The following is a 55,560-nucleotide window of genomic DNA, read 5'->3' as shown; positions in this document are numbered from 1 at the left end:
ATTGCCGAAATCTCATCATACAGCGCCTGCCAGTTGCCCAACAAGGCGTGTTCTCGCGTGATCACGATGTCGATCTCTGCCGCGCCTTGCGCCACCGCCCATTCGACCTCGCGCAGGCGCAGATCCAGCGGCATCAGCCCCGCGGGAAAGCCCGTCGCGACCGAGGCGACGGGAATGTTCGATCCTTGCAACGCCTCGACCGCATGCGGCACCATCGTGGGATAGACGCAGACCGCCCCGACGGTCAGTCCCATGTCGGCGATGCCCAGCACATCCGCGATGCGGGGTGCCACGGGCGCGCGGGCCTTGGCGCACAGCCGCCTGACCTTGCCGGGCGTGTCGTCGCCGGACAAAGTCGTTAGGTCGATCAACCGGATCGCATTGACCAGCCACGCCGCCTGGTGGGTCTTCTTGACCGAACGGCGGGCGCCGAAACCAGCCGCGCGGCGTTCGGACGCCTGCTTGTTGACCCGGACGCGGTCGAACATCGCGGGGTCAAGTGGCATCCCGGGATTGCGCGTGTGATGCGGGTCGGCGTGTGACATGACCACGGCGGCGGGCTCCTTCTTCGTTCGCCCGCAAGCTGCGTCATTCGACGCCCGGTGTCCACGCCTTCAGGTCAGCGACGCCGCGACAAACGCTTGTTGTTCGAACTGGTGTGCTGTGCGATCGGACGCAACCATGCCTCGGCGACCCGGTCGGGCGACTTGCCGGCAATGGTCGCCATCCATGCCTCTTGCGAGGCGGCAGCAAAGGCAGGCCCCTTTTCCAGCGCCATGCGCCACATTTCCGTGCGCGCAACGGGCCAAAGTCCTGCAGCCCCCATCATCCTGTAGCTGATGACCGCCTGCGCTTCGGTCAGCATCCGCATCGTCTGTAGATAGTTTGAATAATACCCTTGGCCGGACATCAAAGAACTCCTTTTCGCTGATGCAGTATCTAATGCTGCACCTGCACAATGGAAGGGAGCGTGATCGACCACGGTCTGTCAAGTCGCAGACCCCTGCGCTAGGACTCGGCGGACAAAGACCCGAGGCATAGATGACCAACCCACTTTTCGACGCCCTGATCGCCCCGCATCGCAATCGCTCTGCGCGGTTCGCCCAGCGGCCCCGTCATGAGACAGTGACGTATGACGCCTATCTCAATATGGCCGGGCGTGCGGCACATGCGTTGGACGCGGCGGGACTGACGCCGGGGGACAGGCTGGTCGTGCAGGTCGCGAAATCGGTCGAGGCGCTGGCGATCTATGCCGCCTGCATCGCGCGCGGCATCGTGTTCGTCCCGCTCAACACGGCCTACACAACCCCTGAGGTTGCCTATTTCGTTGGCGATGCCACGCCGTCGCTGATCCTGTGCGATCCCGCTTCGGCGGCCGAGGTCGAGGCCTTGGGACCGCCCGTCCTGACACTCGCCGAAAGTGGCACTGGCAGTTTTGCCGACGCGATGCAGGGCAAGCCCACGCAGCTTGATCCGGTGGATCGGGCGCCGGACGATCTGGCGGCCTTCCTGTACACCAGCGGTACGACTGGACGCTCCAAGGGGGCGATGCTGACGCAGCAGAACCTGTTGTCCAATGCACAGGCCCTTGTCCAGGCGTGGCGCATCACGGCCGATGACACGCTGATCCACGCCCTGCCGATCTTTCACGCCCACGGCCTGTTCGTCGCGATCAACACCACGCTTCTGTCGGGCGCCGGGATGATCTTTCTGTCGAAATTCGATGTCGACGCGGTGCTGGACGCCCTGCCCCGGTCCACCACGATGATGGGCGTGCCGACCTTCTATACCCGCCTTCTGGCCGACGACCGGTTCACCACGGACGCCACCCGGGACATGAGGCTGTTCGTCTCGGGCTCGGCCCCGCTTCTGGCCGAGACACATCGCGCGTTCGAAGCCCGGACAGGCCACCGGATCCTCGAACGCTATGGTATGACCGAAACGGGCATGAACGCGTCGAACCCCTATGACGGCGAACGGCGCGCCGGGACCGTGGGCCACCCCCTGCCGGGGGTCGAGATTCGGGTGACCGAAAACGGCGCGGAAGTTGCGGAAGGCAAGATCGGCATGGTCGAGGTGCGCGGGCCGAATGTCTTCAAGGGCTACTGGCAGATGCCCGACAAGACCGCCGAGGAACTGGCGGGCGACGGCTGGTTCACCACCGGCGATCTGGGCCAGTTGGACGCGGACGGTTATCTGACCATCGTCGGACGGCAGAAGGATCTGGTGATCTCGGGCGGGTTCAACGTCTATCCCAAGGAGGTCGAGGACGTGCTGGATGCCGTGCCGGGCGTGGGCGAAAGCGCCGTGATCGGCGTGCCCCATCCCGATTTCGGCGAGGGGGTCGTCGCCATCCTGACCGGCACCCCGGACATGGATGTCGTGAAGGCCGCGGTGTCCCAGCAACTGGCCGATTACAAGCGGCCCAAGCGCTTCGTCACGGTGGACGCCCTGCCGCGCAACACGATGGGAAAGGTCCAGAAGGCCGACCTGCGCGACCGCTACAAGGACAGTTTTGCATGACCTACGACGACACGAACGAAGCCCGGCAGGCCCTGATCGACGCCTGCCGTGCGATGGAGGCAAAGGGCCTGAACCAGGGGACGTCCGGCAATGCCTCGTTCCGGGCGGGCAGTACCATGGTGATTACGCCATCGGGGACGCCCTATGACATCATGACGCCAAACATGCTGGTGGCGATCCCGCTGGACGGCAGCCCCGATCCAAGCGGGCGCAAACCCTCGACCGAGTGGCATTTCCACCAGGCCCTGTTCAACGCCAAGCCCGGCATCCAGTCCGTCTTCCACGCGCATCCCGCCCATGCCACCGCGCAAGCCATGACCCGCGCGCCGATCCCCGCGTGTCACTACATGATCGCCGCGTTCGGGGGCCCGGACGTCCGTGTCGCCGATTATGCCCGGTTCGGGACGCAGGCGCTGTCCGACGCCGTCGTCGCCGCGATGGAAGGGCGGCAGGGCTGCCTGATGGCCAATCACGGCGCGACCACCACCGGAGAAACCATCGAACGGGCGCTCTGGCGGATGGAAGAGCTGGAGCACTTGGCCCGCACCTATATCCTGTCGCGGATGGCAGGCGCGCCCCATATTCTGTCAGATGCCGAGATCGAGGAAACGCTGGCCGCGTTCGAGGATTACGGCCTCAGGCGTCTGCCGTGATCCGCGCGCTTGCCATCCTGCTGGCCTTCCAGCTTGGGGGCGAAACGCTGGCCCGGGGGCTGGGCCTGCCGGTTCCGGGCCCCGTGATCGGTCTGGCCGCGCTGTTCCTGACGCTGACCCTGCGACCCCGCCTGCGCGAGACTATGCAGGCGACGACCGACACGATCCTGGGAAACCTGTCCTTGCTGTTCGTGCCCGCAGGTGTCGGCGTGATCGCGCATCTCGATACGTTCGGGCGGAACGGCCCGGCGCTGATCGCCGCGCTGACCGTCAGCACGGGGGCCGCGATCCTGGCCGGGGTCATCGCGTTCCGCGCCGTGGCCCGCCTAACCGGGGCCGATGCGGATGAATAACGCCGCCGCCCTCTGGTCCTACCTCGCGCAGGAGCCGCTATTGTGGCTAACCCTGACGCTGGTGGCATATCTGGCTGCGGATGCCATTTCGGGCCGGTCGCGGCATCCCTTGGCCAACCCGGTCCTGATCTCGGTCATCCTGATCGGGGCCGTCCTGCTGGTCACCGGCATCCCATACGCCCGCTATTTCGAAGGCGCGCAGTTCGTCCATTTCATGCTGGGGCCGGCGACCGTCTCGCTGGCCATGCCGCTGCACGCCAATCTCGGGCGGTTGAGGCGGACGTTCCTGCCGATGCTGGCCGCGCTGTTTGCCGGCAGCCTGACGGCCATCGGCGCCGCGGTGGGCGTCGCTTGGGCCCTGGGCGTTCGCGGGGAGACGCTGTTATCCATCGCCCCGAAATCCGCCACCGCGCCCGTCGCCATCGGCGTGGCCGAGCAGATCGGCGGCCTGCCCTCGCTTACCGCCGTTCTGGTCATCCTGACGGGCGTGATCGGCGCGGTGATCGCGACGCCGCTGCTGAACGCCTGCGGGTTCACCGACTGGCGCGCGCGGGGCTTCGCCGTGGGGATCGCGGCGCACGGGATCGGGACCGCCCATGCGTTCCGCGTCAACTCTACCGCCGGGGCCTTTGCCGGAATCGGGATGGGGCTGAACGCGATGCTGACCGCGGTTCTGGCCCCCCTCCTCTTCTCGCTGTTCTGACCTATTCCGCCGCCACGGCCCCCGCGGCCGAGACCCGCGCCGCGCAGAACTTGAACTCGGGGATCTTGCCGTAGGGGTCCAGCTGCGGGTTCGTCAGGATGTTCGCCGCCGCCTCGCGATAGCAGAACGGGACGAACACCATGTCGTCGGCCACCTCCCGGTCCGCGCGCAGCGTCGCGGTTATCTTGCCGCGCCGCGTCTCGATCGCGATGGTCTGGCCCGGGGTCAGGCCCATACGCTCAATCTGGCGCAGGTTCATCGCGGCGATGGCCTCGGGCTCCAGCCGATCCAGCACGCTGGACGTCCGGGTCATGGCGCCCGTATGCCAATGCTCCAGCAGGCGGCCGGTGGTCAGGACCATCGGAAAATCGGTATCGGGCACTTCGTCCGGGGGTAGCAGATCGACGGGGACCAACTTGCCGCGTCCGTCCGGCGTCGGGAAGCCGCCCTTGAAGATCACCCATTCCTGGCTGTCGCCCTTCAGCGGATAGGTCACGCTGCCCTCCCGCTCGACCATGTGCCAGGTGATCCCGTCCAGCGACGGCATCAGCGACGCCATTTCGGCGAAGACCTCGGCCGGGCCGTCATAGGACCAGTCGATCCCGCAGCGCCGCCCGAGGTCGATGATGATCTTCAGATCCTGCCGCGCATCGCCCGGCAGAGCCATCGCGGGACGACCCATCTGGACCTGGCGGTTGGTGTTGGTGAAGGTCCCCTGCTTCTCGGCATGGGCCGAGGCGGGCAGGATCACGTCGGCATACCACGCGGTTTCGGTCAGGAAGATGTCCTGCACCACAAGGTGGTCGAGCTTGGCGAAGGCCGCGCGGGCGTGGGTCTGGTCGGGATCGGACATGGCCGGGTTCTCGCCCATGACATACATGCCCCGGATGCCGCCCTCGTGGATCGCGTCGACGACCTCGACCACGGTCAGCCCCTTCTCGGGGTCCAGAGGGCGGCCCCACGCATCCTCGAAGGTTTCGCGGGCGTCGCCGGTCACCGGCGCATAGTCGGGATAGCTCATGGGGATCAGCCCCGCGTCGCTGGCACCCTGGACGTTGTTCTGTCCGCGTAGGGGGTGCAGGCCCGTGCCCTCGCGCCCGATATGCCCGGTGATGAGGGCCAAGGCGATCAGGCAGCGCGAGTTGTCGGTGCCGTGGACATGCTGGCTGATCCCCATGCCCCAGAAGATCATCGAGCGTTCGGACGTCGCATAAAGTCGGGCAACTTCGCGGATCGTGTCCGCGTCGATGCCGCAGACATCCGCCATCGCTTCGGGGCTGAAATCGGCGACCTTGGCCTTCAGTGCCTCGAACTCGCCGACATGGGCCTGAATGTATTGCTGATCATACAACTTCTCGGCCACGATCACGTGCAGCATCGCGTTCAGAAGCGCGACGTCGGTGCCGGGCATGAAGCGCAGGGAATGTTCCGCGTGGGTCATCATGTCCTGCCCGCGCGGATCGCAGATGACGAACTTGGTGCCGCGCTTGGCGGCTCGCTTGAAGTAGGTCGCCGCCACGGGATGGTTCACCGTGGGGCGCGCGCCGATGACGATCACGCAATCGGCCTTGTGCGCATCCATGAACGGCGCGCTGACCGCGCCCGAGCCCACGCCTTCCAGCAACGCCGAGACCGAGGACGCGTGGCACAGCCGCGTGCAGTGGTCGACATTGTTCGTTCCGAAGCCCGCGCGGATCAGCTTCTGGAACAGGTAGGCCTCCTCATTGGACCCCTTGGCAGAGCCGAAGCCGGCGATGGCCCCGCCGCCGTTCGTATCCCGCACGGTGGTCAGGCCATGGGCGGCACGCTCCATCGCCTCGTCCCACGTGGCCTCGCGGAATACCTCCATCGGGTTGCCGTCGAAATCGACCTGCGCCGACTTCGGGGCGTCGTCGCGACGGATCAGCGGCTTGGTCAGACGCCGGGGCGACATCGCGTAATCATAGCCGAAGCGCCCCTTCACACACAGTCGGTTCTCGTTCGCGGGGCCGTTCGCGCCGTCCACCCGGACGATCCTGCCATCGGCGACCGACACCTCGGTCTGGCACCCGACACCGCAGAAGGGACAGACGCTTTTCACCGTTTCCAGCGCCTGTTCCGGCACGGCGCGGGTGCGGTTGGCGTCGTCCAGCAGCGTCTTTTCCATCAGCGCGCCGGTAGGACAGGCCTGGACGCATTCGCCGCAGGTCACGCAGGTCGAATGACCCATCGGATCGTGCAGGTCGAAGACCGGGATGGTGTGGTGCCCCCGGTCGGCCATACCCATCACGTCGTTCACCTGTACTTCGCGGCAGGCGCGGACGCATAGGTTGCAGGCGATGCAGGTGTCGAGATTCACCGCGATGGCCGGGTTCGTCGCGTCGTGCTCGGGCATCTCGCCTGCGAATTTCGAGGGCAGGCGGTCGCCCGTGACGCGATCCGCGATCCCCATGTCCCGCGCCCAGGTCCAGAACGGCGCGTCGCCGTCCGCGCTGGCCGAGGGGTCGGGCATGTCGGCGCCCAGCATCTCGAACACCATCTCGCGCGACTTGCGGGCGCGGTCGGTTGCGGTGTGGACAACCATGCCGTCCTGCACGTCCCGCGCGCAGGAGGCGGCCAGCACACGCTCCCCCTCGACCTCGACCATGCAGGCCCGGCAATTGCCGTCAGCGCGGTAGCCTGGTTCGTTGCGCCAGCACAGATGCGGGATCGTCGTGCCGGACCGGTGGGCGACCTGCCAGATCGTGTCGCCCGGCTGTGCTTCTACCTCGACCCCGTCGAGCGTGATCCTGATCGGGCCCGACATCACAGATCCCCCCGGAAATAGGTCAGAAGATGGTTCACCGGATTGGGCGCGGCCTGCCCCAGCCCGCAGATCGACGCGTCTCGCATCACCTGTTCCAGGTCACGGATCGCATCCTCGTCCAAATGATCACGCCGCAGAAGCTGCGCCATTTTCTGCGTTCCGCCCCGGCAGGGGGTGCATTGACCGCAGGATTCGTGGGTGAAGAAGTCGATCAGGTTCAGCACCACGTCCTTCATGTTGTCCACGTCGCTGAAGATGACGACGGCGTGCGATCCGACGAAAGCGTCAAGCTTGGCCAGCGCACCACCGAAGTCCAGCGGGACGTCGCCTCTGTCCGCCGGTAGCAGCCCCCCCGATGCTCCCCCCGGCAGAAAGGCCTTGAAGCTGCGCCCGTCGGCCATCCCGCCGCAGGCTTCGATCAGCTCGTTTGCGGTCGAGCCTGCGGGCGCCTGCACGACCCCCGGATTGCGCACCCGCCCCGAGACGGACCAGGACCGCAGCCCTGGGTAATCCGGCTTACCCAGATCGCGGAACCAGTCGATCCCTTTTTCCAGGATCTTGGGCACCCAATACAGCGTCTCGACATTGTTGTTCAGCGTCGGCCGCCCGAACAGGCCCACCTGACCGATGAACGGGGGGCGCAGGCGCGGCAAGCCCCGGTTGCCTTCGATGGATTCCACCATCGCGGATTCCTCGCCGCAGATATACGCGCCTGCCCCGCGCCGAAGCTCGATATACCCGGGGTCGATCAGGCGCGCTTCCTCCAGCGCGCGGATCTCCCGACGCACGATCTCGGTCGCGGCGGGGTATTCGGCGCGCATATAGATATAGATGCGCTCGGCCTCGACGCAGTGGGCGCCGATCAGGGCGCCTTCCAGCATGGCGTGCGGGTTCCGCTCCATATGGTAGCGGTCCTTGAAAGTCCCCGGCTCTCCCTCGTCGGCGTTGACGGTCATCAGCCTGGGCCCCGGGTTCTGGCGTACCAGTTCCCACTTCTTGCCTGTCACGAACCCGGCGCCACCAAGGCCGCGCAAACAGGAATCCTTCAGCTCTGCGATCACGCCTTCGACGGTCAGCGTCCCGTTTCGAATCCGGTCCAGTTGAACGTACCCACCTTCAGCGCGGTAGGCCGCGAGGTCGCGATAGTCGGGACGTGCGGGGCCGGTGTCTTCGGCGGTGACCAATGCCATCAGCCGGTCGCGGTCGGCGTGACCGACTTCGCGGTCGCCGACGCGGGCGGCGGGGGCCACGTCGCAGCCGCCCATGCAAGGTGCGCGCTGGATGCGAATGGCTGAGGGGTCCACTCCAGCCTCCATCTCGGCGACCAACCGTTCGGCCCCGGCCAGCATGCATGCAATGCCGTCGCAGATGCGGATCGTCAGCGCTGGGGGTGGCACCTCCCCCTCCTTCACCACGTCGAAATGGTCGTAGAAGGTCGCGACCTCGTAGACTTCCGCCTGCCCGATCCGCAGAAGATGTGCCAACGCTCGCAGATGGGGCGCCGACAGATGCCGGTGCGTATCCTGGATCGCGTGGAGATACTCAATCAGGCGATCCCGTCGCGGCACTTCGGCGATCAAAGCGCGGACTTCGGCAAGGGCCGCGTCGTCCAGCATCCGCCCCTTGGTCCGGGCCGGAGAGCGTCCGGGGCGGGACAGGTTCGGGGGCAGTTCGTTCATCGCGCAGACTCCCTCAGGCCGTCAGATCCTCGGGCGGGTCGATCCCGTTCATCTTGCAGCAGGCCGTGACCGTGTTCGCAAGCAGACAGGCAATGGTCATGGGCCCGACACCGCCGGGCACCGGGGTAATCGCGCCCGCGACCTGAACCGCCGCGTCGAAATCGACATCGCCCACAAGACGCGTCTTCTCGCCATTCGGCACCCGGTTGATGCCCACGTCGATGACCGTGGCGCCGGGCTTGATCCAGTCGCCCTGCACCATCTTTGGCTGCCCCACGGCCGCCACCACGATATCGGCCTGGCGTACCACGGCGGGCAAATCCCTGGTCCGGGAATGCGCGATCGTCACGGTGCAGCTTTCGCCCAGAAGAAGCTGCGCCATCGGCTTGCCCACGATGTTCGAGCGTCCGACGACCACCGCATTCATCCCGCTGAGCGATCCGTGATGAGCGCGCAGCATCATCAGGCAACCCAGCGGCGTGCAGGGGACCATCGCGCTCTGCCCCGTGCCCAGAAGGCCCACATTCGAGATATGGAAGCCGTCCACGTCCTTCTCTGGCGCGATGGCGTTGATGACGGCCTCGGAATCCATGTAAGCGGGCAGAGGAAGCTGAACGAGGATCCCGTGGACCTGGGGATCGCGGTTCAACCGGTCGACCAGGTCCACCAGGTCGGCTTGTGGCGTGTCGGCGGGCAAGCTGTGCTGGAAAGACTTCATCCCCGCCTCGCCTGTCAGCCGCCCTTTCGAACGGACGTAGACCTGGCTGGCGGGGTCTTCTCCGACCAGGACGACGGCCAGACCGGGGGTCAGGTCCGCCTCGGACTTCAAGCGGGCGACGTGTCCCGCGACCTTTTCCCGGATAGTCGCGGCGAAAGCCTTGCCGTCGATGATGGTCGCCGTCATGCGCCCCCCTTTATCCCGTCGGGGGCCCGGACCTGTCCGGGTCATCCCGCTGCTTTCAAGTCCATATCCCGTCGCGCCGACAACGACCAGAGTGCCGCGCCGGCCTTCGCGCGACTGATCGCATGGGCTATGCAAACCATGCGGACTGTTTGCGACGGTCGGCACCTCTTGTGCGGCGCGGGGGCCGGAACGATGGACGATCTAAGGGATACGGCACGACGGGCCTTCTGGGCCGCAGTGACGCGCGCGGACCCCGAGGCGGCGGTCCGGCGTGGTATGGACGACGTGGCGGACCTGTTGGATGCGCCTGGCGTGACGGTCCTGGCCTTGGGCAAGTCCGCCCTTCCGATGGCCCGCACGGCCGTCGATCTGCTGGGCGCCAAGATCGCAGGCGGCGTCGCGGTCGCACCCTCGGTCGGTGCGATCCCGGGGATCGAGGTGATTGTGGGCGGGCATCCCGTTCCAGACGCTGGATCGATTGCCGGGGGCACGGCGCTGTTGCGCAGCGCGACGCGGGCGACCGGCCCGATCCTGTGCCTGGTGTCGGGCGGGGGATCGGCCTTGGCAGAAGCGCCAATCGAGGGGATCGACCTGGCCGAGCTTCGGCAGGTGAACGAGCTTCTGCTGAAGGCCGGTGCGGATATTCATCGCATGAACGTGGTTCGCGGCGCGATCTCTCGCCTGAAAGCGGGCGGCTTGGCGCGGGCGGCAAATGGCAGGCTCGTGGCATTGATCCTGTCGGACGTTCCGGGCGATGCCCCGCGTATCGTGGCATCCGGACCCACGGCCAAGATTGCGCCCGACCCTTTGGAAGCACGCCGGATTCTCGAAGATCTGGCGCTTTGGCAATCGGCTCCCCCGTCGGTGCGCCACGCCATCGAACAGGCTCGGCCCGTGGCTCCGGGAGTCGCGCGAAACGTGATCGTCGGGGGCAACGAGGCGTCGATCCTCGCGGCCGAGGACGCGTTGACCGGTTGGCCCGTCCGGCGCTGGTCTGGTTGGACGGATGGCGATGTCGCGGACGTTGCCGACCGTATCGTGGAGGTGATGGCCGGGGTGAGGGGGCCGTTCGCCCTTGTCGCCGGGGGTGAGCCAACGGTGCGTGTCACGGGGAACGGGTCAGGCGGGCGCAATCAGGAACTGGCCTTGCGGGTTGCGGTGGGACTGGCGCGCCTTGATCGCGACTGGGTCTTCCTCAGCGGGGGAACGGACGGTCGCGACGGCCCGACGGATGCGGCCGGCGCCGTGGTCGACCGGGGTAGCCTGGACCGCATGGCTGCCGCCGGGATCAATGCCGCGAATTCGCTTGCCCGGAACGATTCCTACCCGGCCCTGAAGGCGTCAAGCGACCTGCTGATGACGGGGCCTACGGGAACGAATGTCGCCGATATCATGGTCGGGCTGATCCGGTAACCCTTGAAGTACCGCCTGCAAGGCGCGCCGGATCGAACGCCCGGCCGCCTTGCCTTAAAGGCGCACGCCTGTCCGCCCGGCCAGATCGGTGAAGAACTGCCAGGCGACGCGACCGGAACGTCCGCCGCGGGTCGCCTGCCATTCGATGGCTTCGGCCCGCAGCGTCGCGTCGTCCACCGCGACGCCATACGCATCGCAATAGCCGCGGATCATCGCCAGATACTCGTCCTGATCGCAGGGATGAAACCCCAACCACAGGCCAAACCGGTCCGAAAGCGATACTTTCTCCTCAGTAGCTTCCGACTTGTGGATCGCCTGGCTACGCTCGTTCTCGATCATGTCGCGGGGCATCAGGTGCCGCCGGTTGGAGGTCGCATAGAACAGCACGTTGTCTGGCCGACCGGCGATACCGCCATCCAGAACGGCCTTCAGCGACTTGTAATGCTGGTCGTCATGGCTGAACGACAGGTCGTCGCAGAACAGCAGGAACCGCAGGTCGGGGGCGGCGCGAAGGTGGTCCAGCAACCGCGCGACCGAGGGCAGGTCCTCGCGCTGAAGCTCGACGATCTTCAGGGGGTGGGTCTTCGCCACCTCGGCGTGGATCGCCTTGACCAGCGATGACTTTCCCATCCCGCGTGCGCCCCACAGAAGGGCATTGTTCGCCGGTAGACCGGCCGCGAACTGACGGGTGTTCTGCAACAGTGTCTCGCGCGCCCGGTCGATGCCCACCAGAAGGCCGACATCCACGCGATTGACCTGCGCCACGGGTTGCAGGCGATCCGGCCGGGTGTGCCACAGGAACGCTTCGGCCGCGGAAAAGTCGGGCGTTTCCAACGGCGGCGGCGACATTCGCTCCAGCGCCGCCGCGATACGGGTCAGATCATCGCTCATGGGCGCTTGGTATCGTCCTCGGGCTCTTCGTCGCCGAGATCGTCATCCTCGTCGAAGCTGTAGAGATCCTCGTCTTCGCCCAGCACACCTTCGGCACGCAGTTGCTCGACCCGCTTCCGCTCGACCCGGCCGACCAGGAAGATCGACACCTCGTAGAGGCCGTAGACCACGACGAACAGGATCACCTGCGTGATGACGTCGGGCGGGGTCACCAGCGCGGCCAGGACCAGGATACCCACAACCGCATATTTGCGAACGTCCTTAAGCCCCCGCGCGGACACCAAGCCCGCCTTTCCAAGAAGGGTCAGAAGAACCGGAAGTTGGAAGCACAGGCCGAACGAGACGATGAACTTGATCGTCAGGTTCAGGTACTCTTGCGCCGAACCCTGGAACACCACCGACAGCGGCGCGCCGATTTCGGGGGTGACCGCCTCGCCCTCTGCGCCGAACTGCTGGAAGCCCAGGAAGAAGTCGTAGGCCAGCGGGGTGACGACGTAAAACGCGAACGCGGCCCCGGCGACGAACATGAAGGGAGAAGCGACCAGGAAAGGCAGCATCGCCCCTTTCTCGGTCCGGTAGAGGCCGGGTGCGACGAACCGCCAGAGCTGGTAGGCGATCATTGGGAAGGACAAGAACAACCCGCCCAGAAGCGAGACCTTGATCGCGACGAAGAAGCCTTCCTGCGGCGAGATGAAGATCAGGTCGCAGTCCTGACCCCGTTGCGCCAACACCTGGCACAGAGGTTCGGTCAGGAAGTTGAAGATCGGCGTGGCCACGGTGAAACAGATCACCATGCCGATGATGAAGGCGATCACGGATCGGATCAGGCGGGTGCGCAACTCGGCCAGATGCTCGATCAGCGGGGCAGAACTGTCCTCGATCTCGTCGTCGGTCGCGCTCATTCCTTCGGCTCCTCGGCCGGGGCGGCGGGATCCGGCTGGGCTACGGGGCCAGTATCGGCCGAGGTCGTCTCAGCCTCCCGGTCCAGGCGGGATTGGGCGCGGTCCGCCGCGGCCTTTTTGAACCGCTCGGATTTCTCGCGGCGTTCTTCGGACAGCGCTTGCGTCGCCGGACCCTTCTTCGAGTCGGTCTTGCGGGGCTCCTTCATTGGATCCCACTTTTCGAAGCTGCTCGCAGCCTCGTTCAACTTGTCGAGGCCGTATTTCTTCGGGTTCGAGTAACCCTTGAGGTCTCGCCCGATATCCTTGACCCCGGCATCGTCGGCCGCGTCCTCCATGGCGCGCTGAAACTCGCGCGCCATTCCCCGCATCTTGCCGGTGAAGCGGCCCAGCGTGCGAAACATGCCCGGCAGGTCTTTCGGCCCGACCACGATCAACGCGACGATGCCGATGACCAGAAGCTCGGTCATCCCGATATCGAACATGGGGGCGCGCCTTCCCTAACGGAGTGGATCAGCCCTTGCGGACCGGCTCGGCGTCGGCTTTCTCGGAATGGACGGCGGGCGTGCCCACCTCCTCCTGCTGCTCGATGCGCTTGGCTTCGGCGTCGTCTTCCTTGGACCCCTCGCCCACGCCCTTCTTGAACGCGGTGATGCCTTTGCCGACCTCGCCCATCAGCGACGAGATCTTTCCGCGGCCGAACAGGACCAGCACGACGACGGCGATGAGCAGAAGGCCAGGCAGGCCTATGTTGTTGAGCATGGGTCTTTCCCTTCCCCGGCTTTGACGCCCCCTACTTAGGGGATGCGCCACCTAAGTTGAAGAACAAAGCGATCACGTTGCGGACATGGGCACGGCGACGCCGTCGGCAGCGGATTGCTGGGCCGCGAGCCCCATCCGGACCGCGCGCATCCCGTCCTCCAGCGTGACCTCGACTTCGGCGCGGCCCAGGACGACCTCGCGGAAGCGCTGATGCTGATAGAACGTTGCGCCGTTGTGATCGCCGGCGGCCAGAAGGGCGGGATCGACGGGAATCACCATCTCCCTCGGTCTTTTGGGGCTGCGCGGGCTGGTCACGATCCGCGCTGTGGGTGGCGGGCCCAGGTCGTCGGGCCAGAACCGGGTGGGACCGGGAACGTGCACCTCGATCTTGCCGCGGGGACCGACCACGGACAATTCCTCCTGGTAGGTCGAGCCTTCAGCAAACATGCTCAGCTCCAGCATGGCCCGGGATCCATTGTCGAAATCGCAGATGACATAGCCATGGTCGAGGATGTCCGGCGCCCGCCCCTCGTAGTTCTCGTCCAGGTGGTTCACCGCTTGCGCGGCGCTGGCCATGATGCGGGTGGGTTCGGCGTTCAGGATCAGGCGCATCAGATCGAAGAAATGGCAGCATTTTTCGACGAAGGTTCCGCCCGAAAAAGCGTTGAACCGATTCCAGTTGCCGACTTTGTGCAAGAATGGGAAACGATGCTCCCTTATCGTCAGCATTGACGCCGTACCGGCGACATCCTGGACCTTGCCGATGAAGCTCGCGATGGGCGGCATGTAGCGATATTCCATCGCCACCCAGATCGGCGCGGGATAGCCCAGCGAGGTCAGCACGTCGGCTTGGTCTGGCGAGGTGTAGACGGGCTTTTCCACCATCAACGGCAGAGGACGCCGCTCGGCGATCTCCATGATCTCGGGCACATGCAGATAGTTCGGCGACGCGATCACCAGAGCGTCGAGGGGGGCATGGTTCAGGAGTTCGGCGATCGATCCGTACCGGGTCGCGTCGGGGATCAGTGCAGCGGTCGCGGCTGCCATGCCGGGGTCGGGTTCGAGGAATGCAACGACTTCGGCACCCTCCAGAAGGGCAATATTGCGGATGTGCTCCTGCCCCATCATGCCGCTGCCGATGATTCCGTAATTGACCTTTTCCGACATTTCTGACCTCGAATCCCGCCGCTTCGCGTGGCGACTTCACATATTCGCGCATCCTGCCCGATCCTGTCTGCAAGGCATGCGGGACAGGGACCGCGACCCGAGATTGATGCACCCGCGCGGCGCTGCTACGCAAGGCGCAAAGGAGAGCACGCTATGACCGTTGTCCCCATCACCTCCCCCGATCTCGACGCTGCCGAGGTGTCGTGGTTCTCGGCGCTCTGCTCGGACGACTACCGCCAGCTGGGCGTGCCGGACGCGGATCTGCGGTCCAGTTTCGCCCATTGCCGCGACATCGCGCTGACAGCGGAACAGCAGGGTTTTCGCAATATCCTTTGCCCGTCCTCGTATCAGGTCGGGCAGGATACGCTCAGCTTCGTCGCCGGCATGGCGCCCCTGACCGACCGGATGAATTTCCTGGCCGCGATCCGCTGCGGAGAGATGCAGCCGATCATGCTGGCCCGCACCGTCGCGACGCTGGACCACATGCTGGAAGGGCGGTTGACCCTGAACGTGATCTCCTCCGACTTTCCCGGCGAGAAAGCCGACAGCGCCTATCGCTATCAGCGCTCGCGCGAGGTGGTCGAGATCCTCAAGCAGGCCTGGACCCGCGACCGGATCGACTATGACGGCGAAATCTACAAGTTCGAGAATGTCTGGACCGACCCCGCCGTGCCCTATCAGACCGGCGGCCCCTTGTTGTATTTCGGCGGCTACTCGCCCCCCGCGCTGGAGCTGTGCGGCCAGCATTGCGACGTCTACCTGATGTGGCCCGAACCGAAGGATCAGCTGGCCGAGCGGATGCAGGCGGTGAACGCCGTCGCCGAACGCTACGGGCGCACGCTGGATTACGGGCTGCGCGTCCACATGATCGTGCGCGACACCGAGGCCGAGGCCAAGGAATACGCCGAGCATCTGACCGCCAGACTCGACGACGAATACGGCCGCCTGATCCGCGAACGGGCCCACGATTCCGGCAGCCTTGGAGTGTCGCATCAGGCCAGGGCGCGCGAGCTTGCCGATCAGTTCGGCTATATCGAGCCGCATCTTTGGACCGGGATCGGACGGGCGCGGTCAGGCTGCGGGGCCGCCATCGTGGGATCGACCGATCAGGTGCTGTCCGAGATCGAGGCTTACAAGAAGATGGGCATTCGGGCGTTCATCTTCTCGGGCTATCCGCATATCGACGAGGCCCGGCATTTCGGCTCTCGCGTCATGCCCGAGTTGAAAACCTGTTCACTGCCCCATGTGTATGGCCGCGTGCCGGACGGCACGCCAGACACGCCCTTGGGAACCGGAGATCGCCGCTAATGGACCGCGTCCGCCTTTCGCCCGATCTGGACCTCAGCCGCATCGTCTATGGCATGTGGCGCCTGGCCGAGGCCGACGACACCTCTGCTGCGCATGTCCAGGCGAAGATCGAAGCCTGCCTGGAGCAGGGCATAACGACCATGGATCAGGCTGACATCTATGGCGGCTACATGGCCGAGGAGGTGCTGGGCGCCGCGCTGACACCCGAATTGCGCGACCGGATCGAGATCGTCACCAAATGCGATATCGTCGCGCCCGCGGGCCGTCATTCGGCCGCGCGGGTGAAGCACTACGACACAAGTCGCGCCCATATCGAGGCCTCCGTCGACGCGTCGCTTCGGCTGATGGGGACCCAGCGGATCGACCTGCTGCTCATCCACCGCCCCGATCCGCTGATGGACCACAACGAGACCGGGCAGACGCTGGATGGCCTTGTGGCCTCCGGAAAGGTGCGCGCGGTCGGGGTGTCGAACTTCAAGCTGCATGACTGGACCCTTCTGCAATCGGCGATGAAGACGCCCCTCGTCACCAACCAGATCGAGATCAGCCTGGCCCAGGTCGCCCCGTTCACGAACGGAGACCTTGCCTTCCTGCAGGAACGCGGCATCCCGCCGATGGCCTGGTCCCCGCTTGGGGGCGGCGCGCTGATGACCGGCACGGGGCCATTGGCGCAAGCCCTGGATACAGTGGCAGATCGCTTCGGGACCGACCGCGCCGCGGTGGCGATAGCCTGGCTTCTGGCGCATCCCAGCGGCATTCTGCCGGTTGTCGGCACCAACAACCTAGCCCGCATCCGAAGTGCCTCTGACGCGCTGAAGGTCGAGATGGACCGTCAGACCTGGTTCGAGCTTTACACCCATGCCCTGGGCCACGAGGTGCCATGAGCCGCCTGACCCCCTTTACCCAGCGTGAGCTGCGCGACGCCTTTTCGCGGTTCGCCACCGGCGTGACCGTGGTGACCACACGAACGGAAACCGGGCCGGTCGGGATCACTGCGAACTCGTTCTCATCGGTGTCGCTGGACCCGCCGCTGGTTCTGTGGATGCCCGCCAAGTCGTCAAGCCGCTTCGCCCCCTTCACAGAATGCGACCGTTTCGCGATCCACGTCATGGGATCGGGTCAATCCGCGATCAGCAACGGTTTCGTGAAGGAAGCCGACATGTTCGATAGCGTCCAGACGACATTCGCCGCGGACGGCACGCCTCTGATCGAGGATTGCCTGGCCCGGTTCCACTGCGCGACGCATGCCGTCCACGACGCCGGCGATCACGCCATCGTGGTGGGCAAGGTCCTCGATGCCCAGCACCGCGAGGGGGATCCGCTGATCTTCGCGCATGGCCGATACGGCGGCTTCGCCCAAGCTTAGGGCAAAAGCGATGGGGACGAAGCGCCCGGGCCTCAAGCCGCGCTTGCATGAACATATGCGCAAAAAAGTGCCCCGCGGTGTGCGCGGTTGCGTGAAACTTCGGGATGGCTCCGTACGTATCTTCTGCCACAAGGCGGGTCCGACCGCCGACAGCACGCAAGGATACGTATCATGATGAAGCAAAGCAGAACCTACATCGTCGCCGCCTGTGTGGCCGCCTCGACGCTGGCCGGGGGCGCCGCGATATCGCAGGTTGCCCACGAGAAGGCGTTCCCGACGGAGAACACGCACGCGACCCCGCAGATGCAGGCCGAATTCCCCGACCTTTTCTGAAACCTACACCCAGACGCGCGCGCGGGCAGCCAATGTGGCGAGCCCGCTTCGCACGTCATCATGCACCGCGCCGGTCCGCGGCCGGTCTGCCAGGGTCGTGAACAGGTCCTCGGGGACGGACCGGCCCAGCCTCGGGTGATCGAAGGACAGGCCCCTCAGGACATTCTGGGCATTCAGGGGAAGTCGGTCCGGGATATCCTGGCCCGAAAGCGTCCCCCAGATGCCGGTCCATAGCCGACCGACCGACCAGGGGTTATAGCCCCCTCCCCCCAGAACCAGCATCCGGTCGCAGAGCGGCATCAGACCGCGAAGCACCCGCCAGTGAGCGTTGTTCGACATCTGAAGCCGCGACAGCGGGTCCTCGGTGACGGCATCGGCCCCGCATTGCAGGACGATGGCATCGGGGCGAAACGCCGCGACACGCGGCAGGATCAGCCCGTCGCAGACGGCGGCCATGTCGTCGTCATGCGCGCCCCGCGGCAAAGGCATGTTCCAGGCGTTGCCGACACCCCGCTCTTCCAGCGGGCCGGTAAACGGCCATCGCCTTGCCTCATGGCTCGAGATCATCAGGACATCCGGGTCGCCTTCGAAGGCGGCTGCGACACCGTCGCAATGGTGGGCGTCGATATCGACATAGGCGATCCGCGACAGGCCGTTATGGCGCAAGCTCAAGATCCCAAGGACAGGATCGTTCAGGTAGCAAAAGCCATTCGCCCGGTCGGGCAGACCGTGATGCGTCCCCCCGCCGGGGTTGTAGAGCCGCCCCGGGGCACGCAGCATGCTCCCCGCCATGATGGACCCGCCCGCCGCGGTTGCCGGGCGCCGGAACACTTCGGGATAGACGGGGTTCGATGCTGTCCCGAGGGCATGGCGCGCCCGAACGTCATCGCTGACGGACCCGGTAAGCTCGGCCGCTTGAAGGGCGGCGATGTAGTCCGGTGTATGCCACGCGGTCAGAGCGGCCGGCTTCGCGCGGGGTGAGGTCAGGTAACTCGTCCCCGGCAACCACCCCAAGGCGCACGACAGGTCCATGACGGTCGATACCCGAGGAATGCGCAACGGGTGTGCCCCGCCATAGCTGGATCCGCGATAAATTTCCGATCCGATGAAACGCGAGATCACCAGGCCCGGGCCCCGATGGCCGGAGAGGTCGCTTCGACGCCGTCAGACCATGCCAGGGGCCCGAAAGATGCCCCAAAGCCCTGATTTCCGAGTTTTACCGTTCTAAAATACATCAATTAGTACATTTTTCACGTATGATGGGCTACAACACGAATGGTGGGGTCAACCTCTACTTGAATGACGGTGATCCCGGCGTAAACTTAAGGGATAGCAGAAGAATAGCCCGAACGGGCCGGTGAGCAGAGCGTAGTACGATGGGAACCATGAAGGAGATACGGCACCCGATCCGCATGTCGAGTTTCGGCAAGCGTGACATGCGCGCGCAGTTCGCCGCCCTTCCCTGGCGCAGGCGCAACGGGAAGATCGAGGTTCTTCTGGTGACCACGCGCGACACCGGACGCTGGGTCATCCCCAAAGGATGGCCGATGAACGGCAAGACCCCGGCCGAGGTCGCCGCTACGGAAGCTTTCGAGGAAGCCGGTGTGATCGGTGTCCCGGCGGATCAGTGCCTTGGCATCTTCACCTATACCAAGATCCTCGAAGATGGGGAGCTGCCGGTCGTCGCGGTCGTCTATCCGGTCGAGGTAACCCGGCTTCTGTCCGACTGGGACGAAAAGCCCTGCCGGAAGCGCAAGTGGGTTGCATTGAAGAAGGCCGCAAAGACGGTATCGGACATCGAGCTTGCAGAGCTTCTGTCCGACCCGGCATTGCAGAAGCGCCTGATCTGATTGCACGAAACGCGGACCGTCCTTATGTACCGATGGCCGCCCTGGGAATGATCGTGCCATGATCCGCTATTCTCTCAAATGCCGTCGGGACCATAGTTTCGAAAGCTGGTTCAAATCCGCCGACGCCTTCGACACCCTGCTCGCCGAAGGTCGGGTTGAGTGCCCCGATTGCGGCTCAACCCGCGTGGAGAAGGCCCCGATGGCCCCGCGTGTATCGGCAAAGGCCCCGGAGGAGCATCCGCTGGCGCGCCTACGTCGCAAGGTCGAGGCAGAGTCGGACTATGTCGGAACCTCCTTCGCGTCGGAAGCCCGCGCCATGCACACAGGCGACAGTCCCAAACGTTCGATCTGGGGCGAGGCCAAGCCCGAGGACGCGAAGGCGCTGGTGGAGGATGGCGTTCCGATCGCCCCCCTGCCGTTCATTCCGAAACGTAAGGCGAATTAAGGTCGTCCGAGTTCAGACACACGTTCGATCAAGCGCAACGATCTCCGGATAAAGCGGTCCATTGTGCTCTCTACCGTGCCCCTAGTGGCTTCGATGGGCCAACTTGACGGCATCATTCCCAATCCTGTCGCACCTGCCCTCCGGAACGCTTCGCCAATTCCTCGTGCGCACCCGGTCGCACCCCCCTGTGCGCCCTCCGGTGGGCGGCTAGGTCGCATTCCATGGCAAACGGTACTCTTCTCCGCGTCGATGCGGTCGAAAAAACCTTTCATGGCGCGGATGGCCCGGTGCCAGTTCTGCGCGGTGTGTCCTTCACGCTGGATGCCGGGCGGACACTGGCACTGACAGGCGAAAGCGGGTCCGGGAAATCCACGCTTCTGCATGTGATCGGCGGGCTCGATACGGTCGACGGGGGCCACATCCGATTGGGAGAGACCGACGTGACCGCACTGAATGACCGCGGGCGGGCCAAACTGCGAAGGTCGCGCGTCTCGGTGATCTTTCAACAATTCAACCTGATCCCGTCGCTCAACGTTGCGTCGAACATCGCCTTCCAGGCGCGCTTGGCCGGGCGGTACGATCCCGACTGGACCGCAGACCTGGCCGCGCGGCTGGGATTGACCGACCACCTGAGGAAATGCCCCGAACAGCTGTCCGGCGGCCAACAACAAAGGGTCGCCATTGGCCGAACACTGGCCCTGCGCCCGGAGCTGGTTCTGGCGGATGAGCCCACGGGAAACCTGGACGAAGAAACGGGCGAAGCGGTGCTGCGGCTGATGCTCGACCTCGTCGCCGAAACAGGGGCCGCGCTTCTTTGCGTCACGCATTCCCATTCCCTGGCCGACGGGATGGAGCGCAAGCTGGTCCTGCGGCGGGGACAGATCGCATGATCCGGGTCGCGCTTCTGGCCCTTCTATCGCATTGGCGGCGGCATCCGGTTCAGCTTCTGACGCTGGTGATCGGACTTGCCACGGCGACCGCGCTCTGGTCCGGGGTCCAGGCGATCAACGCCGAGGCCCGCGCAAGCTACGACCGCGCGGCGGGAACGATGGCCGCCGGCTCCCGTGCCCGGCTGACCGCGGACGGCCCGATCCCGCAGGAGACTTACGTTGCGCTGCGCCGCGCCGGCTGGCCGGTCAGTCCGATCGTCACGGGCAATGCGGGCGGTCTGCGGATCGTCGGCATCGATCCGTTCACCCTTCCGCCAGAGGATCAGCCTACCGGGCTGGGGGCCCGGCAGATTGACACGGGCTTTATCACCCCCCCGGGGCAGCTTCTTGTCGCCCCCGGCACACAGCTTGCAGCAGGCCTGCCCCCGGCGATAGAGGCCGAGGGCATCCCCCAGGGCACCGCCTATGCGGATATCGGCATCGCGCAAACGGTTTTGGGGATGGAGGGGCAGATCTCGCGGTTGATCCTGACCGCTGAACCTTCCTTCAATGCGCCGCCGCTGGACGAAATCGCGCCGCAGTTGCAGCGGTCCGAGGGGGCAGGCGCGGACGTGGCCCGCCTGACCGACAGCTTTCACCTCAACCTGACGGCCTTCGGTTTCCTGTCCTTTGCCGTGGGCCTGTTCATCGTGCGCGGTGCGATCGGACTGGCATTCGAGCAACGGCGCAGCGTCTTTCGAACCCTGCGCGCGCTTGGATTGCCACGCCTTACGCTTCTGGGCCTTTTGTCGCTCGAACTCCTGATCCTCGCCCTGGTCGCGGGCGCGGTCGGGGTGGCTTTGGGATACGTCATCGCGTCGGTCCTGATCCCAGACGTTGCGGCAACTTTACGCGGCCTCTACGGCGCGTCGGTCGAAGGAACCCTCTCCTTGCGCCCGATCTGGTGGCTGTCGGGGCTGGCCATCGCCGTCTTGGGCACGGCCGTTGCCGCCGCAGGATCCCTGTGGCAGACGGCGCGCCTGCCCTTGCTGGCCCCGGCCAATCCGCGGGTATGGCGTCGGGGGTCGACCCTGACCCGACAACTTCAGGGAGGTGCGGCGATTCTGTGTCTCGGGGTGGCCTGTGCGGCGTGGATCGGATTCGACGGCCTCATTCCGGGCTTCGTGCTTCTGGGCGGCCTGCTGATGGGTGCGGCGCTGTTGTTGCCCGTGGTTCTGCACATGGTGCTGTCGTCGCTGTCCCGGACCGCCCGCGGCCCGCGGTCCGAATGGTTCTGGGCCGATGCGGAACACCAGCTTCCGGGGTTGGGGCTGGCCCTGATGGCACTGCTTCTGGCCCTGTCCGCGAATATCGGCGTCGGCACGATGGTCAATTCGTTCCGGCTGACCTTCACCGGATGGCTGGATCAACGCCTTGCCGCCGAGCTTTACGTCAGCGCCGAAGATGACGCGCAAGCGCGCGAGATGCGCGAGTTCCTGGGCCCCCGCGTAGAGGCCATCCTGCCGATCCGCGCGGCCGAGGCCGACCTGTCCGGCGCCCCCGGACAGGTGTTCGGTGTGGCGGCGGACCACACGACCTACACCGATCTGTGGCCGGTGATAGATGCCGGGCCCGACGTCTGGTCGCGCGTCGCGGCGGGCGATGCCGCGCTGGTCAATGAACAGCTCGCCCGGCGCGAGGATCTCTGGACTGGGGATACCATCGAGATCGGGGATTGGCGCGCGCCCATCGCAGGCGTCTACAGCGACTACGGCAATCCGCAGGGACAGGCGATGGTGGGGCTGGACCGATTCGACCGGTTGTTTCCCGACGCGCCCAAACACGATTTCGGCCTGCGCCTTCCGCTGGAGGATGTGCCGCGGGTCGAGGCGGCATTGCGGGAACGCTTCGACCTTGGCCCCGATCAGGTGACGGATCAGGAAGCGATCAAGCGCATCTCCCTCGACGTATTCGAACGCACGTTTACCGTGACCGCCGCGTTGAACGTACTGACGTTGGGCGTCGCCGGGCTTGCGATCCTGACATCGCTTCTGACCATCGCAACCATGCGTCTACCTCAACTGGCCCCCGTTTGGGCGCTTGGAGTCACGCGCCGCAGGTTGGCCGCGCTGGACCTTGGCCGCGCCGTGTTGCTGGCGGCGCTGACCTTCGGGGCCTCGCTTCCGGTGGGCATCGCGCTTGCCTGGGTTCTGCTGTCGGTCATCAATGTCGAGGCGTTCGGCTGGAAGCTGCCCCTGCGCCTGTTCCCTCTGGACTGGCTGCGCCTGTTCGCCATGTCGCTGGTCGCGGCTGCCTTCGCGGCCTTGTTGCCGGCGATCAGGCTGGCGCGCACGCCGCCGTCGGCCCTTCTGAAAGTGTTTGCCCATGAACGCTAGGATCACCCGCCGCGCCCTTCTGATGTCCACGTTGCCCGCGATGGCGCAGGCGCAGGGGTTTGCCGGTCTGGGCGCCGGGTCGGCCGGTTTCGCCGAACCGCAGCCCGAACCGTCCTTCACCTTCCCGGCCGATCACGGTCCCCACCCCGATTTCCGGATCGAGTGGTGGTACGTGACCGCGAACCTCGAAGGTCCCGATGGAACGCCCTACGGCATCCAGTGGACCCTGTTCCGGTCGGCCCTGTCGACCGAAGGCGGGTCCGGCTGGGCCACCCCGCAGGCGTGGCTGGGCCATGCTGCGCTGACCACGCCGGATCTGCATGTCGCGACAGAACGTCTGGCCCGCGGGGGCATCGGACAGGCGGGCGTCGACGTGGATCCGTTCGACGCCTGGATCGACGAATGGCGGATGTCCGGCCCCACCCTGTCTGAGGTTCGATTGACCGCGTCAGGGCGTGATTTCGCCTATGACCTGGCCCTGTCCGCGGACAGACCGTTCGTGCCACAAGGGGCGGGCGGGTATTCGGTCAAGTCGGCCGAGGGACAAGCGAGTTACTACTACTCGCAGCCGTTCTATACAGTTGGCGGACAACTGACCCTGCCTTCGGGCAATGTGGCCGTCACCGGGCGCGCATGGCTCGACCGGGAATGGTCGTCCTCGCCCCTGGCCGAGACGCAGACGGGCTGGGACTGGTTCTCGCTTCATTTCGCGGGGGGTGAGAAGCTGATGGGGTTCCGCCTGCGGGAAACGTCTGGCGCTTCGTTCACCTCTGCCACGTGGATCGAAGCGGACGGCACCCCGACCCCGTTCGAGGACGGCGCGTTCAGTGCCGAACCGCTGGATGAGACAACCGTTGCCGGCCGCGCGGTCCCGACCCGATGGCGCGTGCGCCTGCCCGCCAGGGGGTTGAACGCAGAGGTCGGGGCGATCAACTCGATGGCTTGGAACGACCTGCTTTATTCCTACTGGGAAGGTCCGGTACGCGTTTCGGGATCGCATGAGGGGACAGGATACCTGGAGATGACGGGATATGAGTGAGTGGTTCGAAACGCTGGAAGGCATCCGCGAGAAGGCGTGGCACTTGCTTGGGCAGGGTGCGGAGGACTCGCGCAGCGCGATGCACCTGGCGGCCTTGGCAACCGTTGGCTTGGGTGGCGGGGGCGAAGCGCGGATGGTCGTTCTGCGTGGGGCATCCGCTGCGGACGGCACGCTGGAGGTGCAAACCGATCGGGCCTCCCGCAAGGTGGACGAGCTTCAGGGCACTCCGCTGGCGACACTGTTGTTCTGGGATCAAGAGACATCAGTGCAGATCCGGGCCCGCGTCCGGATCGATGTCCTGACCGGCGACGCGGTCGAGGATCGCTGGCAAAAGCTTCCCGACGCGGCGCGCGTCAACTACGGCGGACAGCCCGCACCGTCGACCCCGCTGGACGACCCGGCCCGCTATCGCGAGACGGCCGAGCGGGATCGCTTTGCGGTGCTTTTAGGCGAAGTCAGTTCGCTCGACATCGTTCATCTGGGCGATGTCCATCGCCGCGCGCTGTTCGAACGGAAGGACGGATTTGCGGGCATGTGGCTGGCCCCCTGATCCGACCGGCGCTAGAGCACCCCGTATGAGACAGAGCTTTCCCGCGACCCGCGACATCGTCCTGATCGGAGGCGGCCACACCCACGCGCTGTTCCTGCGGCGTTGGGGGATGGACCCGCTGGCCGGTGCGCGCCTGACCCTGATCAATCCCGGGCCTACGGCGCCTTACACAGGAATGCTGCCGGGCTTCGTGGCAGGGCATTACGACCGGGTGACTTTGGATATCGACCTTGTCCGGCTGGCCCGCTTTGCCGGCGCACGCCTGATTCTGGGCCGGGCGACCGGCATCGACCGGGACGCGCAGGAAGTCCTTGTCGACGACAGCATCCTGGGGGACCGCAGGATCGGCTACGACGCGGCCTCGCTGGACATCGGGATCCACTCGGAGATGCCAGCGATCCCCGGGTTTTCCAATCATGCGGTCGCCGCCAAACCGCTGGAACGCTTCGCCGAAGCGTGGAGCTGCTTTCGCCGGTCTGGCGACCCCGAGGCCGGGATGGCGGTGATCGGGGGCGGCGTCGGGGGCTGCGAACTGGCGATGGCGATGAGCCACGGGATGGGCGGTGCCCCGGTGACACTGATCGAGGCCGGGCAGGTCCTGTCAGGCCTGGGCCGCCGGGCCCGGGACCGCCTTCGCGACGAGCTTCGCCGCAACCGTGTCGAGCTGATCGAGGGGGCTGAAGTCGCAGAGATCCGGGACGGCGCGGTCCACCTGCGGAATGGACGGACGATCCGCGCGGGCTTCGTCACGGGTGCAGCCGGGGCGCGGCCGCATGATTGGCTGGGCGGGACGGGTCTGGATCTGGTGGAGGGGTTCGTGGCGGTTGGCCCGACCCTGCAAAGCTCGGACCCGGCGATCTTCGCCGCGGGCGATTGTGCCCATCTGCGCCACGCGCCCCGCCCGAAGGCAGGCGTCTTCGCGGTGCGGCAAGCACCAGTCCTGCATCACAATTTGCGCGCTTGGGCTTCTGGCGGCACCATGAAGTCCTACCGCCCTCAGCGCGACTATCTCAAACTGATCTCCACGGGGCGAAAGTCCGCCGTGGCGGACAAGTTCGGCCTGGCCTTGCGCGGCAGGACCTTGTGGCGGTTGAAGGATCGGATCGACCGAAAATTCATGGCAAAGCTGGACGATTTGCCCCGCATGCCCCAACCCGCCCTACCCCGCCAGCATGCCACGGGTCTGGACCGGCAAACCCGTCAGGTCCCCTGCGGGGGATGCGGCGCGAAGGTCGGCCGCGCGACGCTGGGGTCCGCCCTGGCCGGGCTTCTGACGTCGCATCGCGATGATGTCGAAACAGGGCACGGCGACGATGCGGCGATCCTGAAGATCGGCACGGCCAGACTGGTCGTGACCGTCGACCACCTGCGGGCCTTTACCGAGGATCCGGCGGTGATGGCCCGGATCGCCGCGCTGCACGCTCTTGGGGACTGCCTGGCGATGGGGGCGGTGCCGCAGGCCTTTCTTCCCGCCCTGACCCTGCCGCGCCTGTCCCCGGAGTTGGAGGCGCGAACGCTGTCCGAGATCATGTCGGCCCTGGCCGCGGTCGCCGAAGACGTAGGGGCCGAGATCGTGGGCGGACACACATCGACTGGCCCGGAACTTCAGATCGGCCTGACAGTGACCGGCCTGCTGGAACGCGCCCCAAAACTGCTGAGCGGGGCGCAGCCCGGCGACAGGATCGTCGTGACAAAGCCCTTGGGAACCGGCGTGGTTCTGGCCGGGGAAATGGCGCTTGATGCACGGGGCCCCGAGGTCGCGGGCGCCTTGCGGCACATGTCTGTTCGAAACGCGATCGACCTCGAAGGCGCCCATGCGGCGACAGACGTGACGGGCTTCGGGCTGGCGGGGCACCTGATGGGCATCTGCGAGGCATCGCATCTGTCAGCCGAGCTACAGCTTGGCGCGATTCCCCTGCTTCCGGGGGCCGCGCGCCTGTTGGCCATGGGAACGCGATCCACCCTGCACGAGGCGAACCGTGTGGTGGCCGATCGAATGGACCTGCCTGACACGGACTTGATCGACATCCTGTTCGACCCGCAGACAGCAGGCGGGTATCTTCTGGCCGTGCCGGAACACATGCCTCTGCCCGAAGGTGCGACCGAGGTCGGGCGCTTCGGGACGGGCGATCCGTTCATACGGGTCCGGTAACGCGCCCCATCGCGGCGATCACCTGCGACGCAAGCCGCCGGATGCTCTCGTCGTCCAGTGTGTCGGCGTGCAGGGTCTCAACCGGTTGACTGGCGGCGCGCGTCGACTGGCGCGCATAGCGTGGGTCGTAGTGATACGTCATCAGGTTTGACGCCAGTTCTTCGAATTTTCCCTCTTGTGCCAAGTCGCGCCAAACGGCGATTGTCTCGTGACCTTGCAGCTGCGTCATCGACGTCAGGACGCTGTTTAAACGCTCCGGCGCGGCGGTGATATCGGCATAGGCCTCGGCCAGATAGGCCGCGCGCGCATCCAGCGGCGCCACGACTTCGATGCGCGGAGCCGCGCGCATGGCCGACCACAGCGACGGCGGCACGACACGTTCGCCGACCTTGCTGCTCTCAGCCTCGATCAGGACCGGGCGTGCGGGATCGAGCGTGCGGACGATGTCCGCAAGCGCACTTTCAAAGCCCTTCTGCGCAGGCTGCTTGCCCATGGCCCCGAAAAGCGAGCCGCGATGGTTCGCCAGCCCTTCGAGGTCTATGACCTGCGCCCCCTGCCGCGCCGCTTCGACCAGGATCGACGTTTTCGCGGTGCCCGTGTAGCCGTCCAGAAGCACGACCGGGCAAGGAAACGGCTGATCGTAGAGCGTCGCTTTCACCAGCTTTCGGTAGCTCTGATAGCCACCCTTCAGAACCTCGACCCGCCACCCGATCTGCGCGAGGATCGACGCGAAGGACCCCGATCGCTGTCCCCCGCGCCAGCAATACACCAATGGGCGCCAGCCGCCGTCATGGTGCGACAGCGGCCCCTCGATATGCCGCGCGGCGTTTCGCGCAACGAGGGCGGCGCCCAGTTTGCGCGCGAGGAATGCGCTTTCCTGTACGTAGATCGTCCCAATCCGGGCGCGCTCCTCGTTATCCAGAACGGGTAAATTGATTGCGCCGGGGACATGATCCTCGGCGAATTCTGCCGAAGAACGGACGTCGATCACGGTGTCGAAACCGGCAACCTGGATCGCGTCGAGATCGGTGGGGGCGAAAGACATGGTGGCGGGTCTAGCCGGTTGTTCTGGCTTTGCCCAGAAGCGCATCTGCCATGGCCCTGCCGCTGTGCCATGCATCGCCGGCATTCGGCCCAAGCGCCCAGTCGCCCCCCGCGACGGCATTCTGACCGATCTGGAGGAATGGCCGTCCAAGGGGTCGGGCCACCCGGGCATAGCGCCAACGATGCGCCGCGGCGTAGTCCGGTTGCCCCTCCGCGCCCGCCGCTTCGGACAGGAGACCGACGAGACGTTCGGTAACCTCGGCCGCATCCAGTTCCAGATGGGCCGCCGACCATTCGGCATCGGCGTGTGCAACCCAGGCATCCCCGCTGTCTTGCCTCATAACCGCCTCGAAAGGGAAAGATGGGAAGATCGGGCGCAGTTCGGGCCAAGAGACCAACAGCGTCCATCGTGCCGTCATCCGTACGCTGGCCAGTGCGGGATCGGGGTGCAAATCGGCCAGTTGCGGGGCGGGAACCGCGACGATCACGCCATCGAAGGGCCCCGCGCCGGTTTCGCCGTCCAGATACCACCCATCGTCGAACCGAAGTTCGTGGATGCGGCAATTCGTCCGGATATCGGCCCGTATGGCCAGGGGTTTGACCAAGCTGCTCATGCCCGGATCCCCTCGCCAGCCTTCCCCGGATTTTCGGGCGCCCACCCGCTCCATCGCCATATCGAACGCGAGATCTCCCTGCGCAACAGGGGCCCCGTGGTCGAACGGCCCGGCCTTATGGCGCCGCGTCGCAAGGCGCCCCCCGGTGCCGCGACTTTTGTCGAACACCACGGGGACCAGACCGGCGTCGGCCAAACGGTCGGCCGCGGCAAGCCCGGCCATGCCGGCCCCCACGATTGCGATTTTTTCCATTGGGCCCACTATAGTACGTGAACTATGAGAACCAACCGGTGGATGGCGTCGTTGACAGCAACACGCTGACCCATCCCGAATTCGGAGATATGAATGTCATTTCGCCCCGCCCTTCGCCTAGCCGCCGCCCTGACGATCCTGGCCCTCCCTGCAGCCGCCGCGCCGTGTTCGAATTCGGGGGGGCAGTACGAACAGTGGAAACCGACCTTCGCACAAGAGGCTCGCGCAGCCGGCGTCGGCCAACGGGGCATCGAAGCCCTGATGAGCAGTTCGTATTCCACGCCGACGATTTCGGCCGACCGCAATCAGAAAAGCTTCAACTACTCTCTGGATCGGTTCATGCAGGTGCGTGGCGCACCGACCATCGTGTCGCAGGGCAAGGCGCGCAAAAGCCGTAACTCCGCATTTTACCAGTCCCTCGAACAGGCGTACGGCGTCCCTGCCGGGGTTCTGCTGGCGATCCACGGGATGGAGACAGGTTTCGGCAATTTCATGGGCGACAGCCGCGTGGTCTCGTCAATTCTGACCCTGGCTTACGATTGCCGCCGCTCGTCGTTCTTCACACCGCACGCGATTGCAGCGTTGCAGCTTGTCGATCGAGGCGTGCTTTCCGCGAACTCCGTTGGAGCGCGGCACGGGGAATGGGGTCACACCCAGTTCCTTCCGGGCAACGTCGTGCGCTACGGCGTAGACGGGAATGGTGACGGCCGTGTCGACCTTACGAACCAGACGGATGCGTTGTCCTCGACAGCGAATTTCCTGCGTCAGAAGGGATGGCGCCCGGGGGCCGGGTATCAGCAGGGCCAGCCGAACTTCCGGGTGATCCAGGAATGGAACGCGGCGACGGTCTACCAGCAGGCCATTGCCATCATGGCGGCGCAGATCGACGGTTGAGTTCAGGGCACCCCGGGGCGGCAAACATGGTATGTCGCCCCCGACCGGCCGTCTTCGACGTGTAAAGGGCACAGTCAGCGTCGGCAAACATGTCTTCGGCTGTCGGCGCGTTGTACCAGGTCGAGACTGCGATCCCCACGCTGGCCGAAACATGGCAATCGACGTCACCGTAGGGAATGGGGATGTCAATCTCTTCGATCAAGCGATTGGCGATGGCAGTCAGTTCGTCTTCGATTGTGAGACCGGGCAGCAGGACCACGAACTCGTCCCCGCCCACCCGGGCCACGCAATCGGCGGCGCGGACGACTTTCCCTAGACGCTCGGCGACGGCGCACAGGACGACATCGCCTGCAATATGGCCGTATGTGTCGTTCACCTTCTTGAAGAAGTCGAGATCGATCACGAACATCGCGAAACTCTGACCCTCCTGCACATACCGGTTCAAAAGCAGATCCAGGGCCCGGCGATTCCTCAACCCGGTGAGTGTGTCGGTGAAGGCCTGTTGTTCGGCCCGTGCCCGGTCGCCCTGCAACCGATCGATCAGGCGCAGGGTTTCGTCCATGGCGAGGGTCTTGGCTTCAATCAGGTACAGCATGTCGAGGGTCGGATCCGTCGGCGAGAAGTCTGCCGCCGTCATCGGCGCCCCGCCAAGATCCGCCAGCTCCCTCAGATCGAGAGCAAGGTCCACGATCGCGCCGCACTCATCGCAATCAGGAGTTCCCGCTGGCACGATATGTCCCCGCAAGGACACCTTGCGCCCGGCCTGGAACCGAAGGCTCAACCGCGCGCCCGCACAATCGAGAAGATCGCTCATCTCGCCGCAATTCTTCGGACGTTCGATCGAGAACAGATCGAAGAACCGCATGCCTTCTTGCATCCGCTCCCCCGCGAGCCGACGGATTGCAGGGCCCGCGCCTACGATAATTCCGTCGCCCGCAAGGCGCATATGCATCGGAAGCAGGCGGTCCAATGTCGCCACGGGAAGCATCGTCTCATTTTCAGGCATGTTTATTCGGCCGATAATTTCAGTTCAAAATGTCGCCCTTCCGCGAATTGCCCTGCGAGGATCTCGATCTCGATCCGGTCGGACCCAGCCTCGGGCGAGGGCACGATCTGGGCTACGGCCAACGCACCGTAATCATCGGCCATGGCCCGAATCGCACCCAACAGAACATGAACCAATCCGAACGTGGTATGTCCACATTCCACCGACCAGCGCCCCCGTTCTTCCTCCGTCGCGCTAAGCGGCGGAAGAACGGCATGAGGCAACGCCAACCGGGCCCGTTCCGGCAGGTCCCCCAGGGATTCCAGGAAACCGCGGAAATCAGCCCCACCGTAGCGGAAAAGACGGCGCAAAGGCTGCATTCTGGGATGCGAGACGAGGAAAGTTCCAAGGTCTTCCAACACTTCCTCGCGCGTCCGCGCAAGATGGATGGCAGCCTCGGCCAACACGCGATCGGTCAATTCGGGCGGATAGGCAAGCATCAGTTCAAACCCCTCCTCCTGCAGGCCGGACGCCCAAGCGATGTTTGCCCAAGTTTTTTCGCCATATGTGTTTCTGACAAAGCTTTCCAGCGCGCGTGCCGTCAATCCGTGCATGGCATCCCTCCGTGTAGCAAGAAACGTACCGACCGGGCCTTAACAAAAAGAGAACTTCCCTCAGGTCCAATGGACCGCCGCACCTCCGGGAAGGACCGCCCGGGCCTCGGACGGGGCCGACAGCGGCAGGTCATGGTCCTGGCAAAAGGCGATGACCCATGCGTCATCGAGCAACAGGAAATCCAGCACGGCCGCCAGAAACTCGGGGTCTTCAAAACCTGCACGGACCGATGGAATGTCGCTGCCAGTGGCATTCAGGAACACCGGAAGCAGATCCTCATGGCGCGTAAGCCAGAGAAGCACGTCTTGCGAGAGGTTTTCGGCGGATTGCTGCTGCATGTTGCAAGTTAACCAAATTCCTTACCGATTGTTAACAATTAAGGCGGCATAGAAGACCCAAGGACCGGGCGCCCTGAATGGGCGGACCTAAGGGAGCAGTCATGGCGCGACGAGTTTTGATCGCAGACGGAACGGCCACGAACCGCATCGCTTTCAAGGCGGCGTTGTCCTCCGCGCGCTACGAAGTCACCGCCGCCGCCAGTGCCGACGAAGCGATCGCGCAGGTGACCGGGCAAGGCGCGGACCTTGTCGTGATCGAGGCTGCGCTCCCGGGTTCGGGTGCGCTGAAACTGCTGCGGGAATTGAAGAACGCCGGCAATGCCGCACCGCCAAGCCTTGTTATCGTGGAAGGCACGAATACGGATGAGCGTGCGGACTGGTTGGAGGCCGGGGCGACCAGCGTCCTGACCCGGCCCGTGGGCCGCGGCTGGCTTTTGACGAACCTGCGGTCCCTTCTGCGTCAGCACGAGGCCAAGTCGGAATTGATGGGCCAGGTCGAAACCGCGCATCGCCTCGGCTTTGCCGAAAGCCAGATGCCGTTCCTTCCCCCGCCCGATCTGGCTGTCGTCGCCAGCGGCCGGACCGTCGCCGGGCGCGTTCTGCGCGGACTGCCGGATCGCCTTGCCCTGCCCATCGCGCTGCGCACCCCGGGCCAGGTCCTGTCCGAACCGCAATCCGGCAAGGGTCCCGACCTTCTGATCCTCTCGGAAGAAGATGATATGGACGAAGTGATGTGGCTTCTGGCCGAGCTGAGGTCGAATCCCGCGACCCGCCGGACTGCCATTCTGGTGGAATGCCCGTCAGCCGACATCCATTGCGCCGCCCGCGCCCTTGATCTGGGGGCGAACGCCATCCTGCGCAGCGAGGCCGGTCTCCAGGAACGCGCTCTGATCGTCAGCCGCGAGCTTTCGCAAAAGCGCGCGGCCGACATTCAGCGCAAGCGGTTGGACGAAAGCCTGCGGATGGCCGCGAGGGATCATCTGACGGGATTGTTCAACCGTCGCTATGCAGCCCAGTACCTGAACGATCTGGCCCAGCGCGCGCAGGTGGATGGTCGAAGCTATGGCGTTCTTCTGATCGATGTGGACCGGTTCAAGGCCATCAACGACCGCTTGGGGCACGCCGCGGGGGACGAGGTTCTGAAGGGCGTGGCCCAAACCCTGCAGAAGAATCTGCGGGAACACGATCTGGTCGCGCGCTTCGGGGGCGAGGAGTTTCTGGTCATCCTTCCCGACACCGTTCCCGCCGAAGCCCTGATCGCGGCCGAGCGATTGCGGATCGGCGTCATGTCCACCCCGTTCGCTTTCGAGGGGGAGTCGTTGCCAGTTACCGTCAGCGTCGGCATTGCCTGCAATAATCAGGGGCAGGACCCGCAGCATGCGGTCAGCCTTGCGGACGCAGCGCTCTACCGGGCGAAGCGCGACGGTCGAAACTTGTCGCGGTTGGCAACCGAAGGTGAAACGATGCCACCCGAAAACGGCTCCGGGCGCCGCTCCCCTCCGCTTGTCGCCATCCGATCCGGGCCCGCCTTCAGCGTTTCGGGCCGCTAGGCGGTACGTCGCGACATAGCCGCGCAAGCCAGATTTCCATCTGTCGCCGCAACGTTGGATAGGTTAGGAAACGCCGGTGAACGAGGAGCATACCGGCATGTTCGACAACAGTCTGGCATCCAACGAGGCCGAAGAAAGGCCTGTCCGCAGCGCCCTGACGCGTGGTTTTCGGTGCAAATGCCCCAATTGCGGGTCAGGCCCATTGTTGCGTGGGTACCTCAAGCTGCGGCCAACCTGTATCGTGTGCGGCGAAGACCTGTCCTCCGCGCGTGCGGATGACGGACCGGCCTACCTGACGATCCTGATCGTCGGGCATCTCATGGCACCGTTCATGCACTGGATTTTCGTCGCGTTCCGTCCCGATCCGATCGTGCTTGCCACGATTTTCTGCACTGCCTGTGTCGGGCTTTCGCTCTATCTTCTGCCACGGATCAAGGGAATGATCGTAGGACTGCAATGGTCGAAGAAGATGCACGGATTCTGAACGACATTCCGGTCCGGGATGCCGCCACGGTAATCGTGGTTCGAAACCCGGATACGCAGCCTGCTGTGCTGATGGGACAGCGCGGAAAATCCGCGGCCTTTATGCCCAACAAGTACGTCTTCCCCGGAGGCGCCGTCGATGCGGCGGATACACGTGTTGGCCTTGCCGCCCCGATTTCGGAACCGTGCCGCACGCGTTTGTCGCGACCGGGGGAAGCGGCCCCCGAAGCCATCGCCGCGGCCGCGATTCGCGAGTTGTGGGAAGAAACCGGCCAGATTGCCGGCGCAAGAGACGAATGGATCGATCCACCGGACGCGTGGACGGGCTTTGCCCGTGCCGGGTACCGCCCCGATCCGGGTCGCTTGCGATATGTGTTTCGCGCGATCACGCCTCCTGGTCGGTCACGCCGCTTCGACGCGCGGTTTTTCCTGCTCCCCTCGGACGCGCTTGTGACCGACCCGGACGACTTCGACGCGGCTTGCGATGAACTGGGTCACCTTCACTGGGTGCCACTGGCCGAAGCGCGATCTTTGGACTTGGCGTTCATAACCTCGGTCGCGCTGGGCGAGATCGAGGCCCATTTGCCCAGCCTGGACGCACCTCGCCGAGTTCCCTTTTTCCGCAACGATCAAGCCTGGACGGTGCTCGACGACGCTATACCGCAAGAATGAGTGCGGCGATGGACAGGGTCAGCAGCGGCGCATCACCCAGGCTGAGCGCTGCCCCCCGGTAGCAGACGGCCGAGATCGCGAACAGCAGACCGGACCCGAGCCCCAGCGCGACGGCCCGCCCGCTCCATCGGCCCGCCTCCCCCGACAGGACGATCACCGCGACAACGCCGAGGCCGATGGCCACCCCGCCCCCGACGCTCACCCCCTCGCCCAGCAGGATCAGACCGACGATGGCGGTCAGGATGGTTTCCGACTTCTTGAACGTAATCCCCACCGCGAAATTACGCAGCCCGAACAGCGTTATGACGCAGGCCGTGGCACAGATCTGCGCGAGGGCCCCGGGAAGGACAAAGCTCCAGAACGCGGGGGACGGCGAAGGCAGCGGCTCCCCTGCGAGGGCGGCATAGGCCAGAAGGGTGGCTGCGACCAACGGCGCCGAAAACAGAAAGCGCGAGAACGTCGCCCCCGCGGTCGACAAGGATGTTCGTTTGAGGTGCCTTTGGGCCACGAACCGCAGCGTCTGGGCCAACGCCGCCATCAGCGTGACGGGGATCCATGCGATCACCTGGGATCACCGACCCGGCGGCCGACCCCTTCTGGCCGCGACGACCCAACCGCCCCGAACCGGGCCATCCCGGCATCCAGCGGCGGCTGCGGCGGCACGGGCCTGCGCGTCCGAAGCGAGACATGCAGCATGAAATGTTCGCCCGTGGCCACCAGCCGATCGTCGGTCCACATCGAATGGAAGAAATGCATCTTCGCTCCGTCGATCCTGACCGGCCGGGTATCGATGCGAATGCGCTGTCCCGCAAGGCACTCCCCCAAGTGGCGGATATGCGTCTCGGCGGTGAAGAAGGAGTTCCCGGCCGCGATATAGGCGGCATCGCAGCCCAGCATCCGCATCAGGGCGTCAGTGGCATCGCCGAACGCATGCAGGTATCGCGCCTCGGTCATGTGGCCGTTGTAGTCCGTCCAGTCCAACGGAATGACGCGATCGGCCGTGACCACGGGACCGGACCAGTCCGGCCGGGCGACCGGCCAAAGCGCTTCAGTCCTTGCGATGGTCCGCCCTGCCCCCTGTCCCGCCGCCCGAAGGGTCCGCAAGACCCCGACAAGGGCGGCCGGATCGGTCGTGCCCCACGCGGTCAACCGATCCACCCGCGCGACACCCAGCGCCAGCAGCAGCGCCTCGGGAACCCCCTTGCCCGAAACCACCTCGGGGATCAGCCATGACGCCTCATCTTCCGGGTCCACCGCCAGAACCGGGCACGCGGCCTTGACCGCCGCGCCCCGGCGGCAGACGACAAGATCGGCCCCGGCGGCAACATCCCCCGGCGCGACTTCGGACAACGATCCCGATGGCGGCGTCCGATCATAAAGCCCCGGCAAGGCCATTCGCGCCCGGTCCAGTTCCTTCGCAGGACCCGAACCCGCATGCGCAACGTCCAACCCCAGCAGCACGCCCCGCGCGGTCCATGCCGGCAGATCGAGCACGCCTAACCTCACTGGCGGTCCTGGGGTGTCATGCGAAGCTGCGCCAGATCGTATCCGTAGAAATCCAGGATTTCGCGCGCCGCGGTCAGCCGGTCGGCGGGGATCTCCGGATCCCGGTTTAGGATCCACCCCGCACGTCCCGAGGGCACACCGATCACGGCCGTGCGGTAGCCCTCGTCCACCCACAGGATCCAGAAGGGCGAGACGAAGGGCACACCGTCCAACCTGACCTCCAGCCGGCCCGGACCGATGACGGTGGCCGAGCCCTCGATCCGGGCGGGCACGCCGTCGCGCAGGCAGGTGTTCGTCACGCTGATCCCGTCCGGTGCTGCCCCGTATATGGCCTGGGTGTTGCGACACCCCGCCTGGAACAGCTGCGGATAAGAGGCGATCTCGTACCACCGGCCCAAGAACCGGTCGGGATCGAAGGACGCGATCGAGGCGATGGGCGCCGAGACGTCGCGATAGCTCGGCGCGGGCAGAAGCGGGCTTTCGGTGGAGCACGCCGCCAGCAACATCGCGAGCACGATCAGTCGATGCATCGGGTTACCCGCGTGCCGGAGTTCGTCAGGATTTCCGTGCACCCGAAGATCGGCGTGACAGGGGCGCAGGTGCGGGACCGGGCCAGGCAGTCACCGTCACAGTCAGCGCCGCTGGAACAGGTTTGACCGCCATCCGCGGGACGACGATAGCAAACCTGCGCCCCCGATTTCGGCACGTTTCCCCAGGCGCCGCCGTCCTCTGCGCATCTGGCCGCCATGTCCGACGTCGACAGCGATCCGACTGCAGGTTCGGGCGGGCGCGTGTCGCAAAACCCCAACCCCAAAAGCAGGATGAGCAATGCGCGTGAGACCCCGAACCCCATCAGAACGGCATCGGATGGGCGCGGTGGGCGGCCTCGATCTCGGCCAGGACATCGTCGGGAATCTCGGTCTCCAGCCCGTCCAACGCATGTTCCATCTGCTGGACGGTGGTGGCCCCGAAGATCGGGATGGACGGAACCGGGCGGGTCGTGACCCAGGCGAAAGCCATGTGGACCGGGTCGATGCCGTAGCGTCTTGCGATGTCTAGATACGCATCGAGCGCTGGCGCCAGCCTGTCGGTCACGCGACCATTCAGTTCGGGGTTGATCGACCGGCGCGAGCCTTCAGGGATGACCCCGTCGCCGTACTTTCCCGACAGCAAGCCGCACGCCAGCGGCGAATAGGCCAGAAGCGTGACCTCCTCGTGATGGCAGGCCTCGGCCAGGTCCGAGTCGAAATGGCGGCACAGAAGAGAATATTCGTTCTGGATCGTGGCGACACGCGGGCCGCCTTGCGCTTCGGCGGCCTTCTGCCACTGGCATACGCCCCACGCGGTGTCGTTCGACAATCCGAAGGCGCGGATCTTCCCCGCCGCGGCGAGGTCTTTCAGGGCGGACATGATTTCGGCGAAATGATCCTGCGCCGCGACGCGGTCCTGCCCGGTCGGGTCATACTCCCAGATCTGGCGGAAGTGATACGATCCGCGGTTCGGCCAGTGCAACTGGTAGAGGTCGACCCGATCCGTACCCAACCGCCTCAGCGATCCGTCCAGTGCCGCCCGCAGCGCGTCGGGCGTTATGGGCGCCCCGTTCCGGACCATCTCCGACGGGCCCAGCATCTTGGTGGCGATCGTCATCTCGTCCCGCCGTCCGGTTTTTCGGATCCAGTTGCCGATGATGGTCTCGGTATCCCCTACGGTCTCTGCCTTCGGCGGGTTCACCGGGTACATCTCTGCGGTATCGAGGAAATCGATCCCCCGCTCCAGTGCCATGTCGATCTGGCGGTGACCGTCCGCCTCGTCGGTTTGCCGGCCCCATGTCATCGTTCCCAAACACCAGTTCGGCACTTTGATACCGGTCCGTCCCAGTTCGATACGCTTCATGTCCATTCCCTTCTGCGGTCCGCGGCAAGGGATATCGCCACGACCCGAAACGCAAGACCGCACTTGAGAACATAGAGCGAACATCTTATCCTCACCTTCGTGAACGCCCTCGCCCCTCATATCCTGTCGTCCCGGCCTTCTCGGACCGCAACGCCGCCGCTCATCCCCGCCGAAGGGGTCGAACTGGCGACCGGCCGCGCGCACGAAATCTGCGGCCCCGCCCGCCGCTATCTCGCACTTCTGGCGGCGGCCGCCTGCCAAGGGCCGGTCTTCTGGATCGCACCGTCGTGGTGCCGCGTCACGCCCCACCCGCCCGGCTTCTCGCGGTGGCTGGATCCGGGGCGGATCACCTTCGTCACCCCCACAAGAACGGAAGACGTGCTCTGGTCGCTGGAGGAAACGCTGCGTGCGGGCATCGTCCCTCTCGTCGTTGCCGACCTGCCCACTCCGCCGGACCTGACGCCGGTGCGCCGCCTTCATCTCGCTGCCGAAACGGGGGGCGCGGAAACGGGCCTTCCGCCCGTGGCCCTCCTGATGACACCCGAAGGCGCAGCGCCGGGCATCGAAACCCGCTGGTCCGTTACCCCCGCCTGCGAGGCCGCGCGCCCCGCCTGGAAAATCGACCGGCTCCGCGACCGCACGAAGCCCCCTGCAAGCTGGACCGTGGACGCCACGGGCCGGGCCCTGCCCCCCGCCTGACCCGTTCACCCTTGCCGAAATACCCGCCCCGCAGGGTCGGTCCGCAATCTTACCTGCCCGAAATTTCGGGGGTTTTCATCCCCGTCGGCGCGGTTATCATGCGCCCCATGACGTTCCTTCGCCTGACCGGCCTGCTTCTTCTTATTCGCCCTTGAGCGTGCCTTGCCGGCGCGCCGCTCAGGGGTGAGACAGCGCCGGATCAGACAGACAGAAGCATCCGAAGGACGAACCCCATGAATCCCGATACCGCCGCCGTCGCCCGCGAGCCTGAACGCGTGCTGATCTTCGACACCACCCTGCGCGACGGCGAACAATCGCCCGGTGCCACGATGTCCCACGCCGAGAAGCTCGAGATCGCCGAGTTGCTGGACGACATGGGCGTCGACATCATCGAGGCTGGCTTTCCCATCGCCTCGGAAGGCGATTTCGCAGCCGTGTCCGAGATCGCGAAGCGGTCGAAGACCGCCACGATCTGCGGGCTGGCCCGCGCCAACCTCAAGGATATCGACCGCGCGTGGGAGGCGGTGAAGCACGCAGGCTCCCCCCGCATCCACACCTTCATCGGCACCTCGCCCCTGCACCGCGCCATCCCGAACCTGACGCAGGACGAGATGGCCGACCGCATTCACGAGACGGTCACCCACGCCCGCAACCTGTGCGACAACGTACAGTGGTCGCCGATGGACGCCACCCGGACCGAATGGGAGTACCTCAAGCGCGTGGTGCAGATCGCGATCAAGGCCGGGGCCACCACGATCAACATCCCCGACACGGTGGGCTACACGGCCCCTGTGGAATCTGCCGACCTGATCCGCCGCCTGATCGCCGAGGTCGAAGGTGGCGAAGACGTGATCTTCGCGACCCACTGCCACAACGATCTGGGCATGGCGACGGCGAACTCGCTGGCGGCGGTCGAAGGCGGCGCGCGGCAGGTCGAATGCACGATCAATGGCTTGGGCGAGCGTGCGGGCAACACCGCGCTGGAAGAGGTCGTGATGGCGATGAAGGTCCGCAACGACATCATCCCCTACACCACCCGCGTCGACTCGAAGAAGATCATGCACATCTCGCGCCGCGTCGCGACGGTCTCGGGCTTTCCGGTGCAGTTCAACAAGGCCATCGTCGGCAAGAACGCCTTCGCGCACGAGTCCGGCATCCACCAGGACGGGATGCTCAAGAACGCCAAGACGTTCGAGATCATGCGCCCCGAGGATGTGGGCCTGACCCAGACGAGCCTTGTCATGGGCAAGCATTCGGGCCGGGCCGCGCTGCGGTCCAAGCTGAAAGAGATGGGCCACGACGTCGAAGGCAACCAGCTTCAGGACATCTTCGTGCGGTTCAAAGCGCTCGCCGACCGCAAGAAAGAGGTCTACGACGAAGATATCGAGGCGCTGGTCCGCGCTCAGGGCGCGGCCGAGGATGCGCTTGAGCTGAAGTTCCTGCGCGTGATCTGCGGGACCGAAGCCCCGCAATCGGCCGACCTGACCTTGACGGTCGAAGGGGTGGACAAGCAGGTGACGGCGCAGGGCGACGGACCCGTGGATGCGACCTTCAACGCGATCAAGGCGATCGTGGATCACGCGGCTGTCTTGCAACTTTACCAGGTTCATGCCGTGACCGAAGGGACAGACGCGCAGGCGACCGTGACCGTCCGGCTCGAGGAAGCGGGGCGCATCGTCTCGGGCCAGTCGGCTGATACCGACACCGTGGTTGCCTCCGCCAAAGCCTATATCTCGGCGCTGAACCGTCTTCTGGTCAAGCGGCGCACCACGCCCGAAGGCTCGGACGCCCGGTCCGTCAGCTACAAGGACATCGTATAGACCGACGCCGGAACTCGCGTTTCACAAGGGTCTGCACCATGCTTTCGATCCCCGGCACCGCTTGCCGGGGATTTACTTTTCTGGGTGAATCACGGGGTATCGGAAGCGCCCGGAAGGCTACTCCGGGGTCATGCGCCATCAGATGTCCGATTTGACCGGCGGCCGGTTCCCGCCGACTGGACGCGCGCAAGAAGAAAAGTCGGGACCCGCAAGGATTTTCGCCAGGTGACGCTCTTTTCCATCGGCCCCTCCCTGCTATAAGGCCCGGACTTGCGGGCGCGTTCCCGCAGTGTGGAATGGGGACAGGACATGAGTAGCTTTACCGGCATCTTCTCGTCGGACATGGCGATAGACCTTGGGACGGCCAACACGCTGGTCTACATCAAGGGACGCGGAATTGTCCTGAACGAGCCTTCGGTCGTCGCGTTCCACATCAAGGACGGGCGCAAGCAGGTCTTGGCCGTGGGCGAGGACGCCAAGCTTATGCTGGGCCGCACGCCGGGCTCGATTCAGGCGATCCGGCCGATGCGTGAGGGCGTGATTGCCGATTTCGACGTCGCGGAAGAGATGATCAAGCACTTCATCCGCAAGGTTCACAAGCGCACGACATTCTCGAAGCCGAAGATCGTGGTCTGCGTGCCCCACGGCGCGACCCCGGTCGAAAAGCGCGCGATCCGGCAGTCCGTCATTTCTGCCGGCGCACGCAAGGCCGGCCTGATCCCCGAACCCATCGCGGCGGCCATCGGCGCGGGCATGCCCATCACCGATCCGACCGGCAGCATGGTTGTCGACATTGGGGGCGGCACCACCGAAGTCGCGGTGCTGAGCCTTGGCGACATCGTCTACGCCCGCAGCGTTCGGGTGGGCGGCGACCGCATGGACGAAGCCATCGTCAGCTATCTGCGCCGCCAGCAGAACCTGCTGATCGGCGACGCCACGGCTGAGCGGATCAAGACCACCATCGGCTCGGCCCGGATGCCCGATGACGGACGGGGGGCGGCGATACAGATCCGCGGGCGCGACCTGGTCAACGGCGTCCCGAAAGAGATCGAGATCACCCAGGCCCAGGTCGCCGAAGCCCTGGCCGAACCCGTCCAGCAGATCTGCGAGGCGGTGATGACAGCGCTGGAAACCACGCCGCCGGATCTTGCCGCCGACATCGTCGACCGCGGCGTGATGCTGACCGGCGGGGGCGCGCTTCTGGGCGAGCTGGACCTGGCCCTGCGCGAGCAGACCGGGCTTGCCGTCTCGATCGCCGACGAGTCACTTAATTGTGTGGCGCTCGGGACGGGCAAGGCTCTCGAGTTTGAGAAACAGCTCAGGCATGTCATAGACTACGAAAGCTGATTTCGCCCCGAGGGTAGGGATCCCCCCATGGCCCGCCAGCCCCATACCGCCGACCAGTTCACACGACCCGTCCGACGTATCTTCGTCGGGTTGTTGATGTTTGTTCTTCTGGCGACGTTCCTGTTCTGGCGGATCGACTCCCCCAGGGCTGAGCGTGTGCGGGCGCAGATCGTCGATCAGATCGTGCCTTCGATGGACTGGGCCCTGGTGCCGGTGACGAAGCTGTCCGGCATGGTCGACAACTTTCAAAGCTATGCGCGTATTCACGAACAGAACCGCCAGTTACGGCGCGAGCTTCAGCAGATGAAGGCGTGGAAGGAAGCGGCGCTGCAACTGGAACAGCAGAACGCCAAGCTTCTGGATCTGAACAAGGTGCGGCTCGACCCGAAGCTGACCTTCATCACGGGCGTCGTGCTGGCCGACTCCGGCTCGCCTTTTCGCAAATCGGTGCTTTTGAACATCGGGGCGCGGGATGGGCTACAGGACGGGTGGGCCGCGACCGATGGTCTTGGGCTTGTGGGTCGCATCTCGGGCGTAGGACAGACGTCGTCCCGGGTGATCCTTCTGACCGACAGCAACAGCCGCGTCCCGGCCGCCATCCAGCCGTCGGGGCAGCGCGCCATCGTGGCCGGAGACAACTCTCCCAACCCGCCGCTCGACTTCCTGGAAAGTGCGGATCGCGTGCGTCCCGGGGATCGGGTCGTCAGTTCCGGCGATGGCGGGGTTCTGCCGGCCGGACTTTTGATCGGCACCGTGGTCCAGGGGTCTGACAATCGCCTGCGCGTCCGTCCCGCCGCCGATTACGAGCGGTTGGAGTTCCTGCGCGTCCTGCGGTCGTCCCCGCCGCCGGGGATCGACGCGACCGGTGGGCTGGTCGCGCCGCTGCGCGACAAGCAGACCGTCGCCCTGCCCTCGCCCGAACCCGTTGCCGAGGCGACCGATGGTTGATCCCCTGACGATGCGCCGCGCGGGGTTCCGCGCGATGTTCGTCACAATCGCGGCGGGCTTCATCTTCGTGCGCATCCTGCCCTTCATGGGCGCGGGCGATCAGCTTCCCGCGCCGGACTTGCTGACAATCCTCGCATTTGCCTGGATCCTGCGCAGGCCCGATTATCTTCCGGTTTGGTTGATCGCGTCCGTGGCCCTCTTGGCCGATATCCTGTTCATGCGACCTCCGGGCCTTTGGGCCTTGGCCACGGTGCTGGGCAGCGAATTTCTGCGCCGTCGCAGCCACCTGACCGCCGAACAGCCCTTCCCGGTCGAATGGCTGTTGGTCACGGGGACACTGACGCTCATGCACCTGGGCGAGGCGCTGGTGCTGGGCGTTCTGATGGTGCCCCAACCCTCTTTCGGTGCGACGCTTCTGGAGCTTATGATGACAATCGCCACCTATCCCCTGGTGGTAGTGGCAACGGCGTTCGTCTTCGGCGTTCGTCCCCCCAGCCCGTCCGAGAGAGACGCGGAGGCCCGCCTGTGAAGCGCACGAACAAGGACAACGAAACCTCGATCAGCCGCGTGACCCGCCGCAGCCTCGTCCTCGGCGGTCTGCAGCTGGGGGTCGCGGGTGTGCTGGGCTGGCGGATGCGCCAGATGCAGGTCGAACAGGCCGACGAGTTTCGTCTGCTGGCCGAAGAAAACCGCATCAACATGCGCCTGATCGCGCCCGAGCGGGGCCTGATCTTCGACCGTAACGGAATCCCCCTGGCCGAGAACGCCCAGAACTATCGCGTGGTGATCGTGCGCGAGGATGCCGGCAATGTCGAGGATGTGCTGAATCGTCTGCGGCAACTGATCTTCATCGACGATACCGAGATGGAGCGCGCGCTGAAGGAAATCTCGCGCCGGTCCTCGTTCGTGCCTGTGACGGTGACCGACCAGCGCACGTGGGAAGATATCTCGACTGTCGCGATCAACGCCCCAGCCCTGCCCGGCATCACCCCCGATGTCGGCCTGACGCGGAACTATCCGCTGGGTCAGGACTATGCCCATGTGGTCGGCTACGTCGGCCCCGTCTCGGATTACGACCTGTCCAAGATCGACGATCCCGACCCGCTTCTGCAAATCCCGAAGTTTCAGATCGGCAAGACCGGCGTCGAACAGAAATACGAGCCGGATCTTCGCGGCAAGGCCGGCGCCCGCCGCATCGAAGTCAACGCGGCCGGCCGTGTCATGCGCGAATTGGACCGCGATCCGGGCGTTCCTGGCGCCGACGTCCAGCTGACGGTCGAATCCAAGCTGCAGAACTTCGCCGAGGCCCGTCTGGCCCTGGGCCTGTCGGCGGCGGCGGTGGTGATGGACGTGCGCACCGGCGATCTGCTGACGGTGGCCAACGCGCCGTCGTTCGACCCCAACAAGTTCGTCCGCGGGATCTCGGTCTCGGATTACGGCGAGCTGACCGAGAACAAGTATCGCCCGCTGGCCAACAAAGCCGTTCAGGGGGCCTATCCGCCGGGATCGACGTTCAAGATGCTGGTCAGTCTGGCCGCTTTGGAAGACGGGCTGCTGTCCTCGGACGAGACGGTCTATTGCGGGGGCTATACCGTGCTGGGCAACCGCCGCTTCCACTGCTGGAAGCGCGGCGGGCATGGCCGGATGAACCTGGACCAGAGCCTTCAGCAATCCTGCGACGTCTTCTATTACGAAATGGCCCAACGCGTCGGCATCGACCGGATTGCCGAGCTTGCGCGCAAGTTCGGCATCGGTGAACGGTTCGACCTGCCGATGTCCGCCGTCACCGCCGGGATCATGCCCGACAAGGACTGGAAGCGGTCCCGCTATGGCGAAGGATGGCTTGTCGGCGACAGCCTGAATGCGTCCATCGGACAGGGCTATGTCCTATCCTCGCCCCTGCAACTGGCGGTGATGAGCGCGCGCATCGCCTCGGGCAACGCGATCCAGCCTCGTCTGGTCAAGTCAATCGACGGGATCGAGACACCGGTCGTGGGCGCGGACCCCCTGGACGTGAACGAAGGGCACCTTCGGCTGATCCGCAAGGGCATGTTCTCGGTCATGAATACGAACCGCGGAACCGCCTTCCGGTCCCGCATCGACCGCGACGATCTGCGTATGGCCGGCAAGACCGGAACCAGCCAGGTCCGGTCGGTCGTAGTCAGCAACAGCGATGTGCCCTGGGAACAGCGCGACCATGCGCTGTTCGTCGGCTTCGCGCCCTATGACGATCCGCGCTACGCCGTCTCGGTGGTCGTGGAACATGGCGGCGGCGGATCCTCGGCCGCTGCGCCGGTTGCGCGGGACATCATGCTTTATGCCCTGCACGGAGAGCTTCCGCCCCTTGAAAGCTATCCCTCGGGCGAAAGGGGCCGGGTCGAGGAAACGTTCGCCGCGCTTGAGTTGCGCAGCGATTTCCGACCTTCGAGATCGGGACGCAGCCCGGCATGAGTTATCTTGAATACAACGTGAAGCGGGTGCCTTCGGGGCTGTCGAAGGTCCTGTACTTCAACTGGCCCTTGTTCCTGCTGCTGTGCACCGTAGCCGGCGCGGGCTTTTTGATGCTGTATTCGGTCGCCGGAGGATCGCTCGAGCCGTGGGCCGAGCCGCAGATCAAGCGGTTCGCGCTAGGCTGCGTCGTGATGTTCGCCATTGCGATGGTGCCGATCTGGTTCTGGCGCAACATGGCGGGCCTTGCCTACGGCATCAGCCTCGCACTGCTCGTCGGCGTCGAGGTCATGGGTACCGTCGGCATGGGCGCCCAGCGCTGGATCGACATCGGCTTCATGCAGTTGCAGCCGTCCGAACTGATGAAGATTGCGCTCGTGATGCTCATCGCGGCCTATTACGACTGGCTGGACGTCAAGAAGGTCTCGCACCCGCTTTACGTGCTGATCCCGCTGATCCTGATCGCGCTTCCCGTGGCGCTGGTGCTGAACCAGCCTGACCTTGGCACCGCGCTTCTTCTGGTGATGGGCGGCGGCATCGTTATGTTCTGTGCCGGCGTGTCGTGGTGGTACTGGGGCGTGATGATCGCCGCCGGTGTGGGCACGGTCACGGCCGTTTTCTCGTCGCGCGGGACGCCCTGGCAGCTTCTGAAGGACTATCAATACCGCCGGATCGACACGTTCCTCGACCCTTCGTCCGACCCGCTTGGATCGGGGTACCACATCACACAGTCGAAGATCGCGCTCGGGTCCGGCGGCTGGACCGGGCGGGGGTTCATGCAAGGGACGCAGTCGCGCCTTAACTTCCTGCCCGAAAAGCACACCGACTTCATCTTCACCACCCTTGCCGAGGAGTTCGGCTTCGTCGGCGCGTTCTCCCTTCTGACGATCTATGTGGGCATCGTTCTGTTCTGCATCGTCTCGGCGATCACGAACCGCGACCGGTTCGGCGCATTGATGACGCTGGGCATCGGCGCGACGTTCTTCCTGTTCTTCGCGGTCAACATGGCGATGGTCATGGGCCTTGCGCCGGTGGTTGGCGTCCCCCTGCCCCTTGTCAGCTACGGAGGGTCCGCGATGCTTGTCCTCATGGTGGGCTTCGGCCTCGTCCAGTCCGCCCATGTTCATCGTCCGAGGGGCCGATGATCCGCGTCCTCTTCGCAGCGGGAGACAGCCGCTGGGACGACTGGAAGTCCCCCTTGCGCACCGCGTTCGCCGAGGCCGGGCTGGACTGCGACTTGGCCCAGCATCACGAGCCGTCCCAGGTTGATATCATCGTCTATGCCCCGAACGTGCCGCTGCAGGACTTCCGGCCCTATACCAACGCGCGCGCTGTCCTGAACATCTGGGCCGGGGTCGAGGGCATCGTCGGGAACGAGACCCTGACGCAGCCGCTTGCGCGCATGGTCGACCCCGGGCTGACCGAGGGCATGGTCGAATACGTATGCGGCCACGTCCTTCGCCATCACTTGGGAATAGACACGCAGATCACCGGCCAGGACGGCGTGTGGAAACCGCAAGTGCCGCCCCTCGCACGGGATCGCGCCGTGACGATCCTGGGTCTCGGGGAACTCGGCGGGGCTTGTGCGACGGCGCTGGTGCAACTGGGCTTTCCCGTCACCGGATGGTCCCGTTCGCAAAAGGACATCGCGGGTATCCGATGCCTGTCAGGCGACGATGGTTTGACGAAGGCGTTGAAGACGGCGCAAATCTTGGTTTGCCTGTTACCTCTGACCCCCGATACGACGGATATTCTGGGCTCGGCCGCCTTTGGGCATCTGCCCGCCGGGGCCGTCCTGATCAATCCGGGTCGTGGTGGACTCATCGTCGAACGCGACCTGATGGCCGCGCTTGAAACCGGGCACATCGCCCACGCCACGTTGGATACCTTCCGAACCGAGCCTTTGCCCCAGGACCATCCGTTCTGGTCCCACCCCGGCGTTACCGTGACGCCCCATATCGCATCCGAAACGCGACCGGCGACCGCCGCACCTGTGATCGCCGAGAATGTCCGGCGTGCCATGGCCGACGAGCCGATCCTGCACCTCGTCGACCGCGAAAAGGGTTACTGACCGCTGTCACTAACCGCTCTGCCGCTGGACGGTCACTCGGCCGCGTGGCTTCGGTCGTGATGGGCGCGGCTGTCCTTTGGCGCCTCGTCACGGTCGAACATGCCATAATCGCGGATCACGCTGGTGACGCGCAGACGGTAATCGGCGAACAACCCGTTGCGCCCCTTTGCCTGCATCAGCCGATGCTGCGCCAGCTTGCGCCATTCTTCCAGGGCGTCATCGTCGCGGAAAAACGACAGGGACAGCAGCTTTCCCGGGTTGGTCAAACTCTCGAACCGCTCGACCGAGATGAAGCCATCCAGCGACTCGACCAGCGGCCGCATCTCGGCTGCCAAATCCAGGTATTCCCCCCGCCTGCCCTCTGCCGGCGTCACCTCGAAAATGACCGCGATCATTGCATTCTCCTTCGTCGGTGCCCAATCGGAACCGCAAAGCGGCGTCTAGCGCAAGCGCGGCGGCGCTTCGGGGTCGGTTCCGGGGGCCTTCATCTCGGTCGGCTCGAACTTGGGAAGGTCGAACCGCAACCCGACGCGCGCCAATCGCGCCGAAACCGGACTGGCCGCCTGAAAGAAGGTCACGTCCAGCGCCCCCGCCTCGAGCCCCGAAAAGACGAGCGCCTCACGCACGGCACGGGCCAGCGCCCCCTCAGAGCCCGGTGCTGCGTCGATGAAAGCCAGCAGATGCCCCCGCGCGCCGCTTTTCCACGTCACCCCCACCAGATAGGCCATGCGGGCCAGGCCCCGGGCACTTGCCAGTTTCGCATCGAGCGCGGTCAGAAGCGCTTCGGGCAGGCCCTTCGGCGCCTCGATATCCTGCGGAACTTCCTCAAGCTGGTCGGGCGCCCCCTCCAGCGTGTCGGCAAGCCACGTGACCGCCTCGGGGGGCATCAGGTAGGACGATGGGGCGACACCCGGATTGAGGGCCAGCCCGATGCCTTTTCCGGTCAGCATCGCGGCGAGGATACGCCCGGACAGCGCGGCATAGGGCGCAGAGCCTTCGGCAAACTCGGTCAGTCGTTCCAGCCGATCGAAGGTCAGGACGAAGATCCCCTCGGACGTCTCGAACATGCGGGGGTCGATGGCATCACCACCCTCGGGCTCTCGGCTGAGCAGAAGGAACAGCTCGGCCGAGGCCAGGCGATCCTGAAACGCCAGCCGAGCGGCATCGTTTTCGGGCGCAGCCTCCATCGCGGCGTGGGCCTCATCCAGCGGGGTCATTCATCACCTCTTTCACGCGCGCTTGGAGGACGGGCAGAAGCTCGGCCTCGAACCACGGATTTTTCTTCAACCATGCGGTATTGCGCCACGACGGGTGCGGCAAGGGAAACACGGTCGGCGCGTGGTCGCGCCAGCCCCTCACCGTTTCGGTCACACCTGCCTTCGTGCCCAGATGCCATTTCTGTGCGTAGCCGCCGATCAGCACCTTGCAGCGTACGGTATCCAGCCCCTGCAAGATCGGTGCCCTCCAGGTCTTGGCGCAAACCGGCGGCGGCGGCAGGTCGGACCCTTTCGCATCATACCCCGGGAAACAGAATGCCATGGGAACGATCGCAACCCGGCTGCGGTCATAGAATGCGGCCTCGTTCAGCCCCAGCCAATTGCGCAGCCGTTTGCCCGACTGATCCCAAAACGGCGTGTTCGCCTGGTGAACCCGCATCCCCGGCGCTTGGCTTGCAATCAGCAGCCGGGCGCCGGGGCGAAACCAGACGACGGGATTGGGGCGATGGCCCGTGTGGGTGGCCGCGAACCGTTCGGCACAAATCGTACAGGCCGCGAGGCGAGACATCAGGTCGTCCATACAGGCCGAGGTAGGCGTGCCGCACCTGTCCGACAAGCGGACCTTCCCCCTTGCCCTAGTCGACGTCGGGTTATTAGCAGGTAGAGTAGATTTAAGGACGCCTCATGTACCGGGTCTGGGATTTCCTCTCGAGCTATACGTGGACCCTCGCCACGGGTGCGGTCCTGGCACTGGTCTGCGCGAACCTCTTTCCCGACGTCTATTCCGTTCTCACGGCCTTCCCAATCTGGTTCGGGCAGACACTGGGTCAGGATGCGGGTCACTGGCTGGAGGCGCATGGACGGCTGTTCGATATCGACGAGCTTGGAGATGTGGCCCGCGTGGTCACGCTCGGCTCGCTCACGAACCAGGTTTTCATGGCGGCGTTCCTGTTCCTTGCCGGCAAGGAGCTTTGGGAGGCGCTGATCCTCGATCGGGGCGCCTTGCGCGGTCGCGATGCCCTTCTTCCCGGATGCGCCGGGATCGGTGGCGTCGTAGTGCCCGCCCTTATATTCCTGGGGCTGAACACCGCCCTGTCCACGCAAGCCGGTGCGGCCTGGGCGGTTCCCACGAACACCGACATCGCCGTCGCCTATGTGATCGGACGTCTCGCCTTCGGACCCAGCCACCCCGCGCTACGGTTCGTTCTGCTCATCGCGATCGTCGACGACGCCGTTGCGATGGCGGTCCTCGCCCTGTTCTATAGCGACCACCCTCTGGACGTTTTTTGGCTGCTGGCCGCGCTCGCCTCGGTTCTGGCGGTCTACGGGCTGTTCAATCTCTGGCCGCGGCTTCGGGACGGATCCGATCCCATGAAACCCGTCCAGACACGGATTCGACTGCGGTTCGGTCTTGTCCCATATGTCCTCGTCGGTGGCTTCGCATTCTACGCGGTGCAGCGATCGGGCCTCAATCCCGTGCTTGGGCTTCTGCCGGTAATCCCCGCCATTCCCCATGCGGACCGGGCGTTCGGGGTATTCTCGCAGGCAGAAAGCCACCTGCATGACCTTCTGAACCGAGCGGAGCGAATGTTGAGCTATCCGACCGGAGTCATCCTGTTTCTGTTCGCCTTTTGCAATGCGGGGGTCGACCTTTCCTCGATCGGTCCGTTGACCGCCATCGTCGTGATTGCGCTGATACTGGGCAAACCGCTGGGAATTGCACTGGGCACGGTGGTCGCCGGACGGTTCACCGGCCCCGGTCTGCCCACGAAAGACCTGCTCGCGGCCGGAGCGGTGGCCAGCTGCGGCTTCTCTCTTTCGCTGCTGTTCGCGGATGCGGCCGCCCTTCCGACCGAGCAGACCGACGCGATCAAACTTGGGATCCTGATCTCCCTCGCGGCAGTCGCAGGCGTGCTGGCGCTGATCAGGGCCTAGAATCGCCCCGCCCCATATCTTCGTGATATGACCGACTTCGCTTGCCGGGGAGGTGCGGGACAGGACATAATGTGGACAGATTGACCGGATATTCACGGTTTAAGGCATATTCGATGCAAGCCGCCGGCCCGTGTCAGGGCCACCACCCTTCGCTGTTCGGACGCACATGATCGAATTCGACAACGTCTCGAAGTCCTTCTGGACTGGAACGCAGCGCAAGGTCATCCTGGACCGCGCTTCGTTTCGCGTCGAACCGGGCAATTCTCTGGGTATCCTCGCGCCCAACGGTACTGGCAAGACAACCGTCATCAACATGATGGCCGGGCTCGAAAAGCCGGACGAAGGCGATATCCGGCGCACCTCCCGGATCTCGTTTCCGCTGGGGTTCATGGGCGGTGTGATCAACAAACTGTCGGGGCACGAGAATGCGCGTTTCATATCCCGTCTATACGGCCTCGACCCCGACTACCTCGAAGCGTTCTGCCGATGGCTGTGCAATCTGGGCGAGTATTTCGACATGCCCGTCGGGACTTATTCCGCGGGCATGCGCGCGCGGCTCAGTTTTTCGCTGCTCCTCGCCCTGGACTTCGATTTTTACCTGATCGACGAAGGCATGCCTGCGACCACCGATGTCGAGTTCAACAAGAAGGCCGGTCAGATCCTGCGCCAACGGTTAGAAAGCGCCACAATCATCGTGGTGTCCCACCAGCCCGAAACACTGGAGAAATTCTGTCGCTCGGCCGCCGTTCTGATGCATGGGCAGTTGCACATGTTCGACACCCTGGAGGAGGCGAAGCGTCTTTATGACTATGAACACCAAGCCTAAGAAGTTCCGCCTTCGCAAATCAGGCTCGCTCGTCTCCACACCGGAGACGGCACCGACAGAGAAGACCGAGGATTCGAACGGCCCGGCAAACACTCCAGAACGCCCCCCGCGCGCGGAAGTCCGCGTGACAAAGCGCGCGCCGGACGCTCAACGGATCGATTCAGACCTGAATACGGACCTCGCCGCAATCCGCCGTGAGGGATTAACCGGACGGCAACTTCGCATGGCCCGGAGGCTTGCGCAGAAACACGATGTCCCGGTCACCTCGGATTTCGATGCCGTGCGTCAGTTGAGGCTGAAGGGGATCGACCCGTTCGAGCGGGCAAACATGCTGGAACTGGTGGTGCCGGATTCTCAGTCGCCCGCGACGACGAAGACGGACCCGAAGGTGCAACTTCCCCAGACGGTGAAGCCGACCAAAGTACCTTCCAACGACTTAAGGCCAGAAGTCAAACCGAAGGCCCCAGAGTCCTCAGGCCAACTGCTTCAGATCCAGGAAATCCAGCGCGACATCGCCAGGCGCAGACGGCGCAAGCTGTCTCTGCTTTTGGCGCGCCTCGCGTTTTTCGTGGGACTTCCCACATTCATCGCCGGCTACTACTACTTCAAGATCGCGACACCGATGTACGCGACACAAGCCGAATTCGTTATCCAACAAGCCGAGGGTGCGGGGAGTCCGGCGCTGGGGGGCCTGTTTTCGGGGACGGGGTTCGCCACGTCCCAGGATTCGATCACCGTTCAATCCTATCTCACATCGCGCGATGCTATGATCCGGCTGGATGAAGATGCCGGGTTCAAGACCCATTTCAGCCAGGATTTCATCGACCCGATCCAGCGACTACCCGAGAACGCGTCGAACGAGGATGCCTACGACCTGTACCAGGACGTGGTTCAGATCGGCTACGACCCGACCGAGGGCATCATCAAGATGGAAGTGATCGCCGCCAGCCCCGAAGTTTCGGCCGAATATTCCGATCTTCTGATCGACTACGCGGAAGAACGCGTCGACCGCCTGACCCAGCGCTTGCGTGAAGACCAGATGGCCGGTGCCCGCGGCAGTTTCGAAGAGGCCGAGGCAAAGATGCTCGCATCTCAACAGCGGGTTCTGGAGTTGCAGGAACAACTGGGCGTCCTCGATCCGGCTGCTGAATCCGGTTCGGTTATGAGCCAGATCACGGCGTTCGAAACCCAGCTGCGCGAAAAGCGCCTGGAACTTGACCAGCTTCTCTCGAACCGCCGTCCGAACGCCGCGCGGGTCGCGGGGGTAGAAGGCGATCTCGACAGGCTTCGCGGCGTGATCGGCGAACTACGCTCGGAAATGACGGACGGCACGGGCGATGTCGCCTCCCTCGCTCGGGTGTCTGCCGAATTACGGATCGCCGAGACCGACCTGCAAACCCGGACGGCCCTCATGCAGCAAGCCCTTCAACAGCTGGAAACCGCGAGAATCGAGGCCAACAGGCAGGTGCGCTATCTCTCGCTCGGCGTGTTGCCGATCGCGCCGGATGAACCGACCTATCCCCGGGCGTTCGAGAACACGCTGCTCGCGTTCCTCGTATTCTCGGGGATCTATCTGATGATGAGCCTGACCGCTTCGATCCTGCGTGAACAAGTTTCATCGTGACCGACAAAGAGGGCCAAATTTTTCCCTACCGCCCTCTTGCACCCCCCGATCCACCCTTTTAGAAGCCACCGCACGGTTGGGGTGTAGCCAAGTGGTAAGGCATCGGTTTTTGGTACCGTGTATCGTAGGTTCGAATCCTACCACCCCAGCCAAGTTTCTCGTAAGGCATTGATGTGAAACGATTATCCTGACGTAGCAGGGAATCGGATTCACAGTGCGACACAAGGGTGCGTGACATCCCTGTGTCACAGGCAGGTTCCCGATCGTCTTTCGGCTCCGACGAGGAGACGATGATGGGACAGATTACGCATGTCAGCCGTCGCGGCGCGGTTTACGTTTGGCGCAAGCGGTGTCCTCCCACGTCATCGCACCAATCCACAGGAACGTTGCAGGACGCGGGAGTTGTCCACAGCACGACGCGTCGGGGCTCTTGTCTCGAATGCCGCGGAGCGGATGTATGAGGGCATGAAGGCGCAAACCATCAAGAAAGACGACGTTCGCGCCTACTTGGAAGCCGTCGTCGCAGAAGAACTGAAGCGCATCGAGAGCGAACGGTGGGATGAAAGTCCCGCCGTCTCGCCGGCCGAATGGCGCATGCGATGGATGACGGATCGTGCAGAAGCCTGCGCCCTGAGGTTATTGGCTCAACGTGGGCACGCCGCCGATCTCATGCCCGAGGATATGGACGTGCTTCGCGAACAGGGATTTCGCCCGGCCGAAATGAGCTTGGTGCTCGAGCTACTGTTTGCCTTGAAGGAACGGTTCTGGGGCGCAGAACCTCCGGTTCTGTCTCCCAGTCCCGAAGATGTGTTCGGCGAACGGACGATCACGGAAGCCGGCTACCGCCACCTTAGGTCCGCAGCGTTCGAAGGTCGCGCGCGTGCCTTGGAGCAATCGGATCGCCGCGATATCATTCATCCGGGCGCTGATCCATCTACCAGCGCAGCGCAGGATACAAATACTACCCAACCGGCCATGAGCGAACGACCGGCATCACCTCCCCGCTCTGACCCCGATATCGTGTCCATTGCTGACCGAATGTCCCAAAAGTCCCGGGCGCTGCGCGTCAAGGACAAGAGCTTCGACAAGAAGGCGTTTGAAAGGGACAAGCGCCAGCGCGATCGCGTGATTTCTCAGTTCATCGAGGCGACGGCCAAGTCCAAGGTTACCGACTTGCGGCAAGAAGATGTAGCGTATTACGTCAACTGCCTCTCGCGGCTGCCGAAGACCTACAACAAGAGTACGGCGGACCGTGCGCTGTCTTTCGAGCAGGTGATGGAACGAGGTGACGAGCTGCCGGACGATCTGGTCGGCCTCTCCGGATCCACTGAAAATCGCAACCTCACATTTGTCGGTGCCATGCTGTCTTACGCTAGATCCGAGGGCCTCCGCCCCGCCGAGGACCTCGACCTGACCTGGTTCCGAACAAAGGACCGGACGCTCAAGCGCGCACAACGCCCCGCCTTCACACGTGACGACATCGCAGCAATCTTCTCGCATCCAACCTGGCGAGGCCGACAGAGCGCCGCGCGCCCGCATGCGCTTGGCGACGAAATTGTCCGGGACGGACTCTACTGGGTTCCGCTTATCGCATCCTACAGCGGCGCACGGCGCGAGGAGATCGCCGGCCTGGAACTTACCGATATCGTCTTCGATGCGAGCGTTCCGCATATCATTATCCGCCCGAACGCCAACCGGGGCTTGAAAAATCCCCAATCAGAGCGCCTGCTTCCTCTGCACTCTCACCTTCTGGAGCTGGAGTTGCGCCCTTATTGCGAAGGTCTGGTGGAGAGGGGCGAGACAACCTTATTTCCCGACCTCCGTCCGCCCGCCCCAACACACGCGTTTCGAGACATGATTCATCTCCGCTGGAGCGAGGTCCGAAAACGTCAGCTTGGAAGCGACTATAGCGGCAAGGTCTTTCACAGCTTCCGCCACTACGTCAGCGGCTATCTTCAGAACGAAACGACGATCCCGCAACTGGTCGTCAAGGACCTGTTGGGGCACTTGTCCGGCGACATCACCGCCGACCGATACCGCGATCCGTCCCACCTAGGCAAACTCGCAGAAGCCGTTCAACAGCTCCCGAGGGTCTACTGAACAAGAAACAGAGCGTCGGAAAACGCTCGATAGCGCCCACCGAGCGTTGCCCTACCTTTTCAGCGCCGAAGAAATGGCGGTTCTTGACCATAGCCTTCTTGTATCGGTTTGACGACCTTCCGCCATGATCCCGGATTGCTGCCGCGCCGCCAGCTAAGGCCGCCCTTCGCCGCGTTTGCGGGCTTTGTGGCGGTGTACAGCCGGCTGTGCGACCCTTTCCCCCGCTCCCCGCACGCGCGCGCTTGCGAAGTCACCCGCGGGGAGAAGTCACCCGCGGGGCGGAAAGCGGTCTTTCGCTGCGGGTGCAAGAGGATACCACCCGCTGCAGCAAACCCGACATTCAAAACCGATCAAACGGTGCGGTTCTGGGGGCTAAATCTGTTGAGCTCTTAACAGTGCGCGTGCCTTTCCGAGCCTTGGCCAGAGTTCGGGTCGAAGGTCCAGCAACTCTTCTAGACATGCTCCTAGATGGGAACTCTGTTAATTTGTAAGGCGACAATGGGAAAGAAAATTGGTCTGCCCCCTGAAAAGTGGTCCTCCCTGAAGTATGGCTTACGGGCCAGTTGGAGGATGCAAGAATGCCCCAGAAGAGACACAAGCCGGAAGAGATCGTCGCGAAGCTTCGGCAGGTCGACGTGC

55 protein-coding genes and 1 tRNA gene (1 of these 56 only partly in view) are annotated in these 55,560 nt (G+C 64.7%); 33 read left to right on the top strand and 23 right to left on the bottom strand.

Going from position 1 to position 55,560, the window contains the following annotated elements; genetic code table 11:
* On the bottom strand, nt 1–545 hold the 5' portion of the coding sequence (gene deoC, locus PAA8504_RS15385; protein WP_108895088.1) for a deoxyribose-phosphate aldolase. The gene continues 424 nt to the left of window position 1, outside the view; 545 of the gene's 969 nt are visible here — the first part of the coding sequence; its start codon is at nt 543–545; the stop codon falls past the left edge of the window.
* Nucleotides 546–619: 74 nt separating this feature from the next.
* Nucleotides 620–910 (bottom strand): antifreeze protein, encoded by a 291-nt coding sequence (locus tag PAA8504_RS15380; protein WP_108895087.1) that lies wholly within the window; start codon nt 908–910, stop codon nt 620–622.
* 131 nt (nt 911–1,041) lie between these two features.
* Between PAA8504_RS15380 and PAA8504_RS15375 the strand changes: the two genes are divergently transcribed.
* Genes PAA8504_RS15375 through PAA8504_RS15360 form a run of 4 tightly spaced genes read left to right on the top strand, consistent with a single transcriptional unit; the run spans nt 1,042 to nt 4,232 of the window.
* Nucleotides 1,042–2,523: a malonate--CoA ligase gene (locus PAA8504_RS15375; RefSeq protein ID WP_108895086.1), complete on the top strand. Its 1,482-nt coding sequence runs from the start codon at nt 1,042–1,044 to the stop codon at nt 2,521–2,523.
* A complete protein-coding gene (locus tag PAA8504_RS15370) occupies nt 2,520–3,176 on the top strand; it encodes a class II aldolase/adducin family protein (RefSeq protein ID WP_108895085.1) in 657 nt (218 codons plus the stop codon). Before PAA8504_RS15375 ends, PAA8504_RS15370 begins: the two co-directional genes overlap by 4 nt.
* Nucleotides 3,173–3,529 (top strand): CidA/LrgA family protein, encoded by a 357-nt coding sequence (locus PAA8504_RS15365; protein WP_108895084.1) that lies wholly within the window; start codon nt 3,173–3,175, stop codon nt 3,527–3,529. The genes PAA8504_RS15370 and PAA8504_RS15365 overlap by 4 nt, the downstream gene beginning before the upstream one ends.
* Nucleotides 3,522–4,232, top strand: coding sequence for an LrgB family protein (locus PAA8504_RS15360; protein WP_108895191.1), 711 nt, complete (start codon nt 3,522–3,524; stop codon nt 4,230–4,232). The genes PAA8504_RS15365 and PAA8504_RS15360 overlap by 8 nt, the downstream gene beginning before the upstream one ends.
* Before the next feature lies 1 nt (nt 4,233).
* Here the strand turns inward: PAA8504_RS15360 and fdhF are convergent, their stop codons facing one another.
* The 3 genes from fdhF to folD are packed head-to-tail and all read right to left on the bottom strand — an operon-like array spanning nt 4,234 to nt 9,600.
* Nucleotides 4,234–7,017: a formate dehydrogenase subunit alpha gene (gene fdhF, locus PAA8504_RS15355; RefSeq protein ID WP_108895083.1), complete on the bottom strand. Its 2,784-nt coding sequence runs from the start codon at nt 7,015–7,017 to the stop codon at nt 4,234–4,236.
* Complete coding sequence (locus tag PAA8504_RS15350; RefSeq protein WP_108895082.1) at nt 7,017–8,696, bottom strand: NAD(P)H-dependent oxidoreductase subunit E; 1,680 nt, start codon at nt 8,694–8,696, stop codon at nt 7,017–7,019. The genes fdhF and PAA8504_RS15350 overlap by 1 nt, the downstream gene beginning before the upstream one ends.
* 13 nt (nt 8,697–8,709) lie before the next feature.
* Nucleotides 8,710–9,600 (bottom strand): bifunctional methylenetetrahydrofolate dehydrogenase/methenyltetrahydrofolate cyclohydrolase FolD, encoded by an 891-nt coding sequence (gene folD / locus PAA8504_RS15345; protein ID WP_108895081.1) that lies wholly within the window; start codon nt 9,598–9,600, stop codon nt 8,710–8,712.
* Between the two features lie 192 nt (nt 9,601–9,792).
* Between folD and PAA8504_RS15340 the strand changes: the two genes are divergently transcribed.
* Entirely contained in the window at nt 9,793–11,013 is a 1,221-nt protein-coding gene (locus PAA8504_RS15340) for a glycerate kinase type-2 family protein (protein ID WP_181375819.1), read from the top strand.
* Nucleotides 11,014–11,067: 54 nt separating this feature from the next.
* Here the strand turns inward: PAA8504_RS15340 and PAA8504_RS15335 are convergent, their stop codons facing one another.
* The 5 genes from PAA8504_RS15335 to PAA8504_RS15315 form a co-directional block, all read right to left on the bottom strand.
* Nucleotides 11,068–11,904 carry an ATP-binding protein gene (locus PAA8504_RS15335; protein ID WP_108895079.1) on the bottom strand — a complete coding sequence of 279 codons (837 nt, stop codon included), beginning with the start codon at nt 11,902–11,904 and terminating at the stop codon, nt 11,068–11,070.
* Nucleotides 11,901–12,806 carry a twin-arginine translocase subunit TatC gene (gene tatC / locus PAA8504_RS15330; protein ID WP_108895078.1) on the bottom strand — a complete coding sequence of 302 codons (906 nt, stop codon included), beginning with the start codon at nt 12,804–12,806 and terminating at the stop codon, nt 11,901–11,903. The genes PAA8504_RS15335 and tatC overlap by 4 nt, the downstream gene beginning before the upstream one ends.
* Nucleotides 12,803–13,288: a Sec-independent protein translocase protein TatB gene (gene tatB, locus PAA8504_RS15325; protein WP_108895077.1), complete on the bottom strand. Its 486-nt coding sequence runs from the start codon at nt 13,286–13,288 to the stop codon at nt 12,803–12,805. Before tatB ends, tatC begins: the two co-directional genes overlap by 4 nt.
* A 28-nt stretch (nt 13,289–13,316) precedes the next feature.
* A complete protein-coding gene (locus tag PAA8504_RS15320) occupies nt 13,317–13,565 on the bottom strand; it encodes a twin-arginine translocase TatA/TatE family subunit (protein ID WP_108895076.1) in 249 nt (82 codons plus the stop codon).
* Nucleotides 13,566–13,637: 72 nt separating this feature from the next.
* Nucleotides 13,638–14,732 (bottom strand): Gfo/Idh/MocA family protein, encoded by a 1,095-nt coding sequence (locus PAA8504_RS15315; protein ID WP_108895075.1) that lies wholly within the window; start codon nt 14,730–14,732, stop codon nt 13,638–13,640.
* A gap of 153 nt (nt 14,733–14,885) precedes the next feature.
* On the opposite strand from PAA8504_RS15315, the gene PAA8504_RS15310 reads away from it, so the two are divergent.
* The 4 genes from PAA8504_RS15310 (at nt 14,886) to PAA8504_RS22110 (ending at nt 17,739) form a co-directional block, all read left to right on the top strand.
* Nucleotides 14,886–16,040 (top strand): LLM class flavin-dependent oxidoreductase, encoded by a 1,155-nt coding sequence (locus PAA8504_RS15310; protein ID WP_108895074.1) that lies wholly within the window; start codon nt 14,886–14,888, stop codon nt 16,038–16,040.
* Nucleotides 16,040–16,924 (top strand): aldo/keto reductase, encoded by an 885-nt coding sequence (locus tag PAA8504_RS15305; RefSeq protein ID WP_108895073.1) that lies wholly within the window; start codon nt 16,040–16,042, stop codon nt 16,922–16,924. Before PAA8504_RS15310 ends, PAA8504_RS15305 begins: the two co-directional genes overlap by 1 nt.
* Entirely contained in the window at nt 16,921–17,406 is a 486-nt protein-coding gene (locus PAA8504_RS15300) for a flavin reductase family protein (protein ID WP_108895072.1), read from the top strand. Before PAA8504_RS15305 ends, PAA8504_RS15300 begins: the two co-directional genes overlap by 4 nt.
* Nucleotides 17,407–17,577: 171 nt before the next feature.
* Nucleotides 17,578–17,739 (top strand): hypothetical protein, encoded by a 162-nt coding sequence (locus tag PAA8504_RS22110; protein WP_181375818.1) that lies wholly within the window; start codon nt 17,578–17,580, stop codon nt 17,737–17,739.
* 3 nt (nt 17,740–17,742) lie between these two features.
* Here the strand turns inward: PAA8504_RS22110 and PAA8504_RS15295 are convergent, their stop codons facing one another.
* The gene (locus PAA8504_RS15295; protein ID WP_181375817.1) at nt 17,743–18,861 is read right to left on the bottom strand and encodes an acetoin utilization protein AcuC; all 1,119 of its coding nucleotides are present in this window, start codon (nt 18,859–18,861) and stop codon (nt 17,743–17,745) included.
* 263 nt (nt 18,862–19,124) lie between these two features.
* Between PAA8504_RS15295 and PAA8504_RS15290 the strand changes: the two genes are divergently transcribed.
* The 7 genes from PAA8504_RS15290 (at nt 19,125) to selD (ending at nt 27,040) form a co-directional block, all read left to right on the top strand.
* Nucleotides 19,125–19,589 carry an NUDIX hydrolase gene (locus PAA8504_RS15290; protein ID WP_108895190.1) on the top strand — a complete coding sequence of 155 codons (465 nt, stop codon included), beginning with the start codon at nt 19,125–19,127 and terminating at the stop codon, nt 19,587–19,589.
* A 58-nt stretch (nt 19,590–19,647) separates the two neighbouring features.
* Nucleotides 19,648–20,034 (top strand): DUF1178 family protein, encoded by a 387-nt coding sequence (locus PAA8504_RS15285; protein ID WP_108895070.1) that lies wholly within the window; start codon nt 19,648–19,650, stop codon nt 20,032–20,034.
* A gap of 221 nt (nt 20,035–20,255) precedes the next feature.
* The gene (locus PAA8504_RS15280; protein ID WP_108895069.1) at nt 20,256–20,924 is read left to right on the top strand and encodes an ABC transporter ATP-binding protein; all 669 of its coding nucleotides are present in this window, start codon (nt 20,256–20,258) and stop codon (nt 20,922–20,924) included.
* On the top strand, nt 20,921–23,299 hold the full coding sequence (locus PAA8504_RS15275; protein WP_108895068.1) for an ABC transporter permease: 2,379 nt from the start codon (nt 20,921–20,923) through the stop codon (nt 23,297–23,299). Before PAA8504_RS15280 ends, PAA8504_RS15275 begins: the two co-directional genes overlap by 4 nt.
* Nucleotides 23,289–24,338: a lipocalin-like domain-containing protein gene (locus PAA8504_RS15270; RefSeq protein ID WP_108895067.1), complete on the top strand. Its 1,050-nt coding sequence runs from the start codon at nt 23,289–23,291 to the stop codon at nt 24,336–24,338. Before PAA8504_RS15275 ends, PAA8504_RS15270 begins: the two co-directional genes overlap by 11 nt.
* The gene (locus tag PAA8504_RS15265) at nt 24,331–24,888 is read left to right on the top strand and encodes a PNPOx family protein (protein WP_108895066.1); all 558 of its coding nucleotides are present in this window, start codon (nt 24,331–24,333) and stop codon (nt 24,886–24,888) included. Before PAA8504_RS15270 ends, PAA8504_RS15265 begins: the two co-directional genes overlap by 8 nt.
* Nucleotides 24,889–24,913: 25 nt before the next feature.
* On the top strand, nt 24,914–27,040 hold the full coding sequence (gene selD / locus PAA8504_RS15260) for a slr1591 family oxidoreductase (RefSeq protein WP_108895065.1): 2,127 nt from the start codon (nt 24,914–24,916) through the stop codon (nt 27,038–27,040).
* Here the strand turns inward: selD and mnmH are convergent.
* Together mnmH and PAA8504_RS15250 are read right to left on the bottom strand one after the other, a co-directional pair.
* The gene (gene mnmH / locus PAA8504_RS15255) at nt 27,024–28,085 is read right to left on the bottom strand and encodes a tRNA 2-selenouridine(34) synthase MnmH (protein WP_108895064.1); all 1,062 of its coding nucleotides are present in this window, start codon (nt 28,083–28,085) and stop codon (nt 27,024–27,026) included. The genes selD and mnmH overlap by 17 nt on opposite strands.
* A 10-nt stretch (nt 28,086–28,095) precedes the next feature.
* A complete protein-coding gene (locus tag PAA8504_RS15250) occupies nt 28,096–28,950 on the bottom strand; it encodes an NAD(P)/FAD-dependent oxidoreductase (protein ID WP_108895063.1) in 855 nt (284 codons plus the stop codon).
* A gap of 93 nt (nt 28,951–29,043) precedes the next feature.
* On the opposite strand from PAA8504_RS15250, the gene PAA8504_RS15245 reads away from it, so the two are divergent.
* Nucleotides 29,044–29,844 (top strand): lytic murein transglycosylase, encoded by an 801-nt coding sequence (locus tag PAA8504_RS15245; protein ID WP_108895062.1) that lies wholly within the window; start codon nt 29,044–29,046, stop codon nt 29,842–29,844.
* On the opposite strand, the gene PAA8504_RS15240 is transcribed toward PAA8504_RS15245, so the two are convergent.
* From PAA8504_RS15240 to PAA8504_RS15230, 3 genes are read right to left on the bottom strand one after another with little or no spacing between them, the layout of a single operon-like run.
* Nucleotides 29,819–30,850: a GGDEF domain-containing protein gene (locus tag PAA8504_RS15240; protein ID WP_108895061.1), complete on the bottom strand. Its 1,032-nt coding sequence runs from the start codon at nt 30,848–30,850 to the stop codon at nt 29,819–29,821. The two genes, PAA8504_RS15245 and PAA8504_RS15240, sit on opposite strands and share 26 nt — an antisense overlap.
* Before the next feature lie 2 nt (nt 30,851–30,852).
* Nucleotides 30,853–31,443: a heme NO-binding domain-containing protein gene (locus tag PAA8504_RS15235; RefSeq protein ID WP_108895060.1), complete on the bottom strand. Its 591-nt coding sequence runs from the start codon at nt 31,441–31,443 to the stop codon at nt 30,853–30,855.
* 60 nt (nt 31,444–31,503) lie between these two features.
* Entirely contained in the window at nt 31,504–31,782 is a 279-nt protein-coding gene (locus tag PAA8504_RS15230; protein WP_108895059.1) for a DUF3572 domain-containing protein, read from the bottom strand.
* Nucleotides 31,783–31,883: 101 nt separating this feature from the next.
* Here PAA8504_RS15230 and PAA8504_RS15225 point away from each other — a divergent pair, with 101 nt between their 5' ends.
* From PAA8504_RS15225 to PAA8504_RS15215, 3 genes are all read left to right on the top strand, one after another.
* Nucleotides 31,884–33,332, top strand: a complete 1,449-nt coding sequence (locus PAA8504_RS15225) for a diguanylate cyclase (protein ID WP_181375816.1) — start codon at nt 31,884–31,886, stop codon at nt 33,330–33,332.
* Nucleotides 33,333–33,429: 97 nt separating this feature from the next.
* The gene (locus PAA8504_RS15220) at nt 33,430–33,816 is read left to right on the top strand and encodes a DUF983 domain-containing protein (RefSeq protein ID WP_108895057.1); all 387 of its coding nucleotides are present in this window, start codon (nt 33,430–33,432) and stop codon (nt 33,814–33,816) included.
* On the top strand, nt 33,789–34,487 hold the full coding sequence (locus PAA8504_RS15215; protein ID WP_108895056.1) for an NUDIX domain-containing protein: 699 nt from the start codon (nt 33,789–33,791) through the stop codon (nt 34,485–34,487). Before PAA8504_RS15220 ends, PAA8504_RS15215 begins: the two co-directional genes overlap by 28 nt.
* Here PAA8504_RS15215 and PAA8504_RS15210 read toward each other — a convergent pair.
* The 4 genes from PAA8504_RS15210 to PAA8504_RS15195 form a co-directional block, all read right to left on the bottom strand.
* Nucleotides 34,471–35,052 carry a hypothetical protein gene (locus tag PAA8504_RS15210; RefSeq protein ID WP_108895055.1) on the bottom strand — a complete coding sequence of 194 codons (582 nt, stop codon included), beginning with the start codon at nt 35,050–35,052 and terminating at the stop codon, nt 34,471–34,473. The two genes, PAA8504_RS15215 and PAA8504_RS15210, sit on opposite strands and share 17 nt — an antisense overlap.
* The gene (locus PAA8504_RS15205) at nt 35,049–35,981 is read right to left on the bottom strand and encodes a thioesterase family protein (RefSeq protein ID WP_245897659.1); all 933 of its coding nucleotides are present in this window, start codon (nt 35,979–35,981) and stop codon (nt 35,049–35,051) included. Before PAA8504_RS15205 ends, PAA8504_RS15210 begins: the two co-directional genes overlap by 4 nt.
* Nucleotides 35,982–35,989: 8 nt before the next feature.
* Nucleotides 35,990–36,523: a lipocalin family protein gene (locus tag PAA8504_RS15200; protein WP_108895054.1), complete on the bottom strand. Its 534-nt coding sequence runs from the start codon at nt 36,521–36,523 to the stop codon at nt 35,990–35,992.
* 322 nt (nt 36,524–36,845) lie between these two features.
* Complete coding sequence (locus tag PAA8504_RS15195; RefSeq protein WP_108895053.1) at nt 36,846–37,886, bottom strand: aldo/keto reductase; 1,041 nt, start codon at nt 37,884–37,886, stop codon at nt 36,846–36,848.
* Nucleotides 37,887–37,985: 99 nt separating this feature from the next.
* On the opposite strand from PAA8504_RS15195, the gene PAA8504_RS15190 reads away from it, so the two are divergent.
* The 8 genes from PAA8504_RS15190 (at nt 37,986) to PAA8504_RS15160 (ending at nt 47,219) form a co-directional block, all read left to right on the top strand.
* Nucleotides 37,986–38,585, top strand: coding sequence for an ImuA family protein (locus PAA8504_RS15190; protein ID WP_245897658.1), 600 nt, complete (start codon nt 37,986–37,988; stop codon nt 38,583–38,585).
* A gap of 233 nt (nt 38,586–38,818) precedes the next feature.
* Complete coding sequence (locus tag PAA8504_RS15185; RefSeq protein ID WP_108895052.1) at nt 38,819–40,405, top strand: 2-isopropylmalate synthase; 1,587 nt, start codon at nt 38,819–38,821, stop codon at nt 40,403–40,405.
* Nucleotides 40,406–40,714: 309 nt separating this feature from the next.
* Complete coding sequence (locus tag PAA8504_RS15180) at nt 40,715–41,752, top strand: rod shape-determining protein (RefSeq protein ID WP_108895051.1); 1,038 nt, start codon at nt 40,715–40,717, stop codon at nt 41,750–41,752.
* Nucleotides 41,753–41,779: 27 nt separating this feature from the next.
* The gene (gene mreC, locus PAA8504_RS15175; protein ID WP_108895050.1) at nt 41,780–42,700 is read left to right on the top strand and encodes a rod shape-determining protein MreC; all 921 of its coding nucleotides are present in this window, start codon (nt 41,780–41,782) and stop codon (nt 42,698–42,700) included.
* Nucleotides 42,693–43,229 (top strand): rod shape-determining protein MreD, encoded by a 537-nt coding sequence (locus PAA8504_RS22545; protein ID WP_245897657.1) that lies wholly within the window; start codon nt 42,693–42,695, stop codon nt 43,227–43,229. Before mreC ends, PAA8504_RS22545 begins: the two co-directional genes overlap by 8 nt.
* Nucleotides 43,226–45,151: a penicillin-binding protein 2 gene (gene mrdA / locus PAA8504_RS15170; protein WP_245897656.1), complete on the top strand. Its 1,926-nt coding sequence runs from the start codon at nt 43,226–43,228 to the stop codon at nt 45,149–45,151. The genes PAA8504_RS22545 and mrdA overlap by 4 nt, the downstream gene beginning before the upstream one ends.
* Nucleotides 45,148–46,293: a rod shape-determining protein RodA gene (gene rodA / locus PAA8504_RS15165; RefSeq protein WP_108895048.1), complete on the top strand. Its 1,146-nt coding sequence runs from the start codon at nt 45,148–45,150 to the stop codon at nt 46,291–46,293. Before mrdA ends, rodA begins: the two co-directional genes overlap by 4 nt.
* Nucleotides 46,290–47,219 carry a 2-hydroxyacid dehydrogenase gene (locus PAA8504_RS15160; protein ID WP_108895047.1) on the top strand — a complete coding sequence of 310 codons (930 nt, stop codon included), beginning with the start codon at nt 46,290–46,292 and terminating at the stop codon, nt 47,217–47,219. The genes rodA and PAA8504_RS15160 overlap by 4 nt, the downstream gene beginning before the upstream one ends.
* Nucleotides 47,220–47,251: 32 nt before the next feature.
* Here the strand turns inward: PAA8504_RS15160 and PAA8504_RS15155 are convergent, their stop codons facing one another.
* From PAA8504_RS15155 to PAA8504_RS15145, 3 genes are read right to left on the bottom strand one after another with little or no spacing between them, the layout of a single operon-like run.
* Nucleotides 47,252–47,614 (bottom strand): antibiotic biosynthesis monooxygenase family protein, encoded by a 363-nt coding sequence (locus PAA8504_RS15155; RefSeq protein ID WP_108895046.1) that lies wholly within the window; start codon nt 47,612–47,614, stop codon nt 47,252–47,254.
* A gap of 45 nt (nt 47,615–47,659) precedes the next feature.
* A complete protein-coding gene (locus PAA8504_RS15150) occupies nt 47,660–48,436 on the bottom strand; it encodes an SseB family protein (protein WP_108895045.1) in 777 nt (258 codons plus the stop codon).
* Complete coding sequence (locus tag PAA8504_RS15145) at nt 48,420–49,004, bottom strand: uracil-DNA glycosylase family protein (protein ID WP_370739696.1); 585 nt, start codon at nt 49,002–49,004, stop codon at nt 48,420–48,422. Before PAA8504_RS15145 ends, PAA8504_RS15150 begins: the two co-directional genes overlap by 17 nt.
* Nucleotides 49,005–49,120: 116 nt before the next feature.
* Between PAA8504_RS15145 and PAA8504_RS15140 the strand changes: the two genes are divergently transcribed.
* From PAA8504_RS15140 to PAA8504_RS15120, 5 genes are all read left to right on the top strand, one after another.
* Entirely contained in the window at nt 49,121–50,371 is a 1,251-nt protein-coding gene (locus PAA8504_RS15140; RefSeq protein ID WP_108895043.1) for a Na+/H+ antiporter NhaA, read from the top strand.
* A 166-nt stretch (nt 50,372–50,537) separates the two neighbouring features.
* Nucleotides 50,538–51,197: an ABC transporter ATP-binding protein gene (locus PAA8504_RS15135; RefSeq protein ID WP_108895042.1), complete on the top strand. Its 660-nt coding sequence runs from the start codon at nt 50,538–50,540 to the stop codon at nt 51,195–51,197.
* Between the two features lie 223 nt (nt 51,198–51,420).
* Nucleotides 51,421–52,821, top strand: a complete 1,401-nt coding sequence (locus tag PAA8504_RS15130) for a KpsE/RkpR family capsule polysaccharide export protein (RefSeq protein ID WP_306419534.1) — start codon at nt 51,421–51,423, stop codon at nt 52,819–52,821.
* Nucleotides 52,822–52,898: 77 nt separating this feature from the next.
* Nucleotides 52,899–52,973: transfer RNA gene (locus PAA8504_RS15125), tRNA-Gln, on the top strand.
* Nucleotides 52,974–53,286: 313 nt separating this feature from the next.
* Entirely contained in the window at nt 53,287–54,921 is a 1,635-nt protein-coding gene (locus PAA8504_RS15120; RefSeq protein ID WP_181375815.1) for a tyrosine-type recombinase/integrase, read from the top strand.
* Nucleotides 54,922–55,560: the final 639 nt, after the last annotated feature.

Origin of the sequence: Palleronia abyssalis, from assembly GCF_900302445.1 — a bacterium.
Classification (GTDB): Bacteria; Pseudomonadota; Alphaproteobacteria; order Rhodobacterales; family Rhodobacteraceae; genus Palleronia; species Palleronia abyssalis.
Note: the sequence above shows the minus strand (reverse complement) of the source record. Positions and strands in the feature narration are given on the sequence as shown.

Bases quoted from the DNA above. Each gene is read 5' to 3' on its own strand.
- PAA8504_RS15195 (WP_108895053.1), bottom strand. From the start codon at position 37,886: ATGAAGCGTATCGAACTGGGACGGACCGGTATCAAAGTGCCGAACTGG.
- PAA8504_RS15335 (WP_108895079.1), bottom strand. From the start codon at position 11,904: ATGAGCGATGATCTGACCCGTATCGCGGCGGCGCTGGAGCGAATGTCG.
- PAA8504_RS15145 (WP_370739696.1), bottom strand. From the start codon at position 49,004: ATGTCTCGCCTCGCGGCCTGTACGATTTGTGCCGAACGGTTCGCGGCC.
- mnmH (WP_108895064.1), bottom strand. From the start codon at position 28,085: ATGTCTTTCGCCCCCACCGATCTCGACGCGATCCAGGTTGCCGGTTTC.
- PAA8504_RS15215 (WP_108895056.1), top strand. From the start codon at position 33,789: ATGGTCGAAGAAGATGCACGGATTCTGAACGACATTCCGGTCCGGGAT.
- selD (WP_108895065.1), top strand. From the start codon at position 24,914: ATGAGACAGAGCTTTCCCGCGACCCGCGACATCGTCCTGATCGGAGGC.
- PAA8504_RS15360 (WP_108895191.1), top strand. From the start codon at position 3,522: ATGAATAACGCCGCCGCCCTCTGGTCCTACCTCGCGCAGGAGCCGCTA.
- PAA8504_RS15375 (WP_108895086.1), top strand. From the start codon at position 1,042: ATGACCAACCCACTTTTCGACGCCCTGATCGCCCCGCATCGCAATCGC.
- PAA8504_RS15245 (WP_108895062.1), top strand. From the start codon at position 29,044: ATGTCATTTCGCCCCGCCCTTCGCCTAGCCGCCGCCCTGACGATCCTG.
- tatC (WP_108895078.1), bottom strand. From the start codon at position 12,806: ATGAGCGCGACCGACGACGAGATCGAGGACAGTTCTGCCCCGCTGATC.
- PAA8504_RS15150 (WP_108895045.1), bottom strand. From the start codon at position 48,436: ATGACCCCGCTGGATGAGGCCCACGCCGCGATGGAGGCTGCGCCCGAA.
- PAA8504_RS15310 (WP_108895074.1), top strand. From the start codon at position 14,886: ATGACCGTTGTCCCCATCACCTCCCCCGATCTCGACGCTGCCGAGGTG.
- PAA8504_RS15120 (WP_181375815.1), top strand. From the start codon at position 53,287: ATGAAGGCGCAAACCATCAAGAAAGACGACGTTCGCGCCTACTTGGAA.
- PAA8504_RS22545 (WP_245897657.1), top strand. From the start codon at position 42,693: ATGGTTGATCCCCTGACGATGCGCCGCGCGGGGTTCCGCGCGATGTTC.
- PAA8504_RS15180 (WP_108895051.1), top strand. From the start codon at position 40,715: ATGAGTAGCTTTACCGGCATCTTCTCGTCGGACATGGCGATAGACCTT.
- PAA8504_RS15300 (WP_108895072.1), top strand. From the start codon at position 16,921: ATGAGCCGCCTGACCCCCTTTACCCAGCGTGAGCTGCGCGACGCCTTT.
- PAA8504_RS15140 (WP_108895043.1), top strand. From the start codon at position 49,121: ATGTACCGGGTCTGGGATTTCCTCTCGAGCTATACGTGGACCCTCGCC.
- PAA8504_RS15240 (WP_108895061.1), bottom strand. From the start codon at position 30,850: ATGCCTGAAAATGAGACGATGCTTCCCGTGGCGACATTGGACCGCCTG.
- PAA8504_RS15230 (WP_108895059.1), bottom strand. From the start codon at position 31,782: ATGCAGCAGCAATCCGCCGAAAACCTCTCGCAAGACGTGCTTCTCTGG.
- PAA8504_RS15275 (WP_108895068.1), top strand. From the start codon at position 20,921: ATGATCCGGGTCGCGCTTCTGGCCCTTCTATCGCATTGGCGGCGGCAT.
- PAA8504_RS15185 (WP_108895052.1), top strand. From the start codon at position 38,819: ATGAATCCCGATACCGCCGCCGTCGCCCGCGAGCCTGAACGCGTGCTG.
- PAA8504_RS15235 (WP_108895060.1), bottom strand. From the start codon at position 31,443: ATGCACGGATTGACGGCACGCGCGCTGGAAAGCTTTGTCAGAAACACA.
- PAA8504_RS15250 (WP_108895063.1), bottom strand. From the start codon at position 28,950: ATGGAAAAAATCGCAATCGTGGGGGCCGGCATGGCCGGGCTTGCCGCG.
- PAA8504_RS15380 (WP_108895087.1), bottom strand. From the start codon at position 910: ATGTCCGGCCAAGGGTATTATTCAAACTATCTACAGACGATGCGGATG.
- PAA8504_RS15225 (WP_181375816.1), top strand. From the start codon at position 31,884: ATGGCGCGACGAGTTTTGATCGCAGACGGAACGGCCACGAACCGCATC.
- folD (WP_108895081.1), bottom strand. From the start codon at position 9,600: ATGACGGCGACCATCATCGACGGCAAGGCTTTCGCCGCGACTATCCGG.
- PAA8504_RS15350 (WP_108895082.1), bottom strand. From the start codon at position 8,696: ATGAACGAACTGCCCCCGAACCTGTCCCGCCCCGGACGCTCTCCGGCC.
- fdhF (WP_108895083.1), bottom strand. From the start codon at position 7,017: ATGTCGGGCCCGATCAGGATCACGCTCGACGGGGTCGAGGTAGAAGCA.
- PAA8504_RS15200 (WP_108895054.1), bottom strand. From the start codon at position 36,523: ATGCATCGACTGATCGTGCTCGCGATGTTGCTGGCGGCGTGCTCCACC.
- PAA8504_RS15305 (WP_108895073.1), top strand. From the start codon at position 16,040: ATGGACCGCGTCCGCCTTTCGCCCGATCTGGACCTCAGCCGCATCGTC.
- PAA8504_RS15130 (WP_306419534.1), top strand. From the start codon at position 51,421: ATGGCCCGGAGGCTTGCGCAGAAACACGATGTCCCGGTCACCTCGGAT.
- PAA8504_RS15285 (WP_108895070.1), top strand. From the start codon at position 19,648: ATGATCCGCTATTCTCTCAAATGCCGTCGGGACCATAGTTTCGAAAGC.
- PAA8504_RS15315 (WP_108895075.1), bottom strand. From the start codon at position 14,732: ATGTCGGAAAAGGTCAATTACGGAATCATCGGCAGCGGCATGATGGGG.
- PAA8504_RS15155 (WP_108895046.1), bottom strand. From the start codon at position 47,614: ATGATCGCGGTCATTTTCGAGGTGACGCCGGCAGAGGGCAGGCGGGGG.
- PAA8504_RS15320 (WP_108895076.1), bottom strand. From the start codon at position 13,565: ATGCTCAACAACATAGGCCTGCCTGGCCTTCTGCTCATCGCCGTCGTC.
- PAA8504_RS15265 (WP_108895066.1), top strand. From the start codon at position 24,331: ATGAGTGAGTGGTTCGAAACGCTGGAAGGCATCCGCGAGAAGGCGTGG.
- PAA8504_RS15370 (WP_108895085.1), top strand. From the start codon at position 2,520: ATGACCTACGACGACACGAACGAAGCCCGGCAGGCCCTGATCGACGCC.
- PAA8504_RS15280 (WP_108895069.1), top strand. From the start codon at position 20,256: ATGGCAAACGGTACTCTTCTCCGCGTCGATGCGGTCGAAAAAACCTTT.
- PAA8504_RS15160 (WP_108895047.1), top strand. From the start codon at position 46,290: ATGATCCGCGTCCTCTTCGCAGCGGGAGACAGCCGCTGGGACGACTGG.
- tatB (WP_108895077.1), bottom strand. From the start codon at position 13,288: ATGTTCGATATCGGGATGACCGAGCTTCTGGTCATCGGCATCGTCGCG.
- PAA8504_RS15135 (WP_108895042.1), top strand. From the start codon at position 50,538: ATGATCGAATTCGACAACGTCTCGAAGTCCTTCTGGACTGGAACGCAG.
- PAA8504_RS15220 (WP_108895057.1), top strand. From the start codon at position 33,430: ATGTTCGACAACAGTCTGGCATCCAACGAGGCCGAAGAAAGGCCTGTC.
- PAA8504_RS15340 (WP_181375819.1), top strand. From the start codon at position 9,793: ATGGACGATCTAAGGGATACGGCACGACGGGCCTTCTGGGCCGCAGTG.
- PAA8504_RS22110 (WP_181375818.1), top strand. From the start codon at position 17,578: ATGATGAAGCAAAGCAGAACCTACATCGTCGCCGCCTGTGTGGCCGCC.
- rodA (WP_108895048.1), top strand. From the start codon at position 45,148: ATGAGTTATCTTGAATACAACGTGAAGCGGGTGCCTTCGGGGCTGTCG.
- mreC (WP_108895050.1), top strand. From the start codon at position 41,780: ATGGCCCGCCAGCCCCATACCGCCGACCAGTTCACACGACCCGTCCGA.
- PAA8504_RS15290 (WP_108895190.1), top strand. From the start codon at position 19,125: ATGAAGGAGATACGGCACCCGATCCGCATGTCGAGTTTCGGCAAGCGT.
- PAA8504_RS15270 (WP_108895067.1), top strand. From the start codon at position 23,289: ATGAACGCTAGGATCACCCGCCGCGCCCTTCTGATGTCCACGTTGCCC.